The organism is Pseudooceanicola sp. (assembly GCF_029213205.1).
Classification (GTDB): Bacteria; Pseudomonadota; Alphaproteobacteria; order Rhodobacterales; family Rhodobacteraceae; genus Pseudooceanicola.
This window is the reverse complement of record NZ_JARGNH010000010.1, coordinates 1-57671: the sequence shown is the minus strand read 5'-3', so window position 1 is coordinate 57671 and position 57671 is coordinate 1. Positions and strand designations below refer to the sequence as shown.

Genomic DNA, 57671 nt, shown 5'->3' with positions numbered 1-57671 from the left:
AATGATAGGTGCCGAGGTTCAGGGTGGTCAGGTATTTCGCCGCATCCCAAAGCTGATAGGAGCGGAAGGCGCCAGCGGACTGAATGGCGATATCCAGCGCGCCCTTGTCCAGACCTTCGAACATTTCCGACGACGGCACGTTGACCTCAACACCGCCCACGGATTGCGCCCAACGTGACCACAGGCCGCCCGGCACGCGCATTTTCTTGCCGGCCAGATCAGCGGTCGACCGGATCGGCGTGCTGGAAATGATCCTATAAGGCGCGGTGGAGTAGGTCCCGAAATAGACCAGATTCGCCGCCTTGTATTCAGCCAGGCATTCCGGGCAATGCATCAGGTTGTATTCGGTCATGGCAGCCATGGCCGTCAGGTTGTTTGGGGTCGACAGACCCATATCCGCAACCAGCTGGGCGTTCGGGAACTCAGCAGGGAAATAGCTCATGGCGAGCATGCCCATGCTGGCGACGCCGTCACCAATACCGGCCAGTGCCGGTTTCGCACCCAACAGCGCGCCGCCTTCGAAGCTCTGAACGTCAAAGCCGTTGGCGGTCAGGGTTTCGATCAGCGGGCCGTAGCCGCCGACATTGACCGGGTGCTTGGGCCCGGTCCAGTTGGTGATCGTGATATCGGTGGCCATCGCCGTCGAGGCTGTGCAGCCTATCAGCGCGATCGCCAGAGTTGTCATCTTCATGTGGTTTCCTCCCTTGGAAAGTTTGCCGTGTCTGCGGATTTATGCAAATCGCGGCCATTGGTTAATTCTATGAGGACCGCGCCCGGCTGCAATGCCAAGCTGGCCCCATTTATTTGTCAGCCCCCCGGCAGCCACAGGATGATCGCCGGAAAGGCAATCAGCGCTGCGATCACGATGAAATCCATCACCACGAACCAGGCCACACCTTTGAAGATGCTGTGAATAGGCACCTGATCCCCGACAATGCCTTTGACGACAAAGACATTCAGCCCGACCGGCGGGGTGATGAACCCGATTTCGAGGAACTTGGCCATCAGCACGCCGAACCAGATCATGTTGATGTCGCGCGCTTCAAGCACCGGCAGCAGGATCGGGATCGTCAGCAGCATGATCCCGATCGGGTCCAGCAGCATCCCCAACAGGATCAGGATCACCGAGATGATCAGGATCACCTGCAGCTGACTGTATTCCGGTGAGGAAATGAAATCCGCGATGATCTGGGTGGTGCCGGACAGGCCAAAGAACCGGGTCAGCAGCTGCGCCCCGATGGCAATCAGAAAGATCGAGGCGGTGGTGCGCAGGGTTTCGCCAATCGCATCACGCAACACCGGCCAGGACAACGCCCGTTTGGCCAGACCGATCAGGAAGGCCAGCGCTGCGCCGACGGCGCCCGCTTCGGTCGGGGTAAAGATGCCGCTGAACAGCCCGCCAAACACGCCAACCACCAACAGCATCACCGGCCAGGTGTCCTTGACCGCGTAGATGCGGTCGCGCATGCTGACATCCTCGCGGATCGGCGGCGCAAGCGACGGTGAAATCCAGCAGCGAACGACCACCATGAGCGAATAGAACACCGCCGTCATGATACCGGGGATCAATGCCCCCATGAACAGCTTGGCGATCGATTCCTCGACAAAGATGCCATAGATAATCAACAGGATCGACGGTGGGATCATCGACCCGATGGTGCCAGCCGCGGCGATGGTGCCGGTGGCCAGGCCCTTGTCATAGCCCGCCTTCAACATTTCCGGCACCGCGATCCGCCCCATGGCCGCGGTGCAGGCCAGGCTTGATCCGGTCACCGCCGCGAACAACGCCGAGCCCTGGATCGAGGCCACGGATAGCCCGCCGGGCATCCAGGACAACCACAGCCGCGCCAGTCGGAACAGGCCTGTTGTCAGCCCCGCATGGTAGCAAAGATAGCCCATGAACAGGAACATCGGGATCGAACTCAGCGTCCAATGCGCGGTGAAATCATAGGGGATTTGCGAAATGATCCCGATGGTCGCTCGTTCGCCGATGATGATGGACAGCCCGCCGATCGAGACCGTTGCCAGCGCCACGCCGATCGGCACCCGCAGAAAGATCATCAGAAGCAGGACACCGATGCCGAGAAAGCCGACTGTTTCTTTCGCCAGATCGATCATATGGCCGTCCCCGCAATCGGATCCACAGGGCCGTCAGCTGGCCCGTCGGTGTCGTCCAGGTCCGCCCGGAACAGCACCACGACAGCGCGCACCAGCTTGACCAGAACCAGCGCCAGCAGCAGGGCGCAGCCGATCGGGATCAGGAAGCGGGTCGGCCAGATGGCGATCGAATAGGAGCCCATGATATATTCACCTACCTTGTATTTTTTCAACGCGACCTTCCAGGTTCCAGTCACCAGCAGCCAGAGCAGCCAAGAGAACAGAAGGTAGGTGATGATATCCAGCACCCGTTTGACCGCGCGCGGCAGGTGGGCATAGATCAGCTCGACATGGATGTTCCCCTCCACCCGTTCGACCGCCGCAAAGGGCAGGAACACAACCGCGAGCATGTAATAGTTTGACACCATTTCCAGCGTGACCGGCACCGGGCTGTTGAAGACGAACTTGCCGACCACATCGGCGCTGACCTGAATCATCATCAGCATCAAGGCAACACTGCCGACAACCATCAGCACATTGCTGAGCCCGTCGATAACGCGGAGCGCGCTGCGGTCCACGATGCCCAAAGGCTTCCGCATGACGATCTGATCAGACACTTTGCGCACCTCCCCGTGCAGGCCCAGACTAGGCTCTAACCGCGCCTAAAGATTTGTATGGCGCGAGTCAAACGTATGCTCGAGCGCAGTGGAATATTATTCCACATCACTCGTCGCAAAAAGGTGACCTGCGTCCCGAAAGCTGGCCAGAGGATGGAACGGCACCGCTCTAAGCAAGCGGTCATTGCCGCGACGCCAGGGCTTTGAGCAGCAATTTGAGGGTTTTGACATTCTGTTTCCCCAGTTTGCGGCTGAGCGCGCGTTCATGTTCTGCGGCGGCCTCGACAAGATAGTCGAACGCCTCGTGGCCCGGCGGTCGCAGCACCAGATGCTCAACCCGGCGATCTGTGCCACTGGTTTCGCGGGCCAGAAATTGCTTTTCGCCAAGCGCGCGCACCGCGCGGGAAATCTTGGTTTTGTGGATGTTGGCGAGGGTCGAAATCTCTTTGGCGCTCATCGGGCCGTAGCGGCCAAGGTGGAACAACACCCGCCATTCGGTCCGCAACATCCCATAGCGATTCTTGTAGATGGACGAGAAATCCACGCTTTGCGCCTCGGCGGCCTGGTTCAGCAGGTAGGGTGTGAATCCCGATAGATCAAAGTCTGTTTGCTGCACCTGGCAGAACCCGAAATAGCCCCTTGTTAGTTACAAAAGTAACCATAAGCATGCGCCCTGTCAAAGGAGAGGAAGTCGCCATGAACGGGCCCAGCAAAATTTCGGGACTGACCCGCGCCGCCGGGGCCACCGTGCTGCATGACGGGTATATGCCCGGGTTTGGCAATGATTTCGAGACTGAGGCGCTGCCCGGTGCCCTGCCCGAAGGCCGCAACAGCCCGCAAAAATGCGCCTATGGCCTATATGGAGAGCAACTCTCCGGCACCGCCTTTACCGCGCCCAGCCATCAGAACGAACGCACCTGGTGCTATCGTATCCGGCCCTCGGTCAAGCATTCGCACCGCTATGAAAAGATCGCGATGCCCCATTGGCAGTCGGCGCCGAATGTCGACCCTGACGTGATCAGCCTCGGCCAATACCGCTGGAGCCCGATGCCGCATGGCACCGTGCCGCTGACCTGGATCACCGGGATGCGCACCATGACCACGGCGGGCGATGTCTATACCCAGGTCGGGATGGCCTCGCATATCTACCTGGTCACCGAATCGATGCATGACGAATATTTCTTTTCCGCCGACAGCGAGTTGTTGGTGGTGCCGCAGGAGGGGCGCCTGCGGTTCTGCACCGAACTGGGTGTCATTGATCTGGCGCCGCAGGAAATCGTGATTCTGCCGCGCGGCCTGCTCTACCGGGTCGAACTGATCGACGGCCCGGCGCGTGGCTTTGTCTGTGAAAACTACGGGCAGAAATTCGATTTGCCGGGGCGTGGACCGATCGGTGCCAATTGCATGGCCAACCGTCGCGATTTCAAGACCCCTGTCGCCGCGTTCGAGGACCGCGACGCGCCCAGCCGGGTGGTGATCAAATGGCAGGGCCAGTTTCATCAGACCCGCATCGACCATTCGCCGCTGGATGTTGTCGCCTGGCATGGCAATTACTGTCCGGTCAAATATGACCTGCGCACCTATTGCCCGATTGGCGCGATCCTGTTCGACCATCCCGATCCGTCGATCTTTACGGTGCTGACCGCGCCCTCCGGGGTCGAAGGCACGGCGAATATCGACTTTGTCCTGTTCCGCGAACGCTGGATGACAATGGAAGACACCTTTCGCCCGCCTTGGTACCACAAGAACGTCATGTCCGAGTTGATGGGCAATATTTATGGCGAATATGACGCCAAGCCGGACGGATTTGCCCCCGGTGGGATGAGCTTGCACAACATGATGATCCCGCATGGCCCGGACAACAGCGCCTTTGAAAAGGCCACCCATTCCGAGTTGAAGCCGGTCAAGCTGGACAACACCATGTCCTTCATGTTCGAAACCCGGTTCCCCCAGCACCTGACCCGCTTCGCCGCCAAGGCCGCGCCTTTGCAGGATGATTACATCGACTGCTGGGACAGCCTGGAGAAACATTTCGATGGCACCCCCGAGGGCCGCTGGGACTGACCCGCCGGGCCGGTTCCGGCAGGCTGCTGGCCGCGGGTAACACGCCCTTCGACTGGCCATTCAATCCACACTCCCCCGCATCAGACGGACCCGAAAAGGGCACCCCTCTTGGCCAAGGCATTCGCATCGCAAAGCGATATGGAAGACAAGAAGATCAGCTTTATCGAGGTTGGTGACGGTTTATCTGGGCAAGCGCCGGATCGATATCAAGAAACTGGGCCGTGCCCATACCGCTGGCGATGCGGTGATCTGGGTGCCGGATCAAGAGGTGATGTTCACCGGCGATATCGTCGAATGCCACTCGGCCTGCTATTGCGGTGATGCCCATTACCGCGATTGGGAAGACACGCTGGCCAATATCGCGGATTTTGAACCCAAGAGCATTGCACCGGGGCGTGGCGATGCGCTGGTCGGCGAAGACATGGTCGCCAGGGGCGTGGTCTGGAATCTGGGCAAGGTGTTTCACCGAGACGGCAAGATGTTCGAATTCAACCTCGCGCCCGAGGCGGGCCATAACTTCCCCGCCTTCATCAACCTGCAACAACCCTATTTCGAACGCTTCCTGGTGGATCGCATCCGTCAGGCCCAGGCGGATGGCGCCCCGATTGAGATCCGGGGCAAGAACCGCGTCGAAGCGGTCGAAATCCGCCAAGACCAGGTTGTGCTGGACATCCTGATGTCGACAACCTTGGCTGGAAACTGGGGCTGGTGGAAATGGCGATCCTGGATGACCTCGAAGACACCGGTCGATTGACGCTGCGCCCGGCGGATCCGGCAGAACTGGCCCGGATGCGGGCGGTGGTGCAGGCCATCGTCTGTGACATTCACCCGGTCTGCAACCTGCGCGTCGCCGCCCATGTCGAAGGGCTGACGGGCCGGGGCGACACCCGCGCCGCTTGGATGCGCCGTTTCATCCGTTCCGGGCTTGAGACCGTGGAACAGATGTTGGACCCGACCGGCCCCTTTGCCTTTTGCGACAGGCTGACGCAGGCCGATCTGGTGCTGATTCCACAGCTATACAACGCCGTCCGTTGGCGGGTGTCGGCGCAGGATCTGCCCAGAATGACCCGCGTCGCCCGGGCCTGTGCCAGGCTGGCTGCCTGTGTGCGGGCGTATCCGGATGTGGTGCGCGCGGGAGCGGCGACCTGGGAAGCGCCGCGCCTGTTCATAGCCGATGAGCGACTGGCGCAGCGCACGCACGGAGTCATGGACTCGGCAGGGCTCGCCGATCTGATTCAGGCCCCCTTGGCGCAGCGGCCACTCCCGGCAATCAGGACAAGGGACATGGCTGCTTTCGTTCGGATCGGCTGTGGTGGATCGCTTTAGCAGCGAGATCCGGTCAGGCAAGACACTCAGCCGGGCACAAGGTCGCGGATCGCCATTTCCACCAGCACCTTGCCGTCGCGGGTCAGCCCGATTGCGGTCCAGGAGTCCCCGCCCGCAATCCGCACTTCAAACGCGTCATCCCAGTGGATCGGGCGGCGAAAGCGGATGTCCATATGCACATGGCGCGGCGCGAAATGTGACCAGATCGCGCGTGTCAGATAGCGCACCCCATGCGCCCCGCCGATGATCGGTGCGCGATATCCGGCACGGTTGGCGGCATCCATGTTATTGTGGATCGGATTGGCGGTATTGGCGCTGTAGCCGCAGACGATCTCGGGTGTCAGCTGCACCTCTTCGACCACCTGCAGTGCCGCCGGGTCGGCAATCACCGGATCGGGCCGCTTGCCGGCGCCGCGCAGTTTCGGGTCGGCGTATTTGCTCGGGTCGGTCTTCAGCGAGACCCGGCCAGAGTTCAGGCAGTGCCGCCCGTCGGCACCGCGATATTGCGCCTCGGATTCGGTGATCCGGCCGCGTGGCGCCTGAGAGATGGCGGTGACTCCGCCGGTGACAGTGACCGCCTCGCCGAACCGGGGCAGGTCATCGACGATGAGCCATTGCACCATGTTGACCCCGCCCGACGAGGAGATGCCGTTGCGCACCTGTTCCTCGATCGCATGGGTGATGAAGGTCGCCGGGTCGAGCCCGCCGCCAAACACCGCCGGATCAGTGCCGCAGATCGCCAGCAGGCGGCGCTCTTCTTCGGGGTCCGGGGTGTAGCTGCGCTCGCGGTAGGCAAGGCCAACGTAGGGTTCAACGGTCTGTTCGGTCATTGGTGGGATCCTCCGGGTGCCAGGATGGCACCGGCGGACAGGGTTGTCTGCACGGCGCGGACAAGCTTCGCGAATGTGGGATATGCGGGGTGGTGCGCAAAAAAGAAGACCCGGGCAATTCTGCCCGGGTCAGTTCAACAGGGAGGTTGCGTGGCAGGTTCCGGCCACGCCCGGATGGGGTAACGATAAGCTTAGCCAAGCCTACCACTTTGATTTACCTCAAGTCAGGTATGGAATTCCATACGCTCGCGTTAAAGTTGTGGTTGTTCGGCAACCAAATTCGGCAGCGAAGGTCAGGCCACCAGCCGATACCCGCCGGATTCCGTCACCAGCAGCCGGGCGTTCGAGGGATCCGGTTCGATCTTTTGCCGCAGCCGGTAGATATGCGTCTCCAGCGTGTGGGTGGTGACCCCGGCGTTATAGCCCCAGACCTCGTGCAGCAGCACATCGCGGGCGACGACACCCTCGGTGGCGCGGTAAAGGAATTTCAGGATATTGGTTTCCTTCTCGGTCAGCCGGATCTTCTTTTCATCCTCGGTCAGCAACATCTTTGCCGCCGGTTTGAAGGTGTAGGGCCCAAGCTGGAACACCGCGTCTTCGCTCTGCTCATGCTGGCGCAGCTGGGCGCGGATCCGGGCCAGGAGCACCGGAAACTTGAACGGCTTGGGCACGTAATCGTTGGCCCCGGCATCGAGGCCGAGAATGGTATCGGAATCGCTGTCATGGCCGGTCAGCATCAGGATCGGCGATTTCACCCCCTGCTTGCGCATCAACCGGCACAATTCGCGCCCATCCGTGTCCGGCAGGCCGACGTCAAGGATCAGCAGGTCGAAATGACCTTCTTTGACCTTTTGCATCGCCTCGGTGCCATTGGCGGCCTCGAAGACATCGAAATCCTCGGTCATGACAAGCTGCTCGCTCAGCGCCTCGCGCAGATCGTCTTCGTCATCGACGAGAAGTATCTTTTTGAGTTGTCCCATGATCGGACCCTCCTTTTCTGGTGAGAGAGACATCGCTATCGCTCACGGTTGCGGCAAGGATTGCTGCAAACGCCTCACGCGGACGTGTCCATCCGCCGGGCAATGTTTCAAAATCCGCCCGAAGCGGCTACATCTGCCGGGCTGTTGTTGCGGAATCGAATGATGAGTCTTGCCCCTGATATCGCCGAAGGTCTGTCCCGCGCCCGTGCCGATCTGCGCATGGGGCTGGGGGTGGTGCTGAGTGACGGCACGCAAGGCGCGCTGGTTCTGGCGGTGGAAACCCTGTCGCCGCAACGACTTGGCGATGTTCTGGCGCTGCCGGGGCGGCCGGTTCTGGCGATCACCGCGCGACGGGCGACAACGCTCAAGGCGCGGCCCTATGACGGCGATCTGGCGCGGATTGCGCTGCCGGGTGCTGCGACTCAGGGGTGGCTGACCGCCGTTGCCGATCCGGCGGATGATCTGAAATCTCCGATGAAGGGGCCGCTGGTGGCGGTGCGCGAGGGCCCGGCACATCTGCATCGGCTGGGTCTGAAACTGGCGAAATCCGCCCGTATCCTGCCGGCGGTTCTGGTGTTGGATCTGCCGGACCCGGTTGGATTTGCCGCTGAAAATTCCCTGACCCTGATCAACGCCATCGCCGCCGCCGAGGTGCTGGACCAGATGAACCCGCTGCATCCGGTGGTCTCGGCCCGGGTGCCGCTGGCCGTGTCTGAGGCCGGGCGAGTGCATGTGTTCCGCCCCGAGGATGGCGGCGAGGAACATTACGCCATCGAGATCGGCAAGCCGCCCCGCGATGCGCCGGTGCTGGCCCGGCTGCATTCGGCCTGTTTCACCGGCGACCTGCTGGGGTCGCTGAAATGCGATTGCGGCCCGCAATTGCGCGGTGCGCTGGCGCAGATGGGGGCCGAGGGCGCCGGGGTGTTGCTCTACCTCAATCAGGAGGGGCGCGGCATCGGCCTGGCCAATAAGATGCGCGCCTATTCCCTGCAGGACCAGGGCTTTGACACGGTCGAGGCCAACCACCGGCTGGGCTTTGAGGATGACGAGCGCGATTTCCGCATCGGTGCCGAGATCCTGAAGCGGATGGGCTTTGCCTCGGTTCGGCTGCTGACCAACAACCCGGCCAAGATCGCGATGATGGAAAAAAACGGCATCACAGTCACCGAACGGGTGCCGCTGAAGGTTGGCGAGACCGAGCATAACCGCACCTATCTGGCGACCAAGGCCGCGAAGTCCGGGCATCTGCTGTGACCCCCGCCGATCTGGTGCTGACGCCGCGCGGGGTTCGGTTCCTCGGCCAATATTGGCCCTGCACCCTGGGGCGCGGTGGCCGGGTCAGCGACAAGCGTGAGGGCGATGGCGGCACCCCGGTGGGGACCCACCGGATTGTCGGCATGCTCTACCGCGCCGATCGCATCGCCCGCCCGGCAAACTGGGCCGAACCGATCGGGCCGCGCGATCTCTGGTGCGATATTTCCGGCCATGCCGATTACAACCAATTGGTCCAGGTGCCGATCCGGGGCAGTCGGGAAAGGCTGCGCCGGGGCGATCCGCTCTATGATATCGTTCTGGTCACCGACTGGAACTGGCCGCTGGCCGAGGCTGGGCGCGGCTCGGCGATTTTCCTGCATCAATGGCGGCGGCCGGGTTTTCCGACGGCGGGCTGCATCGGCTTTCGCCGCGATCATCTTCGCTGGATCGCTGCGGCAATCCAGCCCGGCAGCCGGTTGATCGTGCCCGCCTAATCGCGGGCGCCGAACAGCGCCGAGCCGACCCGGACGTGAGTCGCGCCCAGCCGGATCGCGGTTTCGAAATCGCCCGACATGCCCATCGACAGCCCCTCCAGCCCGTTGCGCGCGGCAATCTTGGCCAGCAGCGCGAAATGCAGGCTGGGCTCCTCCTCCACCGGCGGGATGCACATCAGCCCGATCACCGGCAGATCCAGCCCCCGGCATTCGGCGACAAAGGCGTCGGTCTCGGCGGGCAGGACCCCGGCCTTTTGCGGCTCTTCTCCGGTGTTCACCTGGATGAACAGATCCGGACAGGCGCCGGTTTCCTGTGCCAGCCGGGCCAGTCCGGCCGCCAGTTTCGGCCGGTCCAGCGAATGGATGGCCTGCGCCAGTTCCATCGCCTGCCGCAGCTTGTTGGATTGCAGCGGGCCGATGATATGCAGTTCGATCCCGTCGTATTTCTCGCGAAATCCGGGCCATTTGCCTGCCGCCTCTTGCACCCGGTTTTCGCCAAAGATGCGGTGGCCCTGACGCAGCACCGCCTCGACCTTGTCATCGGGCTGCATCTTGGACACCGCGATCAGCCGGGTTGATCCTGGGTTTCGTCCGGCGGCGGATTCGGCTGTTGCGATACGGGTCTGGATTTCTGACAGGGACATGGCGGGCTCCAATCCGGGCGCGGCGAGAGAACACGATTTTTCGCCCGATGGAAACCCGTCAGCGGCGCGGCAAATCCGCAACCGTTCCGGTGGTGATGTAGAAACGTGGCGCCGAGGCGGTTGACGGGCCGCCGGAGGACGCGATGATCCGCATCTGCATGCCGATTTCCAGGCCGTTGTCTGTAGTTGTCGCGATTCGAGTGTCGATCTGGGCCAGGCCGTAAGCGTCGGTCTTGCGTGTGGCGCTGCCATCATAGGTCACACCCATCCGCGCCTCACCGGTGAAGCGGATCAGCGGATCAGCCAGCGCCGGGGGACCGGCAAAAAGGCACAGGATCAGGGCAGGGCGCAGGATCATTGGAGCAGGATGCGGCAGGCCCGATCGCCTGGCAAGGCGTGGCGCGCGATCGTGATCGGTTGCGGGGCGCGATCCGGCATAGAAAAAGGGCAGGCCCTGAGGCCTGCCCTTTCAAAGTCAGCTTAACCGAACAACTTAGAAGTTGAACAGAACGCCGAAGTCAGCCACCGTGGTGCCGTGGCGCGAAACCGCACCACCGCGGAGCGAAGCGCCGCCGCCGAGGTTATGGTGGAAGCCAATACCGAAGGCTTCTTCGGTCACTTGGCTCTCATCATACGCGAAAAACGCTTGAATCGAAGTTGCCGCTGCAACGTCTGCTTCTGCAGCAACGGTGAACATGTCCTGGTCCGCATGGTTGCGCGTGTAGTTTGCGCTCAGCGTCGCCGGCCCAACTTCTCCGGCAACCGTGGCCAGGAACTCGCTGTCGGGTCCAAAGTTCGAATCTTGGTAAGCCAGAGCAATGGTGTAGCCGCTGAACGTGCCGGATGCGGCCACAGCGATACGCTGTTGCTGGCCGATGCCGCCACCGACCGGGTCGTCATATGAAGCGTGCAGGGTGAACATGTCAGCTTTGTAGATGACTTCAAGGCCGGTTGCATAGCCGCCAGCGGGGGTGGCGGAGTCGTACATTGAGGCGTTAAAGCCAAAACCCACGTTTGCATAGCCCAGACCGGTCAGGCCGATCGAACCATGGTAGGTATATGGCATCTGTTCGATGGCGCCCGTGATGTTGCCGACAGCAACAGTCAGGCCGCCGGACGTGGCGTAGAAGCGCGCGGCGTTGAAAACCGGAGCAGTGGTCGTGCCGTTGGCGTTGCTGTTGCCTTGCAGACGAACACGGCCACCAAAGGTGATGCCGTTGTCAGCCGTGGTCGACACGTCGACATTCAGACGGAAGCGCGACGTGATGCTGAATTCGCGGTTTGCGTTTTCCACATAAATGACACCGAAACGGCCATAGCCGCTCAGTTTGACGTCCGCAGCAGCCATGCCAGCAGTGGCGATCAGCGCGGTCGTTGCGAAGAGAATTTTTTTCATCGTTTTCCCTCGGGTTTCTCAGTCACCCCAAATCCGGGGAATCCGGCTTGGGTATGGCGCTTCTTTCGCTCTTTTCAGGTGTGGAACGCAAGCGCAGGGCGAGGGGGTCACTTTCTGAGGCTGAAGTTGGTGCAGCAATGTCACAGTGTTGCCACGGTTCCGCCCGCGCCTTATGAGGGGTCCATAACACAAAGGTGCTGTGACCTGAATTCACTTGCCCCCTGTCCGGGGCTTGGGTAGGACGGAAGCAGCACGGTGGGAGCGGGCAGAGTGATGGTTTTTTCGCGTGTTTTCAGGATGACGGCCGCGGCTTTGCTGGTGGTGTCACTCGCGGCATGTGGCGGGCGCGGTGGCGGCCTGTTCGGCGGCCGGGGCGTCACCGAAACCGACACTTTGGCGAAAGATTCGTCGTTTGTCGGTGATCCGACTGAAAAGGGCGACGGCACCTCTATTTTCGACCTGTTCAAGCAACGCGACGATGGCACCAAGGTTGGGGTCAACCGCTACCTCTGGAATGCCTCTCTGGATGTGCTTGATTTCCTTCCGGTTCAATCGGTCGATCCCTTCACCGGGGTGATCGTGACCGGCTATGGCACCCCGCCAGGTGGCGGGCGGTCCTATCGCGCCACTGTCTATATCCGCGACCCGGCGCTTGAGGCGCGGTCGCTGAACCTGTCGTTGCAGACCCAGGGCGGTCGCCCGGTCAGTGCAGCAACCCATCGCGCGGTCGAGGATGCGATCCTGACCCGAGCGCGGCAGATGCGGGTTGCCGACGGACGGTTCTGACGTCTGATTTCGGAATGATTGTAAGGGTCTAGGCCGGGATTTCCCTGGCCGGCCAGAGCGAGCCTGGGTCGGCCCGGTCAGACAGACATCGCTGCCAGCGCATGCACCCATTCCATCTGCTTGGGCAGACAGATGGTTTTCAGATCATACGTGTCACGGATATGGGCCCGCGCGGCGCGTCCCAGCCGCGCCCGCGCCTCGGCTGAGTCGAGCAGCCCGCAAACCTCGGCCACCAGCGCGTCGCCGTCAAAGAAATCGATCAAGCGCCCGGTTTCGTCATGCCGCACCGCCTCGCGCACCGGTTCGGTGTTTGACGCGACAATGGCGGTTTCGGCGCACATTGCCTCAAACAGCGACCAGGACAGCACGAACGGGTAGGTCAGATAGACATGCGCCCGGCTGAGCTGCAGCAGCTCAATGAATTTCTTGTAGGGAATCCGGCCCAGGAAATGCACCCGCGCCCAATCCGCATCCGAGATCTGGCCGCGCACCTCGTCGACAAAGATCTGTTTCCAGGTGGCGCCATCGCGCGGCGCCGAGCCATAGCTGACACCGTCGCCGCCAACGATCAGGATCTGCGCATTCGGCCGGGCCTTCAGCAGCCGCGGCAGGGCGCGCATGAAAATGTGATAGCCGCGATAGGGCTCAAGGTTGCGATTCACAAAGGTGATGACCTCGTCCTTGCGGGTCAGGGCACCGCCCTCGGGCAGTTGGTAGCTGGCCCATTGGTTGCGCCGGATCATGTCGGTGTCGATGCCGTCATGGATCACGCTGATCTTGCTGCGGAATGGTTCGGGAAAGGTGTCGGCCTGAAAATGCGTCGGGCTGATCCCCGCCTGGGCGATTTCGAAATGCATCTGATTGTTGAGATTTTTCAACCGGATGCGCAGGGCCTCGACCTCAGGGTCTTTGCGGCCGAATTCCGGGTCGAAATTCATATGCGGATAATCGGCCAGATGGAACAATTCGCAATACAGACCGATCCGCGCCTTTGGCCAGACATCGCGCAGGAACAGGGATTCGCCCCAACCGGGATGGGCGATGATGATGTCCGGCTGATAACCGGTTTCCTTCAGCTTTTTGGCCGCGACATAGCAGGATTCCGCCCGGGTGACCTTGCTGTCGAAATCGGTGACCCAGGGATGGGTTTTCTGCGGGGTCTTGCGCAGGATCGTATAGGGCAGAATTCGAACGCCGTTCCAGGTTGTCGGTTCCTTCACCCTGAGGGTCAGGGCAACGACATGATGCCCCTCTTTTGCCAGAGCCACCGACAGATGCTTGAACTGCCCGGGAAAGTTCTGGTGGATGAATAGAATATTCATGCGGCCTCGGGGTATCGTTCTGTCCATTATACGCGCGCCAACCGTCAAGAACAGCCCTGGGGACCGGCCCGACCCGCAATCGCACTGGACCCTTGCGGAATTGCCGCATATCACCCCAGCGGACCTTAAGAATGCATGAGGGAATGCCTGCATGACCCGCTACGACCCCGCAACAATCGAAGCGAAATGGCAAGAAGCCTGGGAGGATGCGGGGATTTTTCGCGCCGAGCGTGATCCGTCGCGGCCGAAATACTATGTGCTCGAGATGTTTCCCTACCCTTCGGGGCGCATCCATATCGGCCATGTGCGCAATTACACGATGGGCGATGTGGTGGCGCGGTTCAAACGCGCGACCGGGCATAACGTGCTGCATCCGATGGGGTTCGATGCCTTTGGCATGCCCGCCGAGAACGCGGCGATGGCCATCGGCGGCCACCCCAAGGACTGGACCTATTCCAACATCGACACGATGGTCGAACAGATGAAGCCCCTGGGCTTTTCGCTCGACTGGACCCGGATGTTCGCCACCTGCGACCCGGAATATTACGGCCAGCAGCAGGCACTGTTCCTCGATTTCCTCGAAAAGGGTCTGGTCTATCGCAAGAACGCGGTGGTGAACTGGGATCCCGTCGACATGACGGTTCTGGCCAATGAGCAGGTCGAAAACGGTCGTGGCTGGCGCTCTGGCGCAGTGGTCGAACGGCGCGAACTGACCCAATGGTTCTTCAAGATTTCCGACATGGCGGGCGAATTGCTCGACGCGCTCGACGGGCTCGACGATTGGCCGTCCAAGGTCAAGCTGATGCAGGCCAACTGGATCGGCAAGTCGCGCGGGCTGCAATTCTCGTTTGGGCTGGTCGACCCCGAGCATGGCCATGATCGGATCGAGGTCTATACCACCCGGCCCGACACGCTGCTCGGCGCCTCATTTGTCGGCATTTCACCCGATCATCCCTTGGCCAAAGAGCTTGAGCGGCACGATCCGGCAGTTGCGGAATTCTGCGTCGAGGCGCGTCAGGGTGGCACCACCGAAGAGGCCATCGAAACCGCCGAAAAGCTGGGCTATGACACTGGGCTGAAGGTGCGTCATCCCTTTGATACGTCGTTGGAATTGCCGGTCTACATCGCCAATTTCATCCTGATGGATTACGGCACCGGCGCGATCTTTGGGGTGCCTGCGCACGATCAGCGCGACCATGATTTCGCCAGCAAATACGGCCTGCCGATCCTGCCCTGCTTTGAGCCGATCAAGGGCGATTACCCGGCCAGCGCGGCCTTTGTGCCGCCAAAGACCGACAAGGTGCGCTGGACCCGGGCGTTCAACTGGGACGAGGTCGCGACCGGGCAAGAGGCGATCGACGCCGCCATCGTCTTCTGCGAATCGAAGGGCGTCGGCCAGGGCGTGACCAAGTTCCGGCTGCGCGACTGGGGCCTGTCGCGGCAGCGCTATTGGGGCTGCCCGATCCCGGTGGTGCATTGCGACGCCTGCGGTGTGGTGCCGGAAAAGAAAGAGAACCTGCCGATCAAGCTGCCCTATGATGTCAGCTTTGACGTGCCGGGCAATCCGCTGGACCGGCACCCGACCTGGCGCAACTGCGCCTGTCCCGCCTGCGGTGCGCCCGCGCAACGCGAAACCGATACGATGGACACCTTCGTTGACAGCTCCTGGTATTTCGCCCGCTTCACCGCGCCGCGCGCCAGCACCCCGACCGAAGCGGCCGAGGCCGAGTATTGGATGAATGTCGATCAATATATCGGCGGCATCGAACACGCGATCCTGCACCTGCTCTATTCCCGGTTCTTTGCCCGGGCGATGCATATCTGTGGCCATCTGCCGGAGAAATCCAAGGAACCCTTCGACGCGCTCTTTACCCAAGGCATGGTGACTCACGCGATCTATCAACATGTAACGGGCCTGAATGAGATTTGGGACGGCGATTTTGAGGACGCGCCATCGGCTCGCCCGGTCTATCTGTATCCTGAAGAAGTCATTGATTTCACGGATCCCAATGGCGCTCAGGGGGACAAACGCGCGGTAGTTAGAGCGCTCGCTGAGCAGCGGGGGATTGCTACCTCCGATGTCTTGGCGTTGAACAACCTCTGGCTGGAGGATTACGAAGCGGGCCGCTTCGTGAAGATCATCCCCTCGGCCAAGATGTCGAAATCCAAGAACAATGTCGTCGATCCGGTGGCGATCATTGATCAATATGGTGCCGACACCGCCCGCTGGTTCGTCCTCTCTGACAGTCCGCCGGAGCGTGACGTGGAATGGACCGCCGCGGGTGCCGAGGCTGCGCATAAGCATCTGTCGCGGGTGCATCGCATCGCGGTCGAGTTGGCGGCCAGCGACAACACCGGCAGCGACAATACCGGCAAGCCCGAGGCCGACACCGCCCTGCTGCGCGAGATGCACAAGGCGATTCACGAGGTCACCCTGGGCGTCGAAAGCTTCGGTTTCAACGCCGCGATTGCCAAGCTTTATGGCTATACCAACGCGCTGTCGAAATCCGCTGCCACATCCGCGGTGAAACGTCAGGCGATGCAGACCTTGGCGCAGCTGATGTCGCCAATGACCCCGCATCTGGCCGAAGACATCTGGGCGCTGCTGGGTGGCCAGGGGCTGGTTGCCGAAGCCGAATGGCCGGTGGCCGATCCGGCAATGCTGATCGAGGATACGGTCACCCTGCCGATCCAGGTCAACGGGAAACGCCGGGGCGAAATCACCGTGCCCCGCGACCTGGGTAACGCCGAGGTTGAAAAGGCCGCGCTGGCGGTTGAGAATGTGCAAAGGGCGCTGGATGGGGCACAGCCCCGCAAGGTGATCGTCGTCCCCGGTAGGATCGTGAATGTGGTCGCCTGAGCGCCGAAAATTCCTGATGTTCGGCGCCGCGGCGGCCCTCGCAGCCTGCGGCTTTGAACCGGTCTATGCGCCGGGCGGTGGTGGCAGCCGCCTCATCGGCCGGGTGCGCCCCGCTGATCCGCAAACCACCGAAGATTACATTTTCGTGCGCGAGGTGGAAACCCGGCTGGGCCGGGCGCCTGAGGGTGGATTGGTGCTGGCGTATGCCACCAAGGTCGCCGAGGAACGTATGGCGATCTCCACCAGCAATATCACCACCCGGTTTAACGTTATCGGAACAATCACTTACCAGTTGAAAGACGCGGCCAGCAGCGTGGTCCTGAACAAGGGCAAGGTGGACAGCTTCACCAGCTATTCGACCACCGGATCGACGGTCGCGACCCAGGCGGCGCGGCGCGATGCGCGTGAGCGGCTGATGGTCATCCTGGCCAATTTGGTGATTGTCAGGCTTGAGGCCGTGGCGGTGGATCTGCCGATATGAAACTGACGCCGCGCGACGCTCCGGGCTATTTCGCGCGGCCTGATCCCGCGCGGACCGGGCTGCTGATCTATGGCGGCGATGCGATGCGGGTGGCGCTGCGGCGGCAACAGGTGATCAAGGCGCTGGTCGGCCCGACTGGCGAAGAAGAAATGCGCCTGACCCGGATCCCGGCGGGCGATCTGCGCAAGGACCCGGCGCAGTTGAGCGATGCGATCAAGGCGGTGGGCTTCTTTCCCGGCCCCCGGGTGGTGCTGGTCGAAGGGGCGGGCGAGGCGCTGGCGCCGCAGATTCTGCCGGGCCTGCAGGATTGGGCCGAGGGCGACGCCCAGATCATCGTCACCGCGGGCACCCTGCGACCGACCTCGAAGCTGCGGAAATTCTTTGAGGCGCACAAGAACGCCTATGCCGTTGGGATCTACGACGAACCGCCGGGCCGGGCTGAGATTGACGCGATGTTGAAATCCGCCGGTCTGAACAAACTCAGCAGCGACGCGACCCGCGATCTGACGGCGCTGGCGCAGATCCTCGATCCCGGCGATTTTCGCCAGACCATCGAGAAGCTTGCGATTTACAAGCTTGGCGATCCAGTGCCGGTCCTCGGCGAGGATATCGCCGCCTGTGCGCCGATCTCGACCGAGGCCGGGATTGATGATGTTCTGGACGTGGTGGCCGACGCCCGGCCCGGCGAAATCGGCCCGGTGATGCGGCGACTCAGGGCGCAGGGAATCCAGGCGGTGGCGCTCTGTATCGGCGCGATGCGGCATTTCCGGATGCTCTATGCGGTCGCCTCGGATCCCGGCGGCCCCGGCGAGGGCATCGGGCGGTTGCGCCCGCCGGTCTTTGGCCCGCGTCGCGATCGGATCCTGCGTCAGGCCCAGGGCTGGGGTGCGCCGCGGCTTGAGGATGCGCTGACGCTGCTCACCGATACCGACCTTGCCCTGCGCTCGGCCGGGCGCACCGCGCCGGATATGGCGCTGGTCGAACGCACTCTGATCCGGCTGGCAATGATGGGAAACCGGCGGTGAGCCATGTTGCCTGGCGCTGGATCGCTGTCGCACTGGCGCTGATACTGCCGCTGACGACCAAGGCGGAACCGGCGCTGCGCCACTACCCGGCGACCGGACCCTGTCCGCCACTGCTGATCCTGTCGCATGGCTTTGGCGGCGATGAAACCGGCCTGTCGGATCTGGCCCAGGGCGCCGCCGTTGCAGGCTTTGACACCTGGGTGATGGGCCATGCGCTGAGCGGCCGGGCGGCGATCCGCGCGGTTCTGCGGGCTGATAACCGCCGCGCCGCGCTGGCCGAGGCGGTCGCCGACCCGACAGCAAACCGGCAGCGCGCTGCAGATATCGCCGCGACTCTGGCCCGGGCCGAGGCCGCAGCAGGATGTCTGCCGAAGCCAAAGGTGCTCGGCGGCCATTCGATGGGCGCCCAGACCACGATGATCGAGGCCGGGGCGCAGAATTCGCTTGGGATCACCGGCAAGGACCGCTTTGACGCTTATATCGCGCTTTCACCGCAGGGGTTGGGCGACAGATTCCCCCCCGGCGCCTGGGCGGGCCTGTCCAAGCCGATGCTGCTGGTGACCGGCACCAGGGATTCCGCGATCGAAGGCGGCTGGCAGACCCGGCTGGCGGCCTTTGACGGCCTGCCCGCCGATGGCCGCAAATGGCTGGCGATCGTTGCGGGCGCCAATCACCGCGAGGTGTCGGGACGCGGCGCCGGGTCGCGCCCCGAGCGCGCGCGCGCGGTGGTGATTGATTTTCTGACCGGGCTGCGTCTGGATGCTGTAGGTTTGCCGGACCGGGCCGGGGTTGAGGTTCGCCATAAATAGGGAGCGACAAGATGTATGAAGTGATCGGAGGACTACAATCGCGCACGTTTCGCGTGATCTGGATGCTGGAGGAGTTGGGCCAGCCCTATGAGCATCACAGTGAACGGCCGCATTCCGCCAAGGTCCTTGAACACTCGACCCTGGGCAAGATTCCAGTGCTGCTGGCCGATGGCGAGGCGCTGACCGATTCCGTCGCGATCATGACCTATCTGGCCGACAAGCACGGGCAATTCACCGCCCCGGCCGGCAGCATCGCACGGGCCAGACAGGACGGGATGACCCATCAGATTCTGGACGAGCTTGAGGCGCCGCTCTGGACCGCAGCGCGGCACAGTTTCATCCTGCCCGAGGATCAGCGGGTGCCAGCGGTCAAAGCCTCGCTGTCAGGCGAATTTGGCCGCAACCTCGACCGGCTCGCGGCGCGCTTTCAGGGGCCCTATCTGATGGGGGATGAGGTGACTGTGCCCGATTTCCTGGCGGTGCACTGCCTGAACTGGGCACGCGGCGCCAAATTCCCCGAGGTCAACGGGACACTGGCGGCCTATGCCAAACGGATGCGCGACCGCCCGGCGTTCCAGAAAGTGACGGAAATGGTCAAGGGGTGAGTCGACACCACGGGCGCGGCAGAAAGCTGCCGCGTCCCTCGGCCTCAGGCCAGATGCTCGACGATCTCGGCCCGGGCCCCGTCGAGGGTCCGGTTTCAGACGATCAGCGGATGTTGGTTCTGGATCAGCCGCCGCAGCCCCGGCAGCGCCGACAGGCCGGTGCCGCGGCAATGGATGGTCATGCCCGCTCTCTCATATGGTGATCGAAGATCGCCCCGGCCCGGCCCCAGACCCCGGCGTCGATGGCATCGAGGCTGAGAAGGCTGGGCAACAGCTGTGCCGCGTAATCCTGCGAGCTTTCCAGCGGCAGCAGCGACGGCAGGTTGTCGATCGCCGTCACGTCGAGCGGCGGCGTGGCATGGACCCGCAGCGCCGGGTCCGACCAGCTGGTGGTGCGGTCATAGACCTTGATCGGCGAGAAATCTGAACTTGGATCGCAGGCGATATCCCCGATCACCGAGAGCTGGCGTGGCTGGCCCGGCAGATCGGCGGGCACCAGAACCGGGGTGCCGGGCATCGCCAGGATGCAGTTGAGAAAGACATCATGTCGGGCGATCTCTGGGAACGGGCCGCCGCTGGCTGTTTCCGCCTTGTCCCATTTGGTTACCTTGATGCCCATCGCTGCGCAGAGGCTGCTGGCGCCGCTGCCGACCCGACCGAGGGCGCCGATGACGATGGCACTGGGCGGCGGGGTGCCTTTGCTCAGCTCGCGGGCCAGTTCAGCGTGCAAATCCGCCAGCAACGCCGCCTTGTCAGGATAGGCGCTGATCGGGCCGCATTGGCCGCCCGCCCGCTGCGCCAGCCAGCATTTCAACGCCACCGCCGCCCCGGCATAGCCCGCCCAATAGCCAAAGGCAGCGACCCGGCGGCTGTCTTCATCGAGCAGGTATTCCAGATCATAGAGCCTGCCCCCCCCGGTCCGGAACCGCTCCAGCAGCAGGCGCCCTGCGGGTTGGCCCTTGAAGGCATGGCCGAACATGATGTGCCGGTGCGGCAGCGGGCTGCCATCCTCGGGCAGTTCCTTGAGGCCAAAGATGATCGCATCGCGCGGCGCTCCGGGCCAGCTTCCGGCCGGGGCAATCTCGGCCCCCGCGGCGCGATAGGCGGCGGTCGGGAGGATCCGGTTGCCGCTGTCCTCGACCGTCAGGCGGATGCCTTGGGCGATCAGCCTGGCAGCGCCGTCCGGGGTCAGCCCGGTGCGGTCTTCGTTCGGGCGTTGTTCGGCGCGCAGCCAGAGATGGGTCATGCCTGTGGTCCCTTCGAAACTCAGCCCTAGGGGATCGGTGGGACCGGTGCAACGGGGACGGCGGCGGATTGCGCTGGTGGCGCCGCCGGGGGGCTGTCTGCCCCCCGGACCCCCCGAGAATATTTGCGGCAAGATGAAGTGGGAGAATTATCATGAATAATTGATCTTCCCGCGGCAGCAGCGTGTAATTGCGGCAACGCGAGCTGCCCCAGATGAGTCCCGTCAACCCCGAGCGATTTTTGAACGATCTGCATGAGCTGCGCCGCTTTGGCGCCTCGGGAGTCGGGAAGGGCGTCGTCCGGCCTGGATTTTCCGAGCCGGATATCGCGGCGCGGCATTGGCTGGCCGAGCGCTATCGCGCGGCGGGTCTGGAGACAGTGTTCGATCCGGTCGGGTCGGTCTGGGGCCTGGCGCCCGGGCGGTCGCTGTTGGTCGGGTCGCATTCCGACAGCCAGCCCGAGGGCGGCTGGCTGGATGGGGCGCTTGGGGTGATCGTCGGGCTGGAACTGGCCCGCGCCGCGATGGCGGCGGGCGGGCCACCGATTTCGACGGTCAGTTTCCAGGATGAGGAGGGCCGTTTCGGGGTCACCACAGGCAGCCGGGTTTGGTCCGGCGCCACCGGCCTGGCCGAGGCGGATGCCCTGACCGACACCACTGGCACCAGCTTTGCCGAGGCGCGGGCACGGATGGCGCATCTGGCCGGTGATTTCGCCGATCCGGCGCGGTTCAGCGGCTTTCTGGAATGCCATATCGAACAGGGTCCCTGGCTTTCCGAGGCCGGTGAGGCGGTGGGTGTGGTCAGCGACATCGTTGGTATCCGTGACATGCACATCACCATTGCGGGCGAACAGAACCACGCCGGGACCACCCCGATGCACCGATGCGGCGATGCGGCGATGCTGTTCGTGCCCTCGATCAACGGCATCAGCCATGCCTTTGGCGAGGACACCGATGAGGGCGATCTGGTGACCGGATTGCAGGTGATGGCGGCGGCGGTTGCTGAGCTGGCAAAGGCGGCGCCCTGATCGGCATCGCCGCCGCCGATCCTCAAAGGATGAACCGGGTACGGGACCGCGATCCCATTGGAGCGTGCCGCCACTCCCCGCTTCATCTTTCCAAAAAATACTCACTTTCCAACCGAAGGGCCGGGCGCCAGGGCTGAGTGCCTGGCCAGCCCCTCACTCCCAACTCACATCCCCGAGGAAGATATAGCCCGCGCCATAGATCGTCTTGATCAGCCGCGGGTTCCTGGGGTCCTCGTGCAGTTTTTGGCGCAGCCGCGAGATCCGCACATCCATCGCCCGATCAAAGCTTTCGCCCGCCGCGCCGCCTAGGGATTCCTGCATCGCGGCGCGTGAGATCAGCCGCTTCGGGCGTTCGAGGAACAGCCGCAGCACCTCGCCCTCGGCATGGGAAAACGGGGTTTCCTGACCCTCGGTATCCACCAGCGCGAAGCGGTCGAAATGCGCGGTCCAGCCGTTGAACCTTGCGACTTCGCCGCCGGTCGCGGCGGGGCGGTCGCGGCGCAGCCGGGCGCGAACCCGGGCCACCACCTCGGCCGGATCAAAGGGTTTGATGATGTAATCATCGGCCCCCAGCTCCAGCCCGGTGACCCGATCCTGCACCTGGGCGCGTCCCGAGATGATGATCACCGTCGCCCCCTGTTCCAGCGCCAGCCGGTGCACCAGGGTCAGCCCGTCGCGATCCGGCAGTGACAGATCGACCAGGCAAAGGTCTGGGGAAAAGCTTTTCAGCGCCGTTTCGAATTCGCTGGCGCGGGAAAAGCTCATGGTGCGGAACCCGGCCTCTTCCAGAGCGCTGGCCAGCATCGCCCGAATCTCGGCCTCGTCGTCGAGGATGGTGACCAGCGGCGCGGTCATGGCGCCGCCTCGCCGCGCAGAAATCCGGCCAGCTGCGCCGCGCCAAAGGGTTTACGCAGCACCGGGGTGCGGGCGGTGGCGGCGATGAACAGCGGATGATCGCTGCGCAGCGAGGTCATCAGATAGCAGGGCGGGGCCGAGCTGGGCAGCCGGTTCAGCAGGTCGATACCGGTGTCGGCGCCCTCAAGGCTGATGTCGGACAGGATCAGGGTGATGCCCGGCACTTCGGCGGCGAGGCTTGTTGCCTCGTCGACACTGGTCGCCTCGATCACCGCATGACCGGCGTCGCGCAGCATGTCGCGGATCGAGCGGCGCAGATCGGCACTGTCCTCGACCAGCAGCACCAGCCCGGGGTCGAGCGGGCAGGGGGCGGTGCGCCAGGGCAGGCGCAGCGTCACCCGGGCGCCGCCGTCCGGCAGATTGGCCAGCCGCACCCGGCCGCCAGCGAGTTTGGTGGCATTATAGACCATTGCCAGCCCCAGCCCTGAGCCTTCGCCGCCCTTGGTGGAAAAGAACGGATCCAGCGCCTTGTTCAGCGCGGTTTCGGAAAATCCCGACCCGGTGTCGGTGACGGTGATCTCCAGCCAGGTGTCCTTGACCGGCGCCGCGCGAATGCTGATGACGCCGGACCCGGCACAGGAATCGCGGGCGTTCAGAACCAGGTTCAGCAGTGAATCCTGCAACATCCCGCGATCCAGCATCAGCCGCGCGTCGTCGGTGTCGTCGCGTATCTCAAGGCGGATCGTCTCGGGCAGGGCGGCGGTTGCGAGAGTGGCGAGATTGTCGAGGAACCCAGCCATCTCGGTCGCCGCCGGGCGATGATCGGGGCCCGAGGTCATATCGGCGATCCGGTTCAACAGGTCACCGCCGCGGCGCGCCGCGCCCAGGGTGGCAGCGACCAGATCCCCAGCATTGCCGGGCAGATCCACTGTCGCCAGTCGCGCCTGCATCCCGAGGATGATGGTCAACAGGTTGGAAAAATCATGCGCCATGCCGCTGGTCACCTGGGCCGCCAGCGCCCGGCGGCGGGTCTGTTGCAGGGCCGTGCGGGTCTGGGTTTCATGGGTGACATCGGTGGACAGGATGTAACAGCCCGCATCGTGATCCGGGTTCAGCGCCACCCGGATCCGCCGTGACGAGGCCTGATCGGTGAATTCAAAGGTCGAGGCACGACCCTGTAGCGCGCCCTCGAGATAGGTCTGCACCGCGCGATAGGCCTGGGTGCCCAGCACATCGGCAATATGCAGCCCGACGATATTGGACGGGCGGCCGGGCATGATCGTCGACAGCCGCCGGTTGGAGAACGTATAGCGCCGGTCCGGTCCCAGATGGGCGATATGGGCGGGCATCATTTCGGTGGTTTGCCGGGTGCGCGCCTCCATCGCGGTCAATTCGCGCTTGGCCTCGGCCAGGGCGGCGTTGGTGGCCTGCAATTGCCGGTTGGCGGCGGTCAGCTGTTCGGCCCGGGTCAGCAATTCGGCGTGCAGCTCTTCTGAGCGGGCGCGCAGCAGGGCCTCCTGCGCCTTGATCTCGGTGATGTCGGTATAGACGGTGACCCAGCCGCCCGCTGGCAGCGGCGCGCCCTCGACGCTGATCATCCGGCCATTTGCACGGCGGCGCTCGATGTAATGCGGCTGAAAGGTGCGGGCCTGTTCGACCCGTTCGGCGATGGCCGCCTCGGGGTCAGCGAGCGGCCCGTATTCGCCATGTTCGACCAGCCAGCGGACTGCCGCGTCAAAGCCGGCGCCAGGGGTGGTGATCTGCGGCGGCAGGTCGAACATTTCACGGAACCTGGCGTTGCACAGCACCAGACGCAGATCGTCGTCATAGATCGACAGGGCCTGCTGAATCAGGTTCAGCCCGGCAAGGGTCATTGACTGGTTGGCGTCGGTGCTCACGAGCGGGTCCGTTCGGTGGTTGCCAATACGTGCTAGCATTCGCGGCACCCGGCGAAAAGCGCCGCGCATGATTTGCAATGCCAGGCTGGTTGGCAGATGGCCCGGGGGAGGGATCAATCGGGCAATTAAATTGGCCCTGAAATTGTATTCCATCGCCACCTGTTACAATTCGTTAGGATTGCGCAATCTTCAGGAAAAGGTTGGCAATGACAAATGGATGCAGACCCGGTTAGGGTTTGCGAAGAGAATCGCCGCAAAGGCGTCGCGCTCCGGCAGACGGGGCAACGGGAGGAGATAACTTGGCACCAACGTCTCACGACGTGGGCGTTTTTGCGTCCATACCGGCCCTTCTGGATCGTAACGCCCAGCGTTTCGCGTCCAAATCCGCATATCGGGAAAAGGAATTCGGCATCTGGCAAAGCTGGAGTTGGGTCGAAACCAAGGAAGAAATCGAAGCGCTGGCGCTGGGTTTGATTAGCCTGGGCGTCACGCCGGGCGATTTCATCGCGATTATCGGGTCGAATCGGCCGCATCTGTATTGGGTGTTCCCGGCAGCGCAGATGATCGGCGCGATTCCGGTGCCGATCTATCAGGACAGCGCCGCCGAAGAGATGGCCTATGTGCTGGATCATTGCGGCGCGCGCTTTGTCGTGGCCGAGGATCAGGAACAGGTCGACAAGGTGATCGAGGTGCAGGACCGGCTGAGCCAGTTCGAACATATGATCTATCTCGACCCGCGCGGGCTCAGGAAATACGACCATGCCAAGCTGCATGAATATTCGCATGTGCAGGCGATGGGCCGCGCCGCGATCGACGAGCTGATGCCGGAGCTGAAGGCCCGCAAGGCCAAGCTGACCCAGGACGACGTCTGTGTGATGCTCTACACCTCGGGCACCACCGGCAAGCCCAAGGGCGTGGTGCTGTCCAACCGCAACATCATCGAGACCTCAAAGAATTCCAGTGAATTCGACGATCTCGGCCCGGGCGACGAGGTTCTGGCCTATCTGCCGATGGCCTGGGTCGGCGATTTCATCTTTTCCATCGGCCAGGCATTCTGGAGCGGGTTCTGCGTCAATTGCCCGGAAAGCCCGGAAACCATGGTCACCGATCTGCGCGAGATCGGGCCGACCTATTATTTCGCGCCGCCTCGGGTGTTCGAAAGCCAGCTGACCCAGGTGATGATCCGCATGGAAGACGCGGGCCGGATCAAGAAGTGGCTGTTCGACACCTTCATGGCCCATGCCCGCAAGGTCGGGTCCAAAATCCTGGATGGCGAAACCGTCAACGGCTGGGACCGGTTCAAATACGCGCTGGGCAATCTCTTTGTATTTGCACCGCTGAAAAACTCGCTGGGGCTGAGCCGGGTGCGCGTCGGCTATACGGCGGGCGAGGCGATCGGGCCGGAAATCTTTGATTTCTACCGCGCCCTCGGGATCAATCTGAAACAATTGTATGGCCAGACCGAAGCCTCGGTGTTCATCACCCAGCAGCCGGATGGTCAGGTGCGCTCGGACACGGTCGGGGTTGCCTCACCCGGTGTCGAATTGAAGATCGCCGAGGACGGCGAGGTGTTCTATCGCTCGCCCGGCGTGTTTGAATATTACTACAAGAACCCGGAAAGCACCGCCTCGACCAAGGATGCCGAGGGCTGGGTCGCCACCGGCGATGCCGGTTTCATCGAGTCCGACACCGGCCACCTCAGGATCATCGACCGGGCCAAGGATGTCGGAAAAATGGAAGATGGCCGCATGTTCGCGCCGAAATATGTCGAGAACAAGCTGAAGTTCTATCCCAATATCCTTGAGGCGGTGCTGTTCGGCAGCGGCCGTTCGGAATGCACCGCCTTCATCAATATCGACCTCAACGCGGTCGGCAGCTGGGCCGAGCGCAACAATATCGCCTATTCCTCGTATCAGGAACTGGCCGGGCATCCCAAGGTGCTGGAGTCGATCCGCGCCCATGTCGAAGAGGTGAACGAAAGCGTCGCCCGGGACGACATGCTGTCGGGCTGCCAGATCCACCGCTTTGTGGTGCTGCACAAGCAGCTTGATCCCGATGACGGCGAGATCACCCGCACCGGCAAGGTGCGCCGCCGGATCGTGGATGAGAAATTCGCCGATATCATCGCCGCGCTCTACGACAGTTCGGACGAGATTTCGACCCGCACCGAGGTCACCTATGAGGACGGGCGCAAGGGCTATATCTCGGCAACGCTGAAGATTGTGACGGCGAAGACCGTCACCACAGCGGCGCCGAAAGCGGTGGCGGCGGAATGAGCCTGCGCCGCGCGGCTGCGCCGACGCCCCGCCCGCCATCCCGCAGAACGCCGAACCTGACCCAGGGGCCAGGAATTGACGGGCCAATTGATCGGCCTGAAAGGAAGACGAGATGACCGACGCACAGGCAGCCCAGAGCACCGTCTCTGCCGATGGCCGCACCATCGGCGAGGTGGTGATGGAGATGAAGAACATCACCCTGCGCTTCGGCGGTGTGGTGGCGATCAAGGATATTTCGTTCGACATCCGCGAGGGCGAGATCCGGGCGATCATCGGCCCCAACGGCGCCGGTAAATCGTCGATGTTGAACGTGATTTCGGGCTTCTATCATCCGCAAGAGGGCGAGGTCTTTTACAAGGGCCAGAAGCGTCCGTCGATGCGCCCCTTCGAAGTGGCCCGCCAGGGCATCGCGCGAACCTTTCAGAACATCGCCCTGTTCGAGGGGATGACGGTTCTGGACAATGTGATGACAGGGCGGCTGAACCACATGCACACCAATATGGTGCAGCAGGCGCTGTGGTGGGGCAAGGCCCAGAAGGAAGAGACCGAGAACCGCGAAGTCGCGGAAAAGATTATTGATTTCCTGGAAATCCAGGCGATCCGCAAGACCCCGGTGGCACGGCTGCCCTATGGCTTGAAAAAGCGGGTCGAACTGGCGCGGGCCCTGGTGGCGGAGCCGTCGATCCTGTTGCTGGACGAACCGATGGCCGGGATGAACGTCGAGGAAAAAGAGGACATGAGCCGCTTTATCCTCGATGTGAACGACGAATTCGGCACCACCATCGCCCTGATCGAACATGACATGGGTGTGGTGATGGACCTGTCCGACCGGGTGGTCGTGATGGATTACGGCAGGAAGATCGGGGATGGCACCCCGGATGAAGTCCGCAGCAACCAGGAGGTGATCGACGCCTACCTGGGTGTGGCGCACGATTGAGGGGGGATCATCATGCCTGAACAGTTACTCTTTGCGATGGAAGTCACCCTGAACGGGCTGATGTCCGGGGTTCTCTATTCGCTTGTCGCGCTTGGTTTCGTGCTGATCTTCAAAGCCTCGGGGGTGTTCAACTATGCCCAGGGGGTGATGGCGCTGTTCTCGGCGTTGACTCTGGTCGGGATCATGGAAGGGCAGGTGCCCTTTGGCCATATGATCAATGCGATCTTCGGCACCGAGATCCACCATTTCGGCTGGCACGTTCCGGCTGTCGCGGCGATTCTCCTGACCATGGTGGTGATGGTGGCGCTGGCCTGGGCGGTGAACCATTTCATCATGCGCCACCTGGTCAATCAGGAGCCGATCATCCTGTTCATGGCGACCATCGGGCTGGCCTATTTCATGGAAGGCTTCGGCGATCTGATGTGGGGCGCGGACATTAAGAACCTCAATGTCGGGCTGCCGCAGGGGCTGAACAGCTTTATCGACGAGACCACCTTCAATGCGCTGGGCTATGGGTTCTTTATCGACAATCTCGATATTGTGGCCTCGGTGGTGGCGGCCCTGCTGGTGATCGCGTTGGTGATTTTCGCGCAATACACCAAACAGGGCCGGGCGATGCGCGCGGTGGCCGACGATCACCAGGCGGCGCTGTCGGTGGGCATTTCGCTGAATTTCATCTGGGTGATGGTCTGGTCGGTGGCGGGCTTTGTCGCACTGGTGGCGGGGATCATGTGGGGGTCAAAATCCGGCGTCCAGTTCTCGTTGTCGCTGATCGCGCTCAAGGCACTGCCGGTGCTGATGCTGGGCGGCTTTACCTCGATCCCCGGCGCGATTGTTGGCGGGCTGATCATCGGGGTCGGTGAAAAGCTGTTCGAATTCGCCATCGGCCCGATGATCGGCGGCGCCACTGAAAACTGGTTTGCCTATGTTCTGGCGCTGCTCTTTCTCGTCTTCCGGCCGCAGGGCCTGTTTGGCGACAAGATCATCGAGAGGGTGTGATGGCGCTATGGAAAACCACCATTCTGATCGCGATACGCTTGGTGATGGGGCGGTCGATCATCGGCGTCTTTGGCACCATGATCGGCGTCGGCACTGCCCGCCAGGCGGTGCCGGGTGGCACCGATCTGGGCGACGAGGCGCAGAGCACCCTGGGGCTGCGGCTGACCCGGTCGAAATTCGGTGTTCCGTTGTTGGCGCTGGCCGGGAGCGCGGCATCGAGCGACCGCAGGCGCAGCCACCACTGGGCATCGCAATGAGGAGCCGGGCACAATGAAAAAGCTGATCGCAATCGTCAATGTGGTGGCCTGGTCCGGGTTCTGGGCCTTTGGCTATCTGGCGTTCTCGGCGGATACCAGCAATGGCCGCCAGATGGTCATTGCCGCGGCTCTGGCGGCGCTGGGCGCCGGTCTGGGGCTTTGGGCCTATTTCCGGCTGGTTCGGATCTCCGAAACCAGTGGCTATGCACAGGCGCCGCGTCGTGGCGTGCCGACATATGAACAGGACGAAGGGGAGAGTGCCTGATGCTTTATCGTGAGGCGGGGGATTTCAAGACCTCCTACAGCGCCGACAGCCAGACCTTTCCGATCCGTTTCGATCGCTGGGGTTATTACGTCGTACTGGCGCTGGCCTTTGGGGTGGTGCCGTTCCTGATCAACGATTACTGGGCCAGCGCGGTGTTGCTGCCGTTCCTGATCTACGCGATCGCGGCGCTGGGTCTGAATGTGCTCACCGGCTATTGCGGTCAGATGTCGCTGGGCACCGGCGGTTTCATGGCTGTTGGCGCTTATGCCTGCTACAAGCTGATGACCTCTTTTCCCGACGTGAATATCCTGATCCATGTGCTGCTGGCCGGGGGAGTCACCGCGATTGTCGGGGTGCTGTTCGGCCTGCCGTCGCTGCGTATCAAGGGGTTTTACCTGGCGGTTGCGACATTGGCGGCGCAGTTCTTTCTGGTCTGGCTCTTCAACAAGGTCGGTTGGTTTTACAACTACTCCGCTTCGGGCCAGATCAGCGCCCCGACCCGTGAGGTGTTTGGCATTGCGGTGACCGGCCCCGAGGCCAGCGCAGCGGCCAAATATCTGACCTGTCTCAGCCTGGCGGTTCTGATGGCCTGGATCGCACGGAACATGACCCGTGGTTCGGTTGGTCGCAAATGGATGGCGATCCGCGACATGGACATCGCAGCCGAGATCATCGGGGTGAATCCGTTGGCCGCCAAGCTCAGCGCCTTTGCCGTCAGCTCGTTCTTTGTCGGGGTGTCGGGCGCGCTGTTCTTTTCGGTCTATCTCGGCGCCGTCGAGGTGACCGAGGCCTTTGGCATCCAGAAATCATTCCTGGTTCTGTTCATGGTGATCATCGGCGGGCTCGGCTCGATCTTTGGCAGTTTTGCCGGGGCCGCCTTCATCGTGCTGTTGCCGGTGTTCTTGAAAAACGTGCTGGTGGGCGGGCTGGGTTGGGCGACCGATCTGGCTGCGCATCTTGAGATCATGATCCTGGGTGGTCTGATCATCACGTTCCTGATCCTGGAACCGCACGGGCTGGCGCAGCTTTGGCGACTGACCAAGGAGAAACTGAGACTTTGGCCCTTTCCGCATTGAGCGGGCGGGACCGAGCGAAGACCGCGGGGACGACAATCTGCGGAAAGGCAAGAAATCGGTAGAGACCAAATTGGGAGGATTAAATCCGATGAGACTGAAACTACTTGCGGCGGCCGCCGCGACTTTGATGACGGTGGCGCCTGCGATGGCCGAGCTGGTCATCCCCGCGTTGAACTACCGGACCGGCGCCTATGCGATCTCGGGCATTCCTTTTGCCGACGGTTTTTCTGATTACATGACGCTGCTGAACGATCGTGACGGCGGCATCGGTGGCGAAAAAATCAACGTTATGGAATGCGAAACCGCATACAACACCGAAAAAGGTGTGGAATGCTATGAGCAGACCAAGGGCCAAGGCGCTCTGCTGTATATCCCGCAATCGACGGGCATCACCTATCAGCTGATCCCAAAAGCCTCCGCAGACGGCATTCCGGTGTGGTCCGTGGCCTATGGCCGGACCTCGGCGGTGAATGGCAAGGTTTTCAAGTGGGTGTTCAACCTGCCGGTGACCTATTGGGACGGCGCCTCGGTCGCGGTGAAATACGCGATGAGCGAAGAAGGTGGTTCGCTGAAGGGCAAGAAGATCGCATTGCTCTATCACAACTCTGCCTATGGCAAGGAACCGATCCGTACGCTCGAAAAACTGAGCGAAAAACACGGGTTCGAGCTTCTTCAGATCGCGGTTGACAGCCCCGGTCAGGAGCAGAAATCGCAATGGCTCCAAATTCGCCGCGAACGTCCTGACTATGTCCTGTTCTGGGGCTGGGGCGTGATGAACCAGGTTGCTGTGCAAGAAGCCGCAAACATCCGTTTCCCGATGGACAAGTTCATCGGTGTCTGGTGGTCCGGTTCCGAGGGTGATGTTCTGCCCGCGGGCGCAGGTGCCAACGGCTACAAAGCCCTGGCCTTCAACGGCACCGGCACCGATTATCCGACGCTGCAGGCGATCAAGGAACAAGTGATCGACGCGGGCAAGAACGCCGGCGACGGCACCAAATGGGGTGAAGTCGGTTACAACCGTGGCGTCTATTCCGCCGCCGTCGTGGCCGAAGCCATCCGTGGCGCGCAGGCCAAGACGGGCAAAAGCGCGATCACGCCATCCGACATGCGCGACGCGATGGAAGCGCTCGACATTTCTGCTGACCGGTTCACCGAACTTGGCCTGAAAGGCATGGGCGGTGCGATTAAACTGTCCTGCGCCGTCCATTCGGCACCGCGTCAGGCGGCGGTCCAGCAATGGGACGCGTCCGCCAAAGCGTGGTCCTTGATCACGGATTTCATGGATCCTGATTTCGATGTGATCGATCCGCTGATCGAAGAAGATTCCATGGCCTATGCCAAGGAAAACAACATCACGCCGCGCGACTGCAAAATGTAACGCGACGCGCCGGGGCCCCGATGGGCCCCGGCACACCAAACCGGGCCATGTGGCCCAACCGGATTTCGAGGACAGGATGACCCAGGCTGAGACGATCAAACCGACCGACGTCGCCGCACCGGCTGACGAACCGCTGCTCCAGGTCAGCAATATCGAGGTGATCTACAACCATGTGATCCTTGTCCTCAAAGGCGTCTCGCTGTCGGTGCCCAAAGGTGGCATCACCGCCCTGCTGGGCGGCAACGGCGCAGGCAAGACCACCACGCTGAAATCAATCTCGAACCTGCTGCACTCCGAGCGTGGCGAGGTGACCAAGGGCCGGATCATCTATCGCGGTGAGCCGATCTATGGGTTGAACCCGACCGAGCTGGTGCAAAAGGGTGTCATCCAGGTGATGGAGGGCCGTCATTGCTTTGAGCATCTGACGGTCGAGGAAAACCTGATGACCGGCGCCTATACCAGGCGATCGAGCCGGGGCGAGATCGAGGCCGACCTGGACAAGGTCTATACCTATTTTCCGCGCCTGAAAGAGCGCCGGAAAAGCCAGGCCGGTTACACCTCGGGCGGCGAACAGCAGATGGTGGCGATCGGCCGCGCGCTGATGTCGCGCCCGGAAACCATCCTGCTGGACGAGCCGTCGATGGGGCTGGCGCCGCAGCTGGTCGAAGAGATTTTCAACATCGTCAAAAGCCTGAACGAAAAGGAAGGCGCGACTTTCCTGCTGGCCGAACAGAACACCAATGTCGCACTGCGTTTCGCACATTACGGCTATATTCTGGAATCCGGTCGGGTGGTGATGGACGGCCCCGCCGCCGAGTTGCTCGAAAACCCGGATGTAAAAGAATTCTACCTCGGCGTCTCGGACGAGGGACGCAAGTCCTTCCGTGACGTCCGCTCTTACCGTCGCCGCAAGCGCTGGTTGAGCTGAACCGGCGGCGCCAGACGCGCTGTCAACCGAATGAAGGAGCAGCGCCCGCCGATCCGGCGGCGCCGGAGCCGACGCGCGCCCCGGATGGGCGCCCTATGCGATGAGGGATGCGATGAGCACCTATTTTGATACCGCCGAAACCCGCAGCGCCGATGAGCGCGCCGCCGCCATTTCCCGGGATCTGCCGATGCAGATCGAAGCGGCACAATCGCTGCCGGGTTATGGCGCGCTGCGCGATGTCGAGGCGCACACGATCACCTCGGTCGCGGCGCTGGCCAGGTTGCCGGTGCTGCGCAAATCCGACCTGGTTTCGGCGCAGAAATCCGTTGCCCCCTTTGGCGGGCTGACCACATTGCCGGTCAGCGGCTTTGCCCATGTGTTCCAATCGCCTGGGCCGATCTATGAGCCGGGCGGCAATGGCCACGACTGGTGGCGGATGGGCCGGTTTCTGCATGCCTGCGGCATCGGCAAGGGCGATATCGTGCAGAACTGTTTCGGCTATCACCTGACCCCGGCCGGGATGATCTTTGAAAACGGCGCCCGGGCGGTGGGTGCGGCGGTGCTGCCCGCCGGGACCGGGCAGACCGAACTGCAGGCGCAGGCGGCGCATGATGTCGGGGTCACCGCATATGCCGGGACGCCGGATTACCTCAAGGTGATCCTCGACAAGGCCGAGGCGATGGGGCTGGCGCTCAAGATCAGCCGCGCCGCGGTGGGCGGCGGCGCCCTGTTCCCGTCGCTGCGCCAGGAATATGCGGATCGCGGCATCGCCTGCCTGCAAAGCTATGCCACCGCTGATCTGGGCAACATCGCCTATGAATCCTCGGCAATGGAGGGGTTGATCGTCGACGAGGGGGTGATCGTCGAAATCGTCACCCCGGGCACCGGCAACCCGGTCCAGCCGGGCGAAGTCGGCGAGGTCGTGGTGACCACGCTGAACCCGGATTACCCGCTGATCCGGTTCGCCACCGGCGATCTCAGCGCGGCGATGGAGGGCAGCAGCCCCTGCGGACGCACCAATATGCGGATCAAGGGCTGGATGGGGCGCGCCGATCAAACCACCAAGATCAAGGGGATGTTCGTGCGTCCCGAACAGGTGGCGGCGCTGGTCGCGAAACATGACGAGATATCAAAGGCGCGTGTGATTGCGGATCGTGATGGCGAAATGGATATCATGATCGTACGAATCGAAACGGCCAGCGCTGGCGACGGGGCACAGTTCCAAGCCTCGATCGTCGATGCGCTGAAGCTGAAAGGCAAGATCGAGATTGTGCCGCCAGGCAGCCTGCCCAACGACGGCAAGGTGATTGAGGATCTGCGCAGTTACGACTAGGCCCGGCGCCTTCGGCCCGCGGTCGGAAGGAGAACGGATGAGATTTTCACGCATGTTCGGCCCGGCGCTAGCCGCTTTGGTCGCCGCACCGGTGGCCGCTGCGGATTTGGCCCTGGTGATCGTCAATTCCGATTATGACCGGGCGCCGGATCTGCGCACCGAGCGCAGCGAACGTGCCTTTGACCTGGCGCTGGACCGGGCCGGGTTCCAGGTGTTCCGCGGCGCCGATCTGACCGGCCCCGAAATGCACAAGCTGGCCGGAGAGTTTTCCGTGGCCGCGCAGGCGGATGATGATAACCGGCTGGTTATCGTGCTTTCCGGGCATCTGGCAGGCAGCACCAGCGAGGGCTGGCTGATGGGCCGCGAGGCGGATCGCCCCGACCTTTTTGCTGTCGGGGCGCAGGGGCTGCCACTGGCGCCGCTAACCGGCCTCGCGGGGAGCGCGCCGGGGCATGCGGTGGTGATGGTCGCGCGGCCTGAAAAGATGGCCGAGGTTGGCGCTGGCCTGACCGCCGGATCGGCGCCGGTGCCGCTGCCCGAGGGGGTGACCCTGGTGCAGGGTCCGAACGCCGGGCTGCTGGCGCTGTTGCAGGATGCGATCCTTGACCCGAACACCAGCTATGCCGAGGCGGCCGAGGCCGCAGGAACCGGTGTCGATCTGACCGGTTACCTGTCGCCCGATGCCGGGTTGTTGCGCGTCACAACCACCGACACCGGCGAAATCGCTTATTGGTCGGCGGTGCGCGATCTGAATACGGTTGACGCCTATCAGGCCTATATCGACCGGTATCCCAGCGGCAAATTCATTGCCGAGGCGCGCGATGCGATTGCCGATCTCGAGCTGGAACCGGAACGCCGGGCCCAGGCCGATGAGGCGGCGCTGAACCTCAGCCGCGACCAGCGGCGGGTGATCCAGAGCAATCTGACCGCGATCGGCTATAGCACAAGGGGCGTCGACGGGTTGTTCGGCCCGGCCACACGGCGCGCGATCAGCGCCTGGCAAGAGGCCAATGGCCAGGCCGCCACCGGCTATCTGAATCGGCCACAGGTCGCGGCGATCCAGGCCGCTGCCGACCGCAAGGCGGCGCAGCTGGCGCAAGAGGAGCGTGACCGCCAGGCGGCGGTGGAGCGCGCCGACCGCGCCTATTGGCGCGACCTTGGCCAGGGCCAGGACGAGGCTGCGCTGCGGGCCTATCTGAACCGCTATCCGCGCGGGGTCTTTGCCGACACCGCCCGCGAGCGGCTGAAGATCATCGATGACCGCCGCGCCGAAGAGGCCCGCCGCGAAGAACGCCGCGACTGGGAAACCGCACGGCGCAACGACACTGAGGCCGCCTATCGCGATTTCCTCAACCGCTACCCGCGTGGCCGTTATGCCGATGAGGCAAGGGCGGCGTTGCAGGCCATCGAAGATCGCCGTCAGGAAGAGGCCGGGCGCGAAGAGCGTCGGATCTGGGAAACGGCCCGCGGTCAGGACAGCGTTGCCGCCTATCGGGACTACCTCGATCGCTACCCGCGTGGCCGCTTTGCCGATGAGGCGCGCAGCCGCATCGACGCATTGCAGGGCAACACCCGCGACAGCAGGGAAGTCGCGAAGGCCAAGCGCGAAGAGGCGGGACTCGCGGGCAATCCGGTGACACGCCTGTTGATCGAACAGCGACTCACCGGATTTGGCTTCAACCCGGGCCCGGTGGATGGCGTCTTCGATGCCCGGACCCGCAATGCGATCCGGCAGTTCCAGACCAGCAACGGATTGCCGACGACCGGGTATGTCGGCAATGACACGATGGCGTTGCTGATCGTCGGCGGTCACTAGGTCTGCAAGATATAGCGGCCCGGGGCAGGCTCCAGGGCCGGATATCCGGCCTCGGGTGCGCCGTCTGGCGGCGGTGTCACGCTGGCGCCGCTGAGGTGGCTGAGCCAGTCGCTCCATTCGGGCCACCAGGACCCGTCTTGCGGCGCCTGCTGCGCGAACCAGCTGTCGGGATCGACATAGCGCGCCCCGTGTTTGCGGGTGGCGATGCGGTAATGTCGGCCCGGATGCCCCGGTTCGCTGACAATGCCGCCATTATGGCCGCCCTTGGTCAGCACAAAGGTGGTGTCGACATGGCTGAACAGGTTCAGCTTGTAGACCGACTTCCATGGCGCGATGTGATCGCTTTCGGTGGCCACCACGAACATCGGAACGGTGATGTCACCGAGCGAGATCACCCGGCCTTCGACGGCAAAGCGTCCGGCGCTCAACCGATTTTCCAGGAACAGGCTGCGCAGATATTGTGAATGCATCCGTGCCGGCATCCGGGTGACATCGGCGTTCCAGACGCCGATATCGGTCGCCTCCTCCTCCAGCCCGAGGAGATAGCGGCGCACCGCCCGGGTCCAGATCAGATCTTCGGCCCGGATCGCGGCAAAGGTCCCGGCCATCTGTGGCTTCGCCAGATAGCCCTGATCGAACATCAGATCCTCAAGATAGGACACTTGGCTTTCGTCAAGGAACAGAAGCAATTCACCGGCTTCGGTGAAATCCGTCTGCGCTGCCATCAGGGTGATCGTGGCAAGCCGGGCATCACCGTCTCGGGCCATCGTCGCGGCGGCAATCGCCAGCATGGTGCCGCCCAGGCAATAGCCGCTGGCGTGGATCTTTTGCCCCGGCTGGATCGCCGAGATCACGTCCAGTGCCGCCATCACGCCGCGCTTGCGATAATCCTCAAGCGTCAACTCGGCCTGATCGGCGCCCGGATTGCACCAGGAGATCGCGTAGACGGTAAAGCCCTGACCGACGAGGTAGTTGATCATCGAATTCTGCGGGCTGAGGTCGAGGATGTAATATTTCATGATCCAGGCTGGCACGATCAGCACCGGCTCGGCGCGCACTTTATCGGTCTGCGGCGCATATTGGATCAGCTCGATCAGGTCGTTGCGAAACACCACCTGGCCCTTGGTGCAGGCGATATCCTGGCCAATCGCAAAGCCCTCGGGCAGCGGTTTCGGGGTCTGGGTGATCAGCCGCTGCACATCCTCGACCCAATGCCGCGCCCCTTCGGCGAAATTGGCGCCGCCCCGGGCGCGGCTGGTTTCCAGGATTTCCGGGTTCAGCATGGCCATGTTCGAGGGGGCAACACTGTCGAGCAGCTGGCGCAGCAGGAACCGCATCCGGTCGGCGCTGTGCGTTTGTTGGCCGGGGATGTCGGTGTTGGTCTGGTTCCACCAGTCCTGGGTGGCAAGAAAGCTCTGCTGCCACAGCGCGAAGGGCAGCTTGGCCCAATCGGGATGGCTGAACCGATGGTCATAGGATGCTGGCTGGAACGGTGCCGGTTGCGGCAGCTTGCCTCCGGCCATGCCCTTCATGGCCCAGGTCCAGACGGCGGCGCTGTTGGACATGGCCCGTTCGGCCAGATCGGCCTGACGTCCGGGGGCGCTGGCCAGATGCAGCATCCAGTCGCTCCAGGCCTCGATGGTGGCAGTGGCTGACACGCCGCCGGTGGCCCGCGCCATCGCGGCGCGCCAGCGCCGGTCCAATCCGGCACGCGGATAGGCGGGCTCCGGCCGGGCAGGTGGCGTCACCGCGGCGGCCACCTCTGGCTCGACGCGGGGGGCTGGCACCGGCAGCTGCGCGGGTTTCACCGCGCCGGTGTCGGATTTACGGGGTGTCTTGGTTTTGGGCATCGGGCGAATCCGCTGTGCGAGGGCGAGTCCGCACCAGTCTACAGCAGTTCGCTGCGTCGCAGAATGATCCAGGTCATGCTGTGGGCCGGCCCGTGCCATCCCGAAACGCGAAAAAGCCGCCCAAGGGCGGCCTTTCGGTCACGGCAGCGTCAGGGGCTTATCAGCCCTGACGCGCTTTGAACCGGCGCTGTGTCTTGTTGATCACGTAGACGCGGCCCTTACGGCGCACGACGCGGCAATCCCGGTGACGGTTCTTGAGTGAGCGAAGGGAGTTGCGAACCTTCATGGTCGGCCCTCTCAGGTCGTGGCGCACAAGCGCCGGTTGCGGGTGGCTTCCCTGAGGAAACCGATGAATTCATGGTGGGCGATACTGGGATCGAACCAGTGACCCCTTCGATGTCAACGAAGTGCTCTACCGCTGAGCTAATCACCCATCTTACCTGCACGGCCCCAGCCCCAATAAAAGGGGCGCGGGATTATTCCGCGCCGGTCTGGAGGTCTATAAAAGGAGTCGAATGCAGGATCAAGGGCTTTTGGCAGCTCAGAAAAACGCTATCATCCCGGCAAGGGAGGCGCCATGGCCAGTCGTCCATACCGTTTGTTCGCACCGCAACTGCAGACCACCAGCGTGGTCTTTGCCTCGCCGCACAGCGGCCGGGACTATCCGCGCGACTTTTTGCGCGCCAGCGTGCTGGACGGGTTTCAGGTGCGCTCCTCCGAAGATGCCTTTGTCGATGACCTGTTCATGGCAGCGCTCGACTTTGGTGCGCCGCTGATCGCGGCCAGCGTGCCGCGCGCCTTTGTCGACCTCAACCGTAGCGCGGATGAGCTTGATCCCGCCCTGGTCGAGGGGGTGCGCCGGGCCACCCATAACCCGCGCATCTCTTCGGGCCTTGGGGTGATTCCACGGGTGGTGTCGAACGGTCGGGCGATCTATCGCGGCAAGATCCCGATGGCCGAGGCACAGCGGCGCATAGACGCCTGCTGGCGACCCTATCATGACGCACTGCAGGCGCAGTTGGACCGGACCCAGCGCCGCTTTGGCGAGGCGATCCTGATCGATTGCCATTCGATGCCGCATGAGGCGGTGGATTGCATCGCCCGGATCGGGGCGAAACGTCCCGATGTGGTGATCGGTGACCGCTTTGGCGCTTCGGCCGAGGCGGCGGTGGTGGACCGGATCGAGGCGGCTTTTGCCGCCGCCGGTCTGCATGTGATCCGCAACGCGCCCTTTGCCGGGGCCTATGTCACCCAGCATTATGGCCGCCCGTCGCGCCAGCAACACGCGGTGCAGGTCGAGATTGACCGGGCGATCTACATGGACGAACGCCGGGTGCAGCCGAATGCCAATTTCGGCGCCTTCCAGCGGCTGCTGCGCTCGGTCATCTGCGACCTGTCCGAGATTGGCCGCAAAAAGGATCTACCGCTGGCGGCGGAATAAAGCGGCCTTCAGCTGCTGGGCTATTCGGCTGGGCCGGGCGCGCCAGAAGCAACGGGTCGGCACCCATGCGGGTGCCTTTGGTTTCAGTTCCGGATCAGCGCAGCGCCCGGCCCTTGATGATCGCCTCGCTGCCGAATTTCCGCCGAATCTTGTCGGCGGCACGTTCGGCCTGGCTGCGTTTCGTCGCATCGGGGTCGAGCAGATCGCCAGAGCGGTCGGCGTCGCCTTCGGGCACCAGGTCGGAAATCCCGACGCCGATCAACCGGAACGGCGCCTCATCCGCCACCGCGTCGAACAGGCCCCGGGCGCGGCGATAGATGGTATCGGCCAGCTGGGTCGGGTCATGCAGCGATATCCGCCGGGTGATGGTGCGAAAATCGGCGCGTTTGAGCTTGAGCGTCACTACCCGCCCGGCCAACCCGCGCGCCTTGGCCCGGTCCGACACCTTTTCGCCGAGCCGCCAGAGATGGCCGTCGAGCAGGTCAAGATTGCCGGTGTCCTCAAAAAACGTGGTTTCGTTCGAAATCGATTTGATCGGCGCGTCGCGCGACACCCGGCGCCGGTCCTGACCCCTCGCCAGATGCCAGAGCCGGTCACCCATGCTGCCAAAGCGGGCCTGCAGATCGGTGCGATCCCAACGCAGCAGGTCGCTAAAGCTGCGGATCCCGGCCTTGTCCAGCGCCGCCTGGGTGGCCCCCCCGACGCCCCAGATCAGCCGCACCGGCTTGTCACGCAGGAAATCCGCCGTCTCGGCCAGGCCGATGACCGAAAACCCGTGCGGTTTGTCGAGATCCGAGGCGACCTTGGCCAGAAACTTGTTATGGCTGAGGCCGATCGAGCCGGTCAGCCCCAGTTCGGCGCGCATCCGCTTCACCAGCCGCGCCAGCATATAGGCGGGCGGGTGGCCATGCAGGCGTTCGGTCCCGGTGAGGTCGAGGAAGGCCTCGTCCAGCGACAGCGGCTCGATCGCCGGGGTCATTTCCTCCATCATCGCGCGGATCGCTTTCGAGGCTTCGACATAGGCCGCCATCCGTGGCTTGATCACCACCGCCTCGGGGCAGAGTTTCAGCGCCTGAAACATCGGCATCGCCGAGCGGACGCCGCGAATCCGGGCAACATAGCAGGCGGTCGACACCACGCCCCGCTTGCCGCCGCCGATGATCACCGGCTTGTCGGCAAGCGTCGGATTGTCGCGCTTTTCGACGCTGGCGTAAAACGCGTCGCAATCCATATGGGCGATGGTCAGGCGGTTCAGCTCGTCATGCAGAATGACCCGCCGCGACTGGCAGGCGGGGCAACGCGGGCCGGTGTCGAACCCGGTCAGGCAATCGCGGCATAGGGCGGGCATGGTGTGGTCGCTGACGGCTGTGCTGAGGTCAGTCTACACCGCGCGACGGGGGCAGGACAGACGGATCTCAGGCGGGCCATGAGCGGGCGAGACGACGCGGCAGTCACCGATCAGGCAGCGCCGCGCCCATCACCTTCTGTCCAGGCTGGCTGTGCCGCATCAGAATGTCTGGTCATAATCCCCGACGCCCGGCTCGGTGCGGATCACATCGTCGATCTCTTTAAAGATCGCGCGCAATTCCGCCTCGCTCTCCGAGCTTTCGCAGACCACCACCAGGTTCGGCGTGTTCGACGAGGCCCGCACCAGTCCCCAGGAGCCATTGTCCAGGATCACCCGGGCGCCATTCACCGTCACGACTTCCTTGATCGGACGACCGGCAAAGGTCTCTCCGGCCTCGGCCCGCGCCACCAGCTTGGCCACCAGCCGCTCAAGAATATCGTATTTCTCGGTATCCGCCGCATAGGGCGACATCGTAGGGGTCGCCCAGGTCTTGGGCAGGGCACGGCGCAGGTCCGACATCTTCATATCGGGATTGCGGTCCATCAGCTTGCAGATCTCGACCGCCACCCGCATGCCGTCGTCATAGCCCCGGCCAATCGGCGCGGCGAGGAAGTAGTGCCCGGATTTCTCGAACCCCGCCAATGCGCCCAGGTCATGCACCCGGCGTTTCATATGGCTGTGCCCGGTTTTCCAGTAATCGGCCTTGGCGCCGCCGGCGATCAGGTCGGGGTCACTGGCAAACAGCCCGGTGGATTTTACATCCGCCACAAAGGTCGATCCGGGATAGAGCTTGATCAGGTCGCGGGCCATGATCACCCCGACCTTGTCGGCAAAGATCTCTTCACCCTCGTCATCGACGACGCCGCAGCGGTCGCCGTCGCCATCGAACCCCAGCGCGAAATCGGCGCCCGAGGCCCGCACGCTGGCGGCCATATCGTGCAACATCTCCATCGCTTCCGGGTTCGGATTGTAATGCGGAAAGGTGTAGTCGAGCTCATTGTGGCTTTCGACCACCTCGACCCCCAGCCGTTCGAACAGCATCGGCGCATAGGCGGCGGCGGTGCCATTGCCGGTGGCGCAGACCACCTTGAGCTTGCGGGTCATGCGGAAATCACCAACCAGATCGTCCATATAGGCGTCCCAGACGCCATCGACGAAGTCATAGCCACCGCCGTCGCGGGTCACGCCCTTGCCCTCCAGCACGATCTCTTTCAATTCGCCCATCTCGTCCGGGCCATGGGTCAGCGGCATGGCAAAGCCCATCTTGACCCCGGTCCAGCCGTTCGGGTTGTGCGAGGCGGTGACCATCGCCACCGCAGGCACGCCCAGGTGAAAGGCGCTGAAATAGGTCATCGGGGTGATCGCCGGGCCGATATCCTTGACCCGGATTCCGGCCTGGATCAGCCCGAGGATCAGCGCGTTCTTGATGGTCAGCGAATAATCCCGGTAGTCGTTGCCGACCGCGATCACCGGCTCCAGCCCGTGGCGCAGCATCTGGGTGCCGATGCCAAGCCCCAGCGCCGTCATCCCGGGCAGGTTGATCTCGTCCGGGTATTTCCAGCGGGCGTCATATTCGCGGAACCCGGTCGGGGTTATCATCGCATCACGCAGGAAGGACCAGGTGTTGGGGGTCACCTTGGAAATCGGTTTTGTCACTGTCTGGTCCTTCGTTCGCAATGTGTCAGAGGCGGATCGGGTCGGTCTTGGCCAACCGATCAAAGCGCATCAGCCCTTCGATCAGCCGGCCCATATCGTCTAGCCGGATCATATTGGCGCCGTCCGACGGCGCGCGGTCCGGATCCTGATGGGTTTCGATGAACACCGCCGCAATCCCGAGGCTGACCGCCGCCCGTGCCATCACCGGCGCGAATTCGCGCTGGCCGCCGGATGAGCCGCCGAGCCCGCCGGGCTGTTGCACCGAATGGGTGGCGTCCATCACCACCGGATAGCCGCTCTGCGCCATCTGCGGCAGGCTGCGCATGTCGGTGATCAGGGTGTTATAGCCAAAGCTGGTGCCGCGTTCGGTCAGCAGGATACGCCGGTTGCCGGTGCTTTCGATCTTGGCGATGACATTGGGCATGTCCCAGGGCGCCAGGAACTGGCCCTTTTTCACATTCACCGCCGCTCCGGTCTCGCCCGCTGCCAGCAGCAGATCGGTCTGACGGCACAGGAACGCCGGGATTTGCAGCACATCGACCACCGCCGCCACCGGGGCGCAGTGATCGGGCGCATGCACATCGGTCAGAACCGGCACGCCAAAGGCGGCCTTGACCCCAGCCAGCACCGCCAGCCCCTTGTCGATGCCAAGGCCCCGCTGACCGGTGACCGAGGTGCGGTTGGCCTTGTCATAGCTGGCCTTGAAGATGAACCCGGCGCCATGCGCGGCACAGATCTCGGCCATCCGGCCGGCAATCATCTGCGCGTGCTCGGCGCTTTCCAATTGGCAGGGCCCGGCGATCACGGTCAGCGGGCGATCGTTGCCGACCGCCAGATTGCCGATTTCAACTGTCGCCATGTCAGGCAGAGACCTGCTCCCTCAGGATCGAGGCGGTGAGGCTGATCATCAGGTAGACCCCGGAAAAGATCAGGAACGCCAGAACCGTATTTTCAAACGCGCGCGGATAGGTCGGATCCTCGGGTGGCACCGGCCGCACCGAGGTGGTCAGGTAACGGACCTGGCGGTTGGCTTCAAGTTCGGTCTGTTTCTCGTTCTGCAGCGCCGATTGCAGGAACAGATCGGCGGTGGCGAGGTCGGCCTGGGCCATCTGGATCTGCGCCGCCTTGGCCGCCAGCGAGGTTTCGCCGCTGGTGGCGTTGGTCATCCGCCGGTTCAGGTCGTCGAGCAGCGTTTGCAGCCGGTCGACATCGCCCTGTGCGCCCTGCACCCGCGCCTGATTGGGGCGGGCATTGTCGAGAAGGGCCGACAATTGCAGATCTTTCTCTTGCAGTTGCAATTCGACATTGTTGATCTGCGCCCTGAGCCCGGCAATGATCCCCTCTGGGTCCACGATGGTGCCTTCTTGCAGTTGCACCAGCCGCTCCTGAGCTTCGCGCCGCTCGGCCTTGGCCTTTTCCAGGCTTTCGCGGGCAGTGCGCATGCCGTCCTCACGCTTGCGCCGCGACAGGTCATCGACCCGTTGTTCGGCATAGGTGATCAGGCTTTCGCTGAATTGCGCCGCGACGGCGGGGTCGGCGGCGGCGATTTCCATGCGGATCACGCCTTCGGTCGGGTCATAGCCGATCTTCACGTTGCGTTTGAAGATCTTGTAGGCCTCTTCGTTCGACGGATTCTCGTCGAGCCGCTGGATCGGATCGATCCAGGGCTGGGTGAAATGGCTTTTGAAGCCGACATCGCGGTCCAGTCGCAGCATCGCATCCTTGGATTGCAGATAGCTCTGCACTGCGATGCTGTCCTGGTTGGTGGCAAACTGGGTGCCGGACAGCAGCCCGCCCAATCCGCCGCCGCCCTGGCTGTCGGCCTGCAGGATCAGGAATTCGGACTTGGCGGCATACATCGGCGTGGCCACCACATAGAAATACCAACCGGCCAGGATTGTCGGAGCAAAAACGAAAAAGAACAGCCGGGTGAACATCAGGAACATGCGGCGGCGGCGGCGCAGCGCCAGATCCTGCTGCAACTTGCTGATTTCGGTGGCCCGGCGATCCGCCGGTCGCAGCTCGGTCGAGGGCAGGTTGCCCGGCGCGCCAACTGGCACGGTCTGCGGCAATTGCACCCGGCCCGAAGGATCGGAACCGGTGGAGTCCGGCACCACCAGCTGCAGCATGTTCGAGCGTTCGAACGGGTCGATGCCACGGCTGCGCAGCTGGCGCACCGCATCGAAATCCGAGGTCGGGGCCAGCCCGTGTTTCTGCGCCACGCGCCGTGCCATGCGCAGCTGACGACCGGTCAGCCCCTCTTTGCGGATCGAGTCGATATCGAGATCGGCGCGCACCTCGCGGGGGCTGGCAATTTCGCCCTCGCGAGCTGCGACGACTCCGGTTTCGGCTATCGGGTCATGGTCGGGTCGCGGCGGCTGTGGTTGCGCGGCTTGCGGTTGCTGCGGTACCGGGGTTTCGGCAGCCGGGCCGGGTTGTGGTGGTGTCGGTCGGGTGGGCGGCACCGCGCTGCGCAGCGCTGCCTCGGCCTCGGCCTGACGGCGGGCAAGATCGGCGGCGCGGCGCTGGGTGACACCGGCCAGACCGGCGGCGTTCGACGCTTCGGCCGCCTCGGCCGCGCTCCGGCTGGGGCGCGGGAAATTCAGACCATCGCCATCGACCGGAACCGCACCAACTGCCGGTCTGGCGGCGGTTGAGCTGGCAGCGCCCGGCTGGGCAGCGGGGCGCGGCGGGCGCGCAGGCTGTGGTGGTGACGTTTCGGCCGACCGCGCCACTGCGGGCCGCGATGTGGCCGCAGATGAGGCCGCAGCCGGGGCTACGGGCGCAACTGGGCGCACCGGCTTGGCACCTGCGGCAGGCGCCGATCCTGCCGCATCGCTCGGGGTGGCGGGCGCGGCACGGCGGATGCGAAACTTTCTAGCTTTGGGTTTCGTAGTCATAGAGCTGTTTCGCTTCTTCCAGAGAGTCGAACATATGTAGCTTACCGTCCATCAGAACGGCAGCCTGATTGGCAAAGGCTTCCAGTATCCGCGGCTGATGCGACACGATCACGGTCGTCGTCCGGGTCAGCCGGTCACGCAGGATGTCCCCCGCCTTCTTGTTGAATTCCACGTCGGTCGAATTGGGCATGCCCTCGTCGATCAGATACATATCGAAATCCAGCGCCAGCATCAGGGCGAAACTGAATCGCGCCCGCATGCCAGAGGAATAGGTGCCCAGCGGCTGGTCGAAATATTCACCCAGATTGCACAGCCAGCGACAGAAGGCTTCGACATAATCCGGGTCCAGCCCGTAGAGCCGGGCGATATAGCGGCTGTTCTCAAAGGCCGAGTGGCGGCTGACCACCCCGCCCATGAAACCCAGCGGGAACGAGATCTTGGCATTGCGGCGCACCACGCCTTCGTCGGGTTTTTCCAGCCCGGCCATCATGTTGATCAGCGTCGTCTTGCCAGTGCCGTTCGGCGCCAGAATCCCCAGGTTGCGGCCACGCTCAACCCGAAAGCTCACCCGGTCGAGGATGATCTTGCGATGACTGCCCGTCCAGAAGGACTTGCTGACGTTCTCGAATTCGAGCATTGGGCGCTCCGGGTTCTGCTCTCGGCCACTCCTTTGCGGAGTTTTGTTAAACTGGCTTTAGCCACTTAGGGGCCATTATGCGCCATTCGGTCAAGTCATGCCAAGATTTCAGGGCGAAAATGTGACCAAGGCCATATTAATCGTGCTCAAACCGGCCTGGGTCACGTGACAAGTGCCGTCATGGCAACAATCCGGGCCAGTTCCACGCCGCAGCCGCCTGTCGCTGGGCCCAATGTTCTGGATTGGGGCAGGCAAATGCAGAAAGGGGCCGGATTTCCGGCCCCTTTTGCAACTGTGTTCACCTGAGTTCCGGGTGCGGTCAGCCGCGCACTTTTTGCACCCGGGTCAGCGTACCGACGATCAGGGAAATGATCGCGGCACCAAAGCTGAGCAGCGCGCCCATCTTGGCAGCGTCCTGCACCGGCCCGGCGTCAAAGGCGACCGAGGCGACGAACAGCGACACGGTAAACCCGATCGCCGCAACACAGCCGACGACCAGCAGGTCGATCGTCCGCATCCCGGCCGGCAGGCCCAGCCGCAGCACATGCGCGCCGATAATCCCGAACAGCAAGATCCCCATAGGTTTGCCGATGACCAGACCGCCAAGAACCAGCCAGGTCGGCTCGCCGATCGAAGAGAACACCACCCCGGCATTCAGCAGCCCGAAAAAGAACAGCACGATTTCAACCGGATGTTTCAGCGCATGTTCAAGCGTGTTCAGAATGTCGGTCAGATATTGCTCGGCCTCGCTGAAGATGCCAAAGGCGCGGTCGGCATGCGGGATTGTCGGAACGATCGGCAACAGGCCCAAAGCCGGGTGAATGCCGCTTTGCTGAAAGCCATACCAGCTGATGCAGCCAGCAACCACATAGGGCCAGAACCCCAGCTTTTCACGCATCCAGGTCGAATTTGGCCGGTCCTGATTGCCCCGGTCCAGCCGCCGCGGCAACCAGTTGAACAGGCCAAAGACCGCCAGCGCCGCGCCCAGCGACAGCAGCAGCCAGACCGGCGCCAGATCGCCGCTGGGATAGAAGATCGCCAGAATGATCAGCCCCGCCGCGTCATCGGCAATCGCCAGCAGCAGCAGGAACCGCACCGCCGGGTGACCGGCACCAAACACCATCCGCCCGACCAGATAGGAAAACGCGATATCGGTCGCGGTCGGAATCGCCCAGCCATTGGCCACCTGCGAAAACGTGTCGTTCCAGAGGAAATAAGCCATGCCCAGATAGACTACGATCGGTCCCAGCATGCCGCCGAGCGTGGCAAACAGCGGTGTCGCCGCCTTCTTGCCACGCAGCGATCCCTCCTTCAGGATCACCGCTTCCCAGACTTCCTTGGCGGCAATCGCAAAGAACAGCGCCATCAGCACATCGTTGATCAGATAATGCAGGGTCAGCGTCCGATGGCCGTCATGCAGATGGCCGATCGGGGCATGATCCCAGATCACGAAATCGACAAAATGGTGGTAGCTGTCCGGATTGGTATTGGCCCAGAAAAGCGCCAGCACCGCACCAATGATCAGCAAAAGCGAATAGTTGGTCAGAAAATTCCAAACGCGATACATTGGGCCCCATCCTTGTTGTTTGGCTGAGACCTAGGCGATTTCACAGGGCCGCACAACCGTTGGGGAATGGCTCCGCTTTCAACTTTTTTGCGGCAGCGATTGCGGTCATTCTCCGAGGTCTGGCTCGGGCTCTGATGGCATGATTGGCAAACCCAGGTCCGGCATTTCGGCCCGGTCGTCTTGGCGGCATCCCGGACCAAGCGTTGCGCCTGGCCGTTGCCAAATCCGTCCCGATTTAACACAATCTCTGATGTTCGCTCGATGGCCCTCAGGGCGAATGAGCCTTGGATAGAGAACGGATATGCCCCAGGTCGACCGTCCCAGTGACAACCTCAGCGCGCGCATCCGCCAGTGCCGGATCTGCGCCGACCGCTTCGCCAGCACCGCGACCGCCCATGCGCCGCGTCCGGTGGTCTGGTTCCGGCCCGGTGCGCGGCTGCTGATCGCCGGTCAGGCGCCGGGGCTGCGGGTGCATGAAAGCGGGCGCCCGTTCGACGACCGCTCTGGCGATCGGCTGCGCGACTGGATGGGGCTGGACCGTGACACCTTCTATGACCTCAGCCGGATTGCGGTGGTGCCGATGGCGTTCTGCTTTCCTGGTTATGACGGCAAGGGCGCCGACCTGCCGCCGCCGCCGATATGCGCCCGCAGTTGGCATTCCGCGGTGATGGCCGGGTTCAACGACCTGCGGTTGCGGCTGCTGGTCGGCGGTCATGCCCAGAGCTGGCATCTGGGCCGCCGCGCCCCGGTCAGCGCGGTTTTGCGCGACTGGCGCCGCCATCTGCCGGGCACCATCCCCTTGCCTCATCCGTCCTGGCGCAATACCGGGTGGTTGAAGAAAAACCCATGGTTCGAGACCGAACTGGTGCCGGTGTTGCGCCGGCGGGTGCAGGAGGCATTGCAATGATCGAAACCCCGTTGGACCGTGCCCATGCCGCGATGATGGACGCGCCGGGCGACGACAGCGCCCGGCTGCGGTTCTATGAGCGGCTGGCCGACAATGAATTGTTCGTGCTGCTCACCGCCGAGGCGCGCGATGACCGGCTCGCCCCCGAGGTGTTCGAACTGACCGACGCCAGCTATATCCTGGCCTTTGACAGCGAGGCGCGGCTGGCCGGATTTGCCGGGCGCGAGGTGCCCTATGCGGCGCTGTCCGGGCGGGTGATTGCGCAGATGCTGGCCGGGCAGGGCCTCGGCCTTGGTCTGAACCTCGACGTCGCGCCCTCCTCGATCCTGCTGCCCGCCGATGCGGTCGCCTGGCTGGTCGAAACTCTCGGTCATGCGCCCGAGCAGGTGGAAAGTCGGATCAAGGCCTTTCACCGCCCCGCCGGGTTGCCGGATGCGTTGCTCGAAGGGCTGGATGTGAAACTCGCCCTGTCCGGCGGCATGGCCGAAATCGCCTATCTGGTCGGCACCGAGACCGATTCCGGGCGCCGTGGCCATATGCTGGCCTTCATCGACGCCCGGCCCGGCGCCGAATCCGCGCTGGCCAAGGCGGCGGGCGAGGCGCTGATCTTTTCCGGGGTCGATCAGGGCGAAATGGATGTGGCCTTTTTCGCCGGGTCCGACACAATGGCGGCCAGCCTCGCGCGCAGCGGGTTGCGCATCGATCTGCCCAAAGACGAGCCGCAAAAGCCCGAGCGCGCCGCCCCTGGTTCGGATCCGGACAAACCGCCGATCCTGCGCTGATCCCACCGCTTCTTCTGGCTAAAACAATCTCGGGGGAGCCGCCCATCGGGCGACGGGGGCAGCGCCCCCGCGCGCATCGCCCGCCACTGATCCGCGACCTGTGGGGGCTATTTGACCTCTGTCAGCCCGACCATCGCCGCTGCGGTTTCCTCTGGCGCCAATTCCTCGAAATCGAAATTGTCCAGCCGCGCGGCCCGCTTTCCGGCCCGTTCGGCGGCGGTGCCGATGCCGTCCAGATCGGCCCGGGCCTGGCCGAAATGGGTCTGCAGTTTTCCCACCCGCTCCGACACCAGCTCGACATCGCGGTGCAGCAGTTTCAGGGTATTGCGGATCGCCCCGGCCTGTTCTCGCATCCGCGCATCCTTGAGGATGGCGCGCATCGTGTTCAGCGTCGCCATGCAGGTGGTCGGCGACACGATCCAGACCCGTGCATCAAACCCTGCCCGCACCACATCGCCGAAATTCGAATGCAGCTCGGCATAGACCGCCTCTGAGGGCAGGAACATGATCGCGCCGTCGGCAGTCTCGCCCTCGATAATGTAACGCTCTGAAATCGCGCGAATATGTGTCTTGACCGAGGCGCGGAACAATTGTGCCGCCCGCTGCAGCTCTGGCCCCTTGTCGGCACCGCGCAGCGCCTCATAAGCTTCAAGCGGGAATTTCGCGTCGATCACGATCGGCCCCGGCGGGTTCGGCAGATGCACCAGGCAATCGGCGCGTTTGCCGTTGCTCAGCGTCGCCTGCAACGCATAGCTGTCCGAGGGCAGCGCCTTGCCGACAATGTCGTTCAACTGGATCTCGCCAAAGGCGCCGCGCGTCTGCTTGTTCGACAGGATGTCCTGCAGGCTCAACACATCGCCGGACAATTTGGTGATATTGTCCTGGGCCTTGTCGATGACCATCAGCCGCTCCTGCAGCTGGGTCAGCGATTTGGTGGTCTGCTCAGAGCCGCCGCGCAGTTGCGCGTTCATCTTGTCCTGCATCTCGGTCAGCGAGCGGGCGGATTTCATCGCATTCTCATGCAGTCGGTCGTTCAGCTCGCGCTGTACCGCCGCCAGCCTTGTCTCCATCGCGGTGAGCACCTGGGCCTGACCGCTGGATTGCGCATTCGAGACGCTGGTCAGCCCGCCGGCCAGTTGCTCCTGCCCGCGAAACAACCCGTCCACGGTGCGGCCCAGGTGATCGAGCTGATAGATCAGCGGATCGGCGGCCTTGCGCGAGGCGCGGATCGCCAGCACCAGCAACAGGCAGATCAGCAGGAAGGCCGCCGCGCCGATCAGAACGGCAAGGACAATGGGATCGTTGAACGCATAGCTCTGCTCGCCAATCTGAATCATGTGCGTCCGAACAGCCTCTCGATATCTGCCAGCTTCAGCTCGACATAGGTTGGGCGGCCGTGGTTGCATTGGCCGGAATGCGGCGTCGCTTCCATCTCGCGCAGCAGCGCGTTCATCTCGTCGCCGCGCATCCGCCGTCCGGAGCGGATCGAGCCATGACAGGCGATTCGCGACAGGATCGCGTCCAGCCGGCTCTGCACCAGATCGCTGTCCCCGGCATCGCCGAGCTCGTCCAGAATGTCGCGCAGCATGGCCTCGGCGTTGACCTCACCCAGTTCGGCCGGGGTTTCGCGCACCGCAACGGCATTGCCGCCAAAGGCTTCGATGCCCAGACCGAACTGCGCCAGCGCCTCGGCGTGGTCGAGGAGCAGCGCCCGATCGCCGGGGGACAATTCGACGATCTCGGGGATCAGCAGGGCCTGCGCCGTGACGCCGTTTTCCGCCATCTGGCGTTTCAGCCGCTCATAGACCAGCCGTTCATGCGCCGCATGTTGATCGACGATCACCATGCCGGTTTCGGTCTGGGCGATGATGTAATTCTCATGCACCTGCGCCCGCGCGGCACCCAGCGGATGCGCCTCGGCCGGGGGGGCGTCGATCAGATCTTCGACCCGCGCCGTCGGGGCATGATCGAAAGGTGTGAACCCCGCCGCCGGTTCGGACCAGCCCGCCGGTTGGGTGGGATAGCCGCGGGTCATTGCTGGCTGCGCGGCCCGGTCCATCTGGTAGACGCGTGGACCGGTGGGTTCCGCCCGGAAGGCACCCAGCGTTGCGCCCGCCACCGTGCTCGCGGCGCGGTGGCCGTTTTCGGCCAGCGCATGGCGCAGCCCCGACACGATCAGCCCGCGCGCGGTGCCGGGGTCGCGGAACCGCACCTCGGTCTTGGCGGGGTGGACGTTCACATCGACCAGATGCGGATCGCAATCAATGAACAGCGCCGCCGCCGGATGCCGGTCGCGGCTGAGCAGGTCGGTATAGGCGGCGCGCAACGCCCCGCTCAGGGCCCGATCCCGCACCGGGCGACCATTGACGAACAGGTATTGTGCCACCGCCGCGCCGCGCGAATAGGTCGGCAGGGCGGCAAAGCCGGTCATCTGCAGCCCGTCGCGTTCGGCGTCGATCGGGATCGCATTGGCGATGAACTCACGCCCCAGAACACTGGCCAGCCGGTTGGCCAGCGCGTCAAACAGCTCGCCCTGCTCGGCATCGGCGCGAAACACCTCGCGCTCTTCCTCGCCCTGGCGGTGCTTCAGGGCAAAGCTGACAAAGGGTTCGGCCATCGCCAGACGCCGGATCATATCGGTGACGGCCTGGCTTTCGGCGCGGTCACTGCGCAGGAACTTCAGTCGGGCAGGGGTGGCAAAGAACAGATCGCGCAGTTCGACAGACGTGCCAGCGCTGAGCGCGGCTGGTCGGATTTCGGACATGCGTCCGCCGGAGACGGTGATTTCCGCCGCCGTGCCGCCCGCCACCCGTGAGGTGATCCTGAGGCGGCCGACCGCACCGAGCGACGGCAGCGCCTCACCGCGAAACCCGAAAGTGTGGATGTCGAGCAGATCCGATCCGTCGATTTTCGAGGTCGCGTGCCGGGCCAGCGCCAGCGGCAGATCCTCGGCGGCGATGCCACAGCCGTCATCGCTGACCCGGATCAGGGTCTTGCCGCCATCGGCGATGGTCACGGCGATTCGCCGCGCCCCGGCGTCGAGGGCGTTTTCCACCAGCTCCTTGACCGCCGAGGCCGGGCGTTCCACCACCTCACCGGCCGCGATCCGGTTGATTGCGGCCTCGTCCAGCTGGCGGATCACCGGCTGATCTGGGCTTATATAGCGAGTCTGACTGTTCATTCCACTAGACCTAGCATGGGTGGCGTGATTCGGGAACTGGAAGTCAAGAACGCCTCAACGGGGCTTAACCCCTAACTCCGCCTCGAAACGGTCAGCCAATTGTAACGACAACTTCGAAAAACTTCGCGCCCACTTCGAAACGGAATCAAAAGTAGAAATTGAGATCGCGTCAGCTACCATCGACTCATCTGTGTGTCTCTCAAACACCGTAAAAACAATGTACTCAGGTGCTGTGGTCCGGAAACCTACACACTTCGAATGGGCAATCCTGTTCCGATAAAACGATTGATCCTCATATATCTTTTTGATGAAAGCTGCGATTGAAGTTGCGGCTTCGATTGGGCGAAAGATCTTGTATACTTCTCTGAACTTGTGAGTTCTCTTCATCTTGCCGATCCGCTCAGCAGCTTCTGACAGTGGAAGGTGCAAGACTGTGGCCAGCAGGAATCCCCAGAGCGACGTCCAGATCAGCCCAGGCAAGGATGACCTCCAATCATGTTCTCAAAGCCCTGTCGAGGCAGGGCTCGTTCAGCAACCTGCTAAACTCCCGGGTCACCAATTGCCGGGACTGAACATCTAGGCCCGATACACCTTAGAAACGCTGCAAACCTGTCCGAAAAGATGGGACCACTTCGAGCAGGGGCTGTTGTGTGCAGGGCGCTTTGGGTCGCATATCAGGCAGGTCATGCCCTAACATTCAATCTGGACCACTCAAGTGGGGCTGATCGTTGGCATTTCAAATGGCTGGTGTTAGAATCTGCGTTGCGTTCTGACCCATTCAATACGGCCTTTACAGGCTTGAGATGGCACTTGTCCCAAACTCACGAGGTGGAATGTTCGTGCGACTCCTATTTTCCATGGTTGCCTTGGCAGTGTCCTTGCCACTCGCGCCACTTGCCGAAGAACTGCCACTGGCCGCGGTGTCCGTGACGGAGTGGAAAGCCGTCTATGGTCGGATTGAGACGCGCAGTCGCATTCCAGCCCGCGCCAGATTGGGCGGGACCCTTGTGTCGCTCGACGTCAATGAGGGCGACGTGGTGACGGCGGGACAAGCCATCGCACAGGTCGTCGATGCCAAGATCAACTTTCAGCTGGCGTCCATTGACGCGCAGGTGCAGGCGCTGACAGCACAGCTGGACAATGCCAAGAACGAACTGCAGCGCGGCGAGGATCTGCTGGCGCGCGGCGTGACCACGGCGCAGAGACTGGATGCGCTGCGCACCCAGGTTGACGTGCTGACGGGGCAGATCGCGGCGATTGGTGCCGAACGCAAGGTGGTGGAACAGCAGGCCCGTGAGGGCGCGGTATTGGCCCCGATCGCGGGTCGGGTTCTGTCCGTGCCAGCGGCAGCCGGTGCTGTGGTCTTGCCCGGCGAGGCCGTGGCCACGATTGGCGGCGGCGGGATTTTTCTGCGCATCGCGGTGCCAGAACGTCATGCCGCTTTCTTGCGGGAAGGGGCGGCGATCGAGATTGAAACCACCGCAGGGCCGTCGCAGGGCACATTGGCGCGGATCTATCCGCTGATCGAGAACGGTCGGATGATTGCGGATGTGGAGGTGCCGGACCTGCCAGAAGACTTTATCGATGCACGGGTTCTGGTCCGCCTTCCGGTCGATACCCGCACCGCGCTGATGGTGCCAGAGACCGCCGTTATCACCCGCACTGGCCTGGATTTTGTTGAGGTTGCAGACCCCGACGGGCCGGTTCTGCGCACTGTCGTTCTCGGTCAGCACCAGACACGTGATGGCGTTGTGATGATTGAAATTCTGTCCGGCCTTGAGGTCGGTGATCGCGTAGTCAACGCGCATGACTGAAAATCTCGAACCTGTCGGACTCGGCATTGCCGGGCGTTTGACACGCGCATTCATCGCATCATCCCTGACGCCCTTGTTCATTCTGGCGGCGCTGGCGGTTGGGCTCGTGGCTCTGAAATCCCTGCCGCGCGAGGAAGAACCGCAGATCTCGGTCCCTCTGGTTGACATCCATGTCCAAGCGCCGGGCCTGCGGGCCGAAGATGCGGTCAAGCTGGTGACAGAACCGCTGGAAGGGATCGTCAAAGGCATCCCAAGCGTGGAACATGTCTACTCGTCGACCAATGACGATTACGCAATGGTGACAGTGCGCTTCAAGGTCGGCACCTCGGCCGATGCGGCGGTGCTGCGGGTGCATGATAAAATCCGCGCCAACATGGACCGCATTCCCGTTGGCATACCCGAGCCATGGATTGTTGGGCGCGGCATTGATGACGTCGCGATTGTATCGGTGACTCTGGCTCCCAAACCGGGTGTTGAAGAGATCAGCGCAAATGACTTGACCCGCATCGCCCGTGAATTGCGCACCAATGTGGCCAAGGTCAAGGATGTCGGTCTGACTTATCTGGTCGGCGAAGTGCCCGAACTGATCCGTATCGCCCCAGACCCCGAGCGCCTGGCGCTATACGGTGTCACCTTGCAGCAACTGGCGGCGAAGGTGGCCAACGCCAATCGGTCGGAAAACACCGGCAAGCTGCGTGATGGTGGCGATCAGATCGATCTGGTGGTGGGTGAAACGCTGGTGGCGCCGGCGCAAATCGCGAACCTGCTGCTGACCACACGGGATGGACGCCCTGTCTATGTGGCCGATGTGGCGGAGGTCAGCTTTGTCTCCGACAGCGCCGATGTGATCGTCGCCAATGTGAGCCGCGCAAAGGATGGCACGGTGCACCGCGCACCGGCCGTGACACTGGCGGTGGCCAAACGCGCCGGGGCCAATGCGGTGATCGTGGCCGAGGCCATCCTGCACCGGGTTGAGGCATTGGAAGGCAGCCTGATCCCCGAAACAGTCGGTGTCACCGTCACCCGCGACTACGGCGAGACCGCGAACGAAAAGGCCAATGAGCTGTTGTTCCACCTCGGCCTTGCCACCCTGTCCATCGTGGCGCTCGTGTGGCTTGCCATCGGCTGGCGCGAAGCGATCGTGGTGGCGGTGGTGATTCCGGTGACGATCCTTCTGACGCTCTTTTCGGCCTGGATCATGGGCTACACGCTCAACCGCGTGTCGCTGTTCGCATTGATTTTTTCGATTGGTATCCTGGTCGATGACGCGATCGTGGTGATCGAGAACATCGCCAGGCATTGGGGAATGAAGGATGGCCGCAGCCGGATGGCTGGCGCGGTCGAGGCCGTGGCCGAGGTTGGCAACCCGACCATCGTGGCCACCCTGACCGTCGTGGCCGCCCTGTTGCCGATGCTGTTCGTGTCGGGCCTGATGGGCCCCTACATGAGCCCGATCCCCGCGAACGCCAGTGCGGCGATGATCTTTTCGTTCTTTGTCGCCGTCATCATCACGCCCTGGCTGATGTTGAAGGTGGCAGGCCGCGCGCCGATGGCCGAGCATGGCCATGACGATACCTATGGTGGCCATCCCGGTGGTACTCTGGGTCGGATCTACGGCCGGGTGGCCCGGCCCCTGCTGGCCAGCAAGACCCGCAGCCTGGTGTTCCTGCTGGTCACGGTGGCCTTGTCCTTTGGTTCGCTCGGCCTGTTCTACACCCAGGATGTGACGGTCAAATTACTGCCCTTTGACAATAAATCAGAACTGTCTGTGGTCATTGATCTGGCCGAAGGCACGTCGCTTGAGGCAACCGATCGCGTGGCGCAGGACGTGGCGCGCGCGGTTTTGGAACTGCCCGAGGTGGTCTCGGTCCAGACCCATGCCGGAACCTCGGCCCCCTTCAATTTCAACGGGTTGGTGCGGCACTCTTATCTGCGCGCCGCACCCAATTTGGGCGAGGTGCAGATCACCCTGTCGCCCAAGGCCGACCGCGATCGGCCCAGCCATGACATCGCGCTGGATATCCGTGATCGGTTGGCCACCTTGTCGCTGCCCGATGGAACCAACCTGAAAACGGTCGAGCCTCCGCCCGGCCCGCCGGTGATGGCCACCCTGCTGGCCGAGATCTACGGCCCCGATGCCGACACCCGACGGGCGGCGGCCAGGAAGGTGCGCGCGGCGTTTGAATCTGTCCCCTTCGTGGTCGATGTCGATGACAGTTTCGGCACCCAACCGCGGCGGTTGCGGGCCACGATCAGCACCGACGACCTGGAGTTCTTCAGCGTCGAGGAAGGCGATGTGTTCGACACGCTTTCGATCCTGAACGGCGGGCGTACGGTCGGGTATTCGCATCGTGCCGACGGCCGTCAGCCAATCCCCATCCGCATTGCGCGTGACAAGGGTGACAAGGTGCTGGACGAGCGGTTTCTGTCGACGCCGATCCCCGCAAATGTCCTGCCCGGTGCGCGCGGTGTCGTCGAATTGGGCGACGTGATTCGCGTGACTGGGGAACACGCCTCTTTCCCGGTGTTCCGCCATAACGGACGTGACGCGGAAATGGTGACGGCCGAGATGGCCGGGGCGTTCGAGGCGCCGCTTTACGGCATGATTGCCGTGGGGCAGGCGCTGGACGAGATGGACTGGGCGCCGGGCAGCAAACCGGTGATCAGCCTTTACGGCCAACCCGAAGATGAATCCGTGACCACGCTCTTGTGGGACGGGGAGTGGGAGGTGACCTATGTCACGTTCCGCGACATGGGGGCGGCTTTCGCCGTGGCGCTCCTGGCCATTTACATCCTTGTCGTTGCGCAATTTGGATCGTTCCGGCTGCCTTTGGTGATCCTGACGCCTATCCCGCTGACCTTCCTGGGGATTATCGCCGGTCACTGGCTGTTTGGCGCCCCGTTTTCGGCCACCTCGATGATCGGGTTCATCGCCCTGGCCGGGATCATCGTGCGCAACTCGATCCTGCTGGTCGATTTCATCCGTCATGCGGATCCGACGGGCAAGTCCCCGGTCGAAATCCTGATCGAGGCCGGGGCGATCCGTTTCAAACCCATTCTTCTGACGGCGATCGCGGCCATGATCGGGGCGGTGGTGATCTTGTCTGATCCGATTTTTCAAGGGCTGGCGATTTCGCTCCTGTTCGGTCTGTTGTCTTCAACGCTGTTAACCGTGCTGGTGATCCCGGCGATCTACCGGGTGCTGAAGACCTGATACCACAGCGCGTTGGCTGGCCGGGCGTTCAACCCGGCCACCCTTCGCAACACTCTTGCCAGCGTCCGCGACCTCGCCACGATGGCTGAACCGTGCATCCAGCACAGAGCCGTTTCGGAAGAAGATATCAACGACAGTCAGACTCGCAGCTTCGCCTTCACCTGCCGCTTGGGCGACCTGTTCCTGAGCAACATCCCCATTCCTGCCAACTCGCGGTACAGCCGATGGTTCTCGGCCTCATGATCAACCGGCAGCGCGCCTCTCACCGGATTGGCGGAAAAGATGGGCCATATCCTGCGCTGGCTTGAGGATCCGTTGAGCGATGCCAAAACCGGGTTTCTGCCTGACGGCGTGCCGGTTCAGGTTATCTTTCTTGCGGCGCGTGTCCGCTTCGTTCAGGCCCGGCCGCCGGGTCTCGACCTGGACCTCTGGCGTTATCCCGGTAATCCCCCCCGAAAGTAGGGGGCTGCATAAGTAGAATTTTCTCGCCAAGGT

The 57671-nt window shown here is 63.1% G+C and carries 49 protein-coding genes, 1 tRNA gene and 4 pseudogenes (1 of these 54 running past the window's edge); 29 read left to right on the top strand and 25 right to left on the bottom strand.

Going from position 1 to position 57671, the window contains the following annotated elements:
- The 4 genes from P1U48_RS09810 to P1U48_RS09795 form a co-directional block, all read right to left on the bottom strand.
- Nucleotides 1–691, bottom strand: the 5' portion of a protein-coding gene (locus P1U48_RS09810) for a C4-dicarboxylate TRAP transporter substrate-binding protein (RefSeq protein WP_301068800.1). Its footprint begins 416 nt before the window's first position; the window shows 691 of its 1107 coding nt (coding positions 1–691); its start codon is at nt 689–691; its stop codon lies off the left edge, out of view.
- A 116-nt stretch (nt 692–807) separates the two neighbouring features.
- A complete protein-coding gene (locus P1U48_RS09805; protein ID WP_301068799.1) occupies nt 808–2118 on the bottom strand; it encodes a TRAP transporter large permease subunit in 1311 nt (436 codons plus the stop codon).
- Nucleotides 2115–2714, bottom strand: coding sequence for a TRAP transporter small permease subunit (locus P1U48_RS09800; RefSeq protein ID WP_301068798.1), 600 nt, complete (start codon nt 2712–2714; stop codon nt 2115–2117). Before P1U48_RS09800 ends, P1U48_RS09805 begins: the two co-directional genes overlap by 4 nt.
- A gap of 181 nt (nt 2715–2895) precedes the next feature.
- Nucleotides 2896–3330, bottom strand: a complete 435-nt coding sequence (locus P1U48_RS09795; protein ID WP_301068797.1) for a MarR family transcriptional regulator — start codon at nt 3328–3330, stop codon at nt 2896–2898.
- Nucleotides 3331–3410: 80 nt separating this feature from the next.
- Between P1U48_RS09795 and hmgA the strand changes: the two genes are divergently transcribed.
- The 4 genes and pseudogenes from hmgA to P1U48_RS09775 all read left to right on the top strand — a co-directional run bounded on the left by hmgA (nt 3411) and on the right by P1U48_RS09775 (nt 6104).
- The gene (gene hmgA, locus P1U48_RS09790; RefSeq protein WP_301068796.1) at nt 3411–4778 is read left to right on the top strand and encodes a homogentisate 1,2-dioxygenase; all 1368 of its coding nucleotides are present in this window, start codon (nt 3411–3413) and stop codon (nt 4776–4778) included.
- 172 nt (nt 4779–4950) lie between these two features.
- A pseudogene (locus P1U48_RS09785) lies at nt 4951–5205 on the top strand (MBL fold metallo-hydrolase); the annotation flags it as partial.
- Nucleotides 5191–5451, top strand: a pseudogene (locus P1U48_RS09780) (FAD-dependent oxidoreductase); the annotation flags it as partial. The pseudogenes P1U48_RS09785 and P1U48_RS09780, both read left to right, overlap by 15 nt.
- Before the next feature lie 41 nt (nt 5452–5492).
- Nucleotides 5493–6104: a hypothetical protein gene (locus P1U48_RS09775; RefSeq protein ID WP_301068795.1), complete on the top strand. Its 612-nt coding sequence runs from the start codon at nt 5493–5495 to the stop codon at nt 6102–6104.
- 26 nt (nt 6105–6130) lie between these two features.
- Here P1U48_RS09775 and P1U48_RS09770 read toward each other — a convergent pair whose 3' ends face one another.
- Both P1U48_RS09770 and P1U48_RS09765 read right to left on the bottom strand, forming a co-directional pair.
- Entirely contained in the window at nt 6131–6934 is an 804-nt protein-coding gene (locus P1U48_RS09770; protein ID WP_301068794.1) for a hypothetical protein, read from the bottom strand.
- A gap of 293 nt (nt 6935–7227) precedes the next feature.
- Nucleotides 7228–7914 carry a response regulator transcription factor gene (locus tag P1U48_RS09765; RefSeq protein ID WP_301068793.1) on the bottom strand — a complete coding sequence of 229 codons (687 nt, stop codon included), beginning with the start codon at nt 7912–7914 and terminating at the stop codon, nt 7228–7230.
- 162 nt (nt 7915–8076) lie between these two features.
- Between P1U48_RS09765 and ribA the strand changes: the two genes are divergently transcribed.
- Complete coding sequence (gene ribA, locus P1U48_RS09760; RefSeq protein WP_301068792.1) at nt 8077–9168, top strand: GTP cyclohydrolase II; 1092 nt, start codon at nt 8077–8079, stop codon at nt 9166–9168.
- Nucleotides 9165–9662, top strand: a complete 498-nt coding sequence (locus P1U48_RS09755) for a L,D-transpeptidase family protein (protein WP_301068791.1) — start codon at nt 9165–9167, stop codon at nt 9660–9662. The genes ribA and P1U48_RS09755 overlap by 4 nt, the downstream gene beginning before the upstream one ends.
- On the opposite strand, the gene P1U48_RS09750 is transcribed toward P1U48_RS09755, so the two are convergent.
- The 3 genes from P1U48_RS09750 to P1U48_RS09740 all read right to left on the bottom strand — a co-directional run bounded on the left by P1U48_RS09750 (nt 9659) and on the right by P1U48_RS09740 (nt 11702).
- Nucleotides 9659–10306 (bottom strand): YggS family pyridoxal phosphate-dependent enzyme, encoded by a 648-nt coding sequence (locus tag P1U48_RS09750; RefSeq protein WP_301068790.1) that lies wholly within the window; start codon nt 10304–10306, stop codon nt 9659–9661. The genes P1U48_RS09755 and P1U48_RS09750 overlap by 4 nt on opposite strands.
- 58 nt (nt 10307–10364) lie before the next feature.
- Nucleotides 10365–10664: a porin gene (locus tag P1U48_RS09745; RefSeq protein WP_301068789.1), complete on the bottom strand. Its 300-nt coding sequence runs from the start codon at nt 10662–10664 to the stop codon at nt 10365–10367.
- A 135-nt stretch (nt 10665–10799) separates the two neighbouring features.
- Entirely contained in the window at nt 10800–11702 is a 903-nt protein-coding gene (locus P1U48_RS09740; RefSeq protein WP_301068788.1) for a porin, read from the bottom strand.
- A 297-nt stretch (nt 11703–11999) separates the two neighbouring features.
- Here P1U48_RS09740 and P1U48_RS09735 point away from each other — a divergent pair, with 297 nt between their 5' ends.
- Nucleotides 12000–12488 (top strand): DUF3576 domain-containing protein, encoded by a 489-nt coding sequence (locus tag P1U48_RS09735; RefSeq protein WP_301068787.1) that lies wholly within the window; start codon nt 12000–12002, stop codon nt 12486–12488.
- Nucleotides 12489–12565: 77 nt separating this feature from the next.
- Here the strand turns inward: P1U48_RS09735 and P1U48_RS09730 are convergent, their stop codons facing one another.
- Nucleotides 12566–13810: a glycosyltransferase gene (locus P1U48_RS09730; protein ID WP_301068786.1), complete on the bottom strand. Its 1245-nt coding sequence runs from the start codon at nt 13808–13810 to the stop codon at nt 12566–12568.
- A 151-nt stretch (nt 13811–13961) separates the two neighbouring features.
- Between P1U48_RS09730 and leuS the strand changes: the two are divergent.
- From leuS to P1U48_RS09705, 6 genes and pseudogenes are all read left to right on the top strand, one after another.
- A pseudogene (gene leuS, locus P1U48_RS09725) lies at nt 13962–15800 on the top strand (leucine--tRNA ligase); the annotation flags it as partial.
- A gap of 108 nt (nt 15801–15908) precedes the next feature.
- Nucleotides 15909–16670: pseudogene (locus tag P1U48_RS18200) on the top strand (class I tRNA ligase family protein); the annotation flags it as partial.
- Complete coding sequence (gene lptE, locus P1U48_RS09720) at nt 16657–17151, top strand: LPS assembly lipoprotein LptE (RefSeq protein ID WP_301068784.1); 495 nt, start codon at nt 16657–16659, stop codon at nt 17149–17151. The pseudogene P1U48_RS18200 and the gene lptE, both read left to right, overlap by 14 nt.
- Nucleotides 17148–18176, top strand: a complete 1029-nt coding sequence (gene holA, locus P1U48_RS09715; RefSeq protein ID WP_301068783.1) for a DNA polymerase III subunit delta — start codon at nt 17148–17150, stop codon at nt 18174–18176. The genes lptE and holA overlap by 4 nt, the downstream gene beginning before the upstream one ends.
- Nucleotides 18173–18985, top strand: coding sequence for a hypothetical protein (locus P1U48_RS09710; protein ID WP_301068782.1), 813 nt, complete (start codon nt 18173–18175; stop codon nt 18983–18985). Before holA ends, P1U48_RS09710 begins: the two co-directional genes overlap by 4 nt.
- Nucleotides 18986–18996: 11 nt before the next feature.
- Complete coding sequence (locus tag P1U48_RS09705; protein WP_301068781.1) at nt 18997–19590, top strand: glutathione S-transferase family protein; 594 nt, start codon at nt 18997–18999, stop codon at nt 19588–19590.
- A gap of 178 nt (nt 19591–19768) precedes the next feature.
- Here P1U48_RS09705 and P1U48_RS09700 read toward each other — a convergent pair whose 3' ends face one another.
- Entirely contained in the window at nt 19769–20836 is a 1068-nt protein-coding gene (locus P1U48_RS09700; RefSeq protein ID WP_301068779.1) for a saccharopine dehydrogenase, read from the bottom strand.
- A gap of 212 nt (nt 20837–21048) precedes the next feature.
- Here P1U48_RS09700 and P1U48_RS09695 point away from each other — a divergent pair, with 212 nt between their 5' ends.
- Complete coding sequence (locus P1U48_RS09695) at nt 21049–21861, top strand: M20/M25/M40 family metallo-hydrolase (RefSeq protein WP_301068778.1); 813 nt, start codon at nt 21049–21051, stop codon at nt 21859–21861.
- Nucleotides 21862–22014: 153 nt separating this feature from the next.
- Here P1U48_RS09695 and P1U48_RS09690 read toward each other — a convergent pair whose 3' ends face one another.
- On the bottom strand, nt 22015–22716 hold the full coding sequence (locus P1U48_RS09690; protein WP_301068777.1) for a response regulator transcription factor: 702 nt from the start codon (nt 22714–22716) through the stop codon (nt 22015–22017).
- The gene (locus P1U48_RS09685; RefSeq protein WP_301068823.1) at nt 22713–24590 is read right to left on the bottom strand and encodes a PAS-domain containing protein; all 1878 of its coding nucleotides are present in this window, start codon (nt 24588–24590) and stop codon (nt 22713–22715) included. The genes P1U48_RS09690 and P1U48_RS09685 overlap by 4 nt, the downstream gene beginning before the upstream one ends.
- 323 nt (nt 24591–24913) lie before the next feature.
- Between P1U48_RS09685 and P1U48_RS09680 the strand changes: the two genes are divergently transcribed.
- The 10 genes from P1U48_RS09680 to P1U48_RS09635 all read left to right on the top strand — a co-directional run bounded on the left by P1U48_RS09680 (nt 24914) and on the right by P1U48_RS09635 (nt 35879).
- A complete protein-coding gene (locus P1U48_RS09680) occupies nt 24914–26890 on the top strand; it encodes an AMP-binding protein (protein WP_301068776.1) in 1977 nt (658 codons plus the stop codon).
- Nucleotides 26891–27002: 112 nt separating this feature from the next.
- Entirely contained in the window at nt 27003–27827 is an 825-nt protein-coding gene (locus tag P1U48_RS09675; RefSeq protein ID WP_301068775.1) for an ABC transporter ATP-binding protein, read from the top strand.
- A gap of 12 nt (nt 27828–27839) precedes the next feature.
- The gene (locus P1U48_RS09670; protein WP_301068773.1) at nt 27840–28826 is read left to right on the top strand and encodes a branched-chain amino acid ABC transporter permease; all 987 of its coding nucleotides are present in this window, start codon (nt 27840–27842) and stop codon (nt 28824–28826) included.
- The gene (locus tag P1U48_RS09665) at nt 28826–29083 is read left to right on the top strand and encodes a hypothetical protein (RefSeq protein WP_301068772.1); all 258 of its coding nucleotides are present in this window, start codon (nt 28826–28828) and stop codon (nt 29081–29083) included. Before P1U48_RS09670 ends, P1U48_RS09665 begins: the two co-directional genes overlap by 1 nt.
- Nucleotides 29084–29096: 13 nt before the next feature.
- Nucleotides 29097–29348, top strand: a complete 252-nt coding sequence (locus P1U48_RS09660) for a hypothetical protein (RefSeq protein ID WP_301068771.1) — start codon at nt 29097–29099, stop codon at nt 29346–29348.
- Nucleotides 29348–30424, top strand: coding sequence for a branched-chain amino acid ABC transporter permease (locus P1U48_RS09655; RefSeq protein WP_301068770.1), 1077 nt, complete (start codon nt 29348–29350; stop codon nt 30422–30424). The genes P1U48_RS09660 and P1U48_RS09655 overlap by 1 nt, the downstream gene beginning before the upstream one ends.
- An 88-nt stretch (nt 30425–30512) precedes the next feature.
- Nucleotides 30513–31802, top strand: coding sequence for an ABC transporter substrate-binding protein (locus P1U48_RS09650; protein ID WP_301068769.1), 1290 nt, complete (start codon nt 30513–30515; stop codon nt 31800–31802).
- 76 nt (nt 31803–31878) lie between these two features.
- Entirely contained in the window at nt 31879–32730 is an 852-nt protein-coding gene (locus tag P1U48_RS09645; protein ID WP_301068767.1) for an ABC transporter ATP-binding protein, read from the top strand.
- 112 nt (nt 32731–32842) lie between these two features.
- Entirely contained in the window at nt 32843–34063 is a 1221-nt protein-coding gene (locus P1U48_RS09640; protein ID WP_301068766.1) for a phenylacetate--CoA ligase family protein, read from the top strand.
- 37 nt (nt 34064–34100) lie between these two features.
- Complete coding sequence (locus P1U48_RS09635) at nt 34101–35879, top strand: peptidoglycan-binding protein (RefSeq protein WP_301068765.1); 1779 nt, start codon at nt 34101–34103, stop codon at nt 35877–35879.
- On the opposite strand, the gene P1U48_RS09630 is transcribed toward P1U48_RS09635, so the two are convergent.
- The 3 genes from P1U48_RS09630 to P1U48_RS09620 form a co-directional block, all read right to left on the bottom strand.
- On the bottom strand, nt 35876–37729 hold the full coding sequence (locus P1U48_RS09630) for an alpha/beta fold hydrolase (RefSeq protein WP_301068764.1): 1854 nt from the start codon (nt 37727–37729) through the stop codon (nt 35876–35878). The genes P1U48_RS09635 and P1U48_RS09630 overlap by 4 nt on opposite strands.
- A 160-nt stretch (nt 37730–37889) precedes the next feature.
- A complete protein-coding gene (gene ykgO, locus P1U48_RS09625; RefSeq protein WP_005850168.1) occupies nt 37890–38015 on the bottom strand; it encodes a type B 50S ribosomal protein L36 in 126 nt (41 codons plus the stop codon).
- A gap of 72 nt (nt 38016–38087) precedes the next feature.
- Nucleotides 38088–38162: transfer RNA gene (locus P1U48_RS09620), tRNA-Val, on the bottom strand.
- 144 nt (nt 38163–38306) lie between these two features.
- On the opposite strand from P1U48_RS09620, the gene P1U48_RS09615 reads away from it, so the two are divergent.
- Nucleotides 38307–39170: an N-formylglutamate amidohydrolase gene (locus P1U48_RS09615; protein WP_301068763.1), complete on the top strand. Its 864-nt coding sequence runs from the start codon at nt 38307–38309 to the stop codon at nt 39168–39170.
- A 94-nt stretch (nt 39171–39264) separates the two neighbouring features.
- Here P1U48_RS09615 and P1U48_RS09610 read toward each other — a convergent pair whose 3' ends face one another.
- The 6 genes from P1U48_RS09610 to P1U48_RS09585 form a co-directional block, all read right to left on the bottom strand.
- The gene (locus P1U48_RS09610) at nt 39265–40518 is read right to left on the bottom strand and encodes a DNA polymerase IV (RefSeq protein ID WP_301068762.1); all 1254 of its coding nucleotides are present in this window, start codon (nt 40516–40518) and stop codon (nt 39265–39267) included.
- A gap of 159 nt (nt 40519–40677) precedes the next feature.
- Nucleotides 40678–42174, bottom strand: coding sequence for a phosphomannomutase/phosphoglucomutase (locus P1U48_RS09605; RefSeq protein WP_301068761.1), 1497 nt, complete (start codon nt 42172–42174; stop codon nt 40678–40680).
- A 25-nt stretch (nt 42175–42199) separates the two neighbouring features.
- Nucleotides 42200–43033 carry a 3-deoxy-8-phosphooctulonate synthase gene (gene kdsA / locus P1U48_RS09600; protein ID WP_301068760.1) on the bottom strand — a complete coding sequence of 278 codons (834 nt, stop codon included), beginning with the start codon at nt 43031–43033 and terminating at the stop codon, nt 42200–42202.
- Between the two features lies 1 nt (nt 43034).
- Nucleotides 43035–45074 (bottom strand): capsule biosynthesis protein, encoded by a 2040-nt coding sequence (locus P1U48_RS09595; RefSeq protein WP_301068759.1) that lies wholly within the window; start codon nt 45072–45074, stop codon nt 43035–43037.
- Nucleotides 45052–45711, bottom strand: coding sequence for an ATP-binding cassette domain-containing protein (locus tag P1U48_RS09590; RefSeq protein ID WP_301068758.1), 660 nt, complete (start codon nt 45709–45711; stop codon nt 45052–45054). Before P1U48_RS09590 ends, P1U48_RS09595 begins: the two co-directional genes overlap by 23 nt.
- A gap of 319 nt (nt 45712–46030) precedes the next feature.
- Nucleotides 46031–47278 carry a Na+/H+ antiporter NhaA gene (locus P1U48_RS09585; RefSeq protein ID WP_301068757.1) on the bottom strand — a complete coding sequence of 416 codons (1248 nt, stop codon included), beginning with the start codon at nt 47276–47278 and terminating at the stop codon, nt 46031–46033.
- 301 nt (nt 47279–47579) lie between these two features.
- Between P1U48_RS09585 and P1U48_RS09580 the strand changes: the two genes are divergently transcribed.
- Both P1U48_RS09580 and P1U48_RS09575 read left to right on the top strand, forming a co-directional pair.
- Nucleotides 47580–48185, top strand: a complete 606-nt coding sequence (locus P1U48_RS09580) for a uracil-DNA glycosylase family protein (protein WP_301068756.1) — start codon at nt 47580–47582, stop codon at nt 48183–48185.
- A complete protein-coding gene (locus tag P1U48_RS09575) occupies nt 48182–48967 on the top strand; it encodes an SseB family protein (RefSeq protein ID WP_301068755.1) in 786 nt (261 codons plus the stop codon). The genes P1U48_RS09580 and P1U48_RS09575 overlap by 4 nt, the downstream gene beginning before the upstream one ends.
- A 107-nt stretch (nt 48968–49074) precedes the next feature.
- On the opposite strand, the gene rmuC is transcribed toward P1U48_RS09575, so the two are convergent.
- Entirely contained in the window at nt 49075–50304 is a 1230-nt protein-coding gene (rmuC, locus tag P1U48_RS09570; RefSeq protein ID WP_301068754.1) for a DNA recombination protein RmuC, read from the bottom strand.
- On the bottom strand, nt 50301–52148 hold the full coding sequence (gene mutL, locus P1U48_RS09565; protein ID WP_301068753.1) for a DNA mismatch repair endonuclease MutL: 1848 nt from the start codon (nt 52146–52148) through the stop codon (nt 50301–50303). The genes rmuC and mutL overlap by 4 nt, the downstream gene beginning before the upstream one ends.
- A gap of 833 nt (nt 52149–52981) precedes the next feature.
- On the opposite strand from mutL, the gene P1U48_RS09560 reads away from it, so the two are divergent.
- Nucleotides 52982–53962 (top strand): efflux RND transporter periplasmic adaptor subunit, encoded by a 981-nt coding sequence (locus tag P1U48_RS09560; protein WP_301068752.1) that lies wholly within the window; start codon nt 52982–52984, stop codon nt 53960–53962.
- The gene (locus P1U48_RS09555; RefSeq protein WP_301068751.1) at nt 53955–57176 is read left to right on the top strand and encodes an efflux RND transporter permease subunit; all 3222 of its coding nucleotides are present in this window, start codon (nt 53955–53957) and stop codon (nt 57174–57176) included. The genes P1U48_RS09560 and P1U48_RS09555 overlap by 8 nt, the downstream gene beginning before the upstream one ends.
- 243 nt (nt 57177–57419) lie before the next feature.
- On the opposite strand, the gene P1U48_RS09550 is transcribed toward P1U48_RS09555, so the two are convergent.
- Nucleotides 57420–57671 (bottom strand): hypothetical protein (locus P1U48_RS09550; protein ID WP_301068750.1); only part of this gene is annotated, 252 nt, incomplete at its 5' end.

Bases quoted from the DNA above. Each gene is read 5' to 3' on its own strand.
- hmgA (WP_301068796.1), top strand. From the start codon at position 3,411: ATGAACGGGCCCAGCAAAATTTCGGGACTGACCCGCGCCGCCGGGGCC.
- P1U48_RS09765 (WP_301068793.1), bottom strand. From the start codon at position 7,914: ATGGGACAACTCAAAAAGATACTTCTCGTCGATGACGAAGACGATCTG.
- P1U48_RS09635 (WP_301068765.1), top strand. From the start codon at position 34,101: ATGAGATTTTCACGCATGTTCGGCCCGGCGCTAGCCGCTTTGGTCGCC.
- P1U48_RS09735 (WP_301068787.1), top strand. From the start codon at position 12,000: ATGACGGCCGCGGCTTTGCTGGTGGTGTCACTCGCGGCATGTGGCGGG.
- P1U48_RS09670 (WP_301068773.1), top strand. From the start codon at position 27,840: ATGCCTGAACAGTTACTCTTTGCGATGGAAGTCACCCTGAACGGGCTG.
- P1U48_RS09685 (WP_301068823.1), bottom strand. From the start codon at position 24,590: ATGACCCTTGCCGGGCTGAACCTGATTCAGCAGGCCCTGTCGATCTAT.
- P1U48_RS09615 (WP_301068763.1), top strand. From the start codon at position 38,307: ATGGCCAGTCGTCCATACCGTTTGTTCGCACCGCAACTGCAGACCACC.
- P1U48_RS09750 (WP_301068790.1), bottom strand. From the start codon at position 10,306: ATGTCCCTGTCAGAAATCCAGACCCGTATCGCAACAGCCGAATCCGCC.
- P1U48_RS09655 (WP_301068770.1), top strand. From the start codon at position 29,348: ATGCTTTATCGTGAGGCGGGGGATTTCAAGACCTCCTACAGCGCCGAC.
- P1U48_RS09630 (WP_301068764.1), bottom strand. From the start codon at position 37,729: ATGCCCAAAACCAAGACACCCCGTAAATCCGACACCGGCGCGGTGAAA.
- P1U48_RS09700 (WP_301068779.1), bottom strand. From the start codon at position 20,836: ATGACCCATCTCTGGCTGCGCGCCGAACAACGCCCGAACGAAGACCGC.
- P1U48_RS09705 (WP_301068781.1), top strand. From the start codon at position 18,997: ATGTATGAAGTGATCGGAGGACTACAATCGCGCACGTTTCGCGTGATC.
- P1U48_RS09690 (WP_301068777.1), bottom strand. From the start codon at position 22,716: ATGACCGCGCCGCTGGTCACCATCCTCGACGACGAGGCCGAGATTCGG.
- P1U48_RS09660 (WP_301068771.1), top strand. From the start codon at position 29,097: ATGAAAAAGCTGATCGCAATCGTCAATGTGGTGGCCTGGTCCGGGTTC.
- ykgO (WP_005850168.1), bottom strand. From the start codon at position 38,015: ATGAAGGTTCGCAACTCCCTTCGCTCACTCAAGAACCGTCACCGGGAT.
- lptE (WP_301068784.1), top strand. From the start codon at position 16,657: ATGTGGTCGCCTGAGCGCCGAAAATTCCTGATGTTCGGCGCCGCGGCG.
- ribA (WP_301068792.1), top strand. From the start codon at position 8,077: ATGAGTCTTGCCCCTGATATCGCCGAAGGTCTGTCCCGCGCCCGTGCC.
- P1U48_RS09740 (WP_301068788.1), bottom strand. From the start codon at position 11,702: ATGAAAAAAATTCTCTTCGCAACGACCGCGCTGATCGCCACTGCTGGC.
- kdsA (WP_301068760.1), bottom strand. From the start codon at position 43,033: ATGGCGACAGTTGAAATCGGCAATCTGGCGGTCGGCAACGATCGCCCG.
- P1U48_RS09610 (WP_301068762.1), bottom strand. From the start codon at position 40,518: ATGCCCGCCCTATGCCGCGATTGCCTGACCGGGTTCGACACCGGCCCG.
- holA (WP_301068783.1), top strand. From the start codon at position 17,148: ATGAAACTGACGCCGCGCGACGCTCCGGGCTATTTCGCGCGGCCTGAT.
- P1U48_RS09805 (WP_301068799.1), bottom strand. From the start codon at position 2,118: ATGATCGATCTGGCGAAAGAAACAGTCGGCTTTCTCGGCATCGGTGTC.
- P1U48_RS09590 (WP_301068758.1), bottom strand. From the start codon at position 45,711: ATGCTCGAATTCGAGAACGTCAGCAAGTCCTTCTGGACGGGCAGTCAT.
- P1U48_RS09575 (WP_301068755.1), top strand. From the start codon at position 48,182: ATGATCGAAACCCCGTTGGACCGTGCCCATGCCGCGATGATGGACGCG.
- P1U48_RS09665 (WP_301068772.1), top strand. From the start codon at position 28,826: ATGGCGCTATGGAAAACCACCATTCTGATCGCGATACGCTTGGTGATG.
- P1U48_RS09695 (WP_301068778.1), top strand. From the start codon at position 21,049: ATGAGTCCCGTCAACCCCGAGCGATTTTTGAACGATCTGCATGAGCTG.
- P1U48_RS09730 (WP_301068786.1), bottom strand. From the start codon at position 13,810: ATGAATATTCTATTCATCCACCAGAACTTTCCCGGGCAGTTCAAGCAT.
- P1U48_RS09555 (WP_301068751.1), top strand. From the start codon at position 53,955: ATGACTGAAAATCTCGAACCTGTCGGACTCGGCATTGCCGGGCGTTTG.
- P1U48_RS09595 (WP_301068759.1), bottom strand. From the start codon at position 45,074: ATGACTACGAAACCCAAAGCTAGAAAGTTTCGCATCCGCCGTGCCGCG.
- P1U48_RS09580 (WP_301068756.1), top strand. From the start codon at position 47,580: ATGCCCCAGGTCGACCGTCCCAGTGACAACCTCAGCGCGCGCATCCGC.
- P1U48_RS09650 (WP_301068769.1), top strand. From the start codon at position 30,513: ATGAGACTGAAACTACTTGCGGCGGCCGCCGCGACTTTGATGACGGTG.
- P1U48_RS09775 (WP_301068795.1), top strand. From the start codon at position 5,493: ATGGCGATCCTGGATGACCTCGAAGACACCGGTCGATTGACGCTGCGC.
- P1U48_RS09770 (WP_301068794.1), bottom strand. From the start codon at position 6,934: ATGACCGAACAGACCGTTGAACCCTACGTTGGCCTTGCCTACCGCGAG.
- mutL (WP_301068753.1), bottom strand. From the start codon at position 52,148: ATGAACAGTCAGACTCGCTATATAAGCCCAGATCAGCCGGTGATCCGC.
- rmuC (WP_301068754.1), bottom strand. From the start codon at position 50,304: ATGATTCAGATTGGCGAGCAGAGCTATGCGTTCAACGATCCCATTGTC.
- P1U48_RS09675 (WP_301068775.1), top strand. From the start codon at position 27,003: ATGACCGACGCACAGGCAGCCCAGAGCACCGTCTCTGCCGATGGCCGC.
- P1U48_RS09745 (WP_301068789.1), bottom strand. From the start codon at position 10,664: ATGATCCTGCGCCCTGCCCTGATCCTGTGCCTTTTTGCCGGTCCCCCG.
- P1U48_RS09645 (WP_301068767.1), top strand. From the start codon at position 31,879: ATGACCCAGGCTGAGACGATCAAACCGACCGACGTCGCCGCACCGGCT.
- P1U48_RS09585 (WP_301068757.1), bottom strand. From the start codon at position 47,278: ATGTATCGCGTTTGGAATTTTCTGACCAACTATTCGCTTTTGCTGATC.
- P1U48_RS09640 (WP_301068766.1), top strand. From the start codon at position 32,843: ATGAGCACCTATTTTGATACCGCCGAAACCCGCAGCGCCGATGAGCGC.
- P1U48_RS09560 (WP_301068752.1), top strand. From the start codon at position 52,982: ATGTTCGTGCGACTCCTATTTTCCATGGTTGCCTTGGCAGTGTCCTTG.